Here is a 57,671-nt window from a genome sequence, read left to right on the forward strand (position 1 = left end):
CGTCCACCTCTCTCCCCTGGGGGGGGGGGGGGGGCGCCACGGCGGGGGTCGCGTTGTTGTTTGGTTCTGGGGGGGGGGGGGGGGGGGGGGGGGGGGGGGGGCGGGGGGGGGGGGGGGGGGGGGGGGGGGGGGGGGGGGGGCGCCCCCCCCCCCCCCCCCCGGGGGGGTCAGGCGACCGTCAGGACGATCTTCCCCGTGGTGCGGCCCCGTTCGCCGATCGTGTGGGCCTTCGCCGCCTCGGCGAGCGGAAGCACGGTGTCGACCACCGGCCTCAGCGCGCCGCGCTCCACCAGGGCCGTGAGCTCACGCAGGCCGAGGTGGTCGGGTTCGACCAGGACCCAGGCCACGCGCACGCCGTCGGGGGCGGCGGGGACGTCGTCCGGGGCCGGCAGGGTGATCAGCCTGCCTCCGGGGCGGAGCAGCTTCAGGGAGCGCTCGCCCGTCTCCCCGCCGATGCCGTCCAGCACGACGTCCACCGCGGAGAGGACGTCCTCGAAGCGGGCCTCGCGGTAGTCGACCACCTCGTGCGCGCCCAGCTCCCGCAGCAGGGCGTGCTTGGCCGCGCTCGCCGTACCGATGACGTACGCCCCGCGGGCCCTGGCGATCTGCACGGCGAGGTGCCCCACGCCGCCGGCCGCCGCGTGCACGAGGACGCGCTCCCCCGGCCGGACGTCCGCCGCGTCCACGAGGGCCTGCCAGGCGGTGAGCCCGGCCAGTGGCAGCGCCGCGGCCTCCACGTGGGTCAGGGAGGCGGGCTTGGGGGCGAGGTGTCGGGCCGGGGACACCACGTACTCGGCGTACCCGCCCGCCTGGCGGGGGAAGAGCGGCATCCCGTAGACCTCGTCCCCGGGGCGGAAGACGCCCACGCCGGGGCCGACCGCCTCCACCGTGCCGGACACGTCCCAGCCGACCACCGGGACGGCGCCCCAGTCGATCAGGATCCCGCTCGCGCGGGTCTTCCAGTCCGCGGGGTTCACCCCGGCCGCGTGGACCCGCACCAGGACCTCGTTCAGGCCGGGCTCGGGGCGCTCCACGTCCCGCTCGACCATGTTCTCGGGACCGCCCCACCGCTCCACGACCATCGCGCGCATGTCGTCCGCCTCTTTCCGTCTCGATCGGTGCGCCCCGGAACCCTTCCGGTGGCGACGGGTCCACGATCCGTCGCGGCACCCCCGCGCGGTGTTGGCCGTACGGCCACTATGTGACAGGATCCGGCCATGGAAGCGACACGCGGCCGGACGGTGCGGAACGAGCGGGAAGAGGCGCGGAAGGCGCCGCACCGGATCGCCGTGCTCGCGCTCCCCGGCGTGCCGCCGTTCGAACTCGGCATCCCCTCCCGGGTCTTCGGCAGCGCCGTGGAGGCCGACGGCCGTCTCCTCTACGAGGTCACGGTCTGCACGGTCGACGGCGCCCCCGTGGCCAGCGACGCCGGTTTCACCGTGCAGCCGACCGCGGGCCCGGAGGCCCTCGCGGCGGCCGACACCGTGATCGTCCCGCCCACGCACGCCATGCCCGAGCTGGGGCGCGGCGGCCCGCTGCCGCCCGAGGTCGCCTCGGCGATCGCCGGCATCCGGCCCGGCACCCGTCTGGTGTCCATCTGCACCGGCTCCTACGTGCTCGCCGCCGCCGGGCTCCTCGACGGGCGTCCGGCCACCACCCACTGGAACCTGGCGCCGGAGTTCCGCCGGGTCTATCCGAAGGTGAAGCTCGACGAGGACGTGCTCTTCGTCGACGACGGCGACGTGCTGACCTCCGCGGGCGTGGCGGCGGGCGTCGACCTGTGCCTGCACATGATCCGCCGCGACCACGGGGCGGCGACCGCCAACCGCGCCGCCCGCATCTGCGTGGTGCCTCCCTGGCGGGACGGCGGACAGGCGCAGTTCATCGACCGGCCGGTCCCCGAGCCCGCCCTGGCCGGCACGGCCGCCACCCGCGCCTGGGCGCTCGAACACCTCGCGGAGCCGCTCTCCCTCGCGCGGCTCGCCGAGCACGCCCGGATGAGCCTGCGGTCCTTCACCCGCCGGTTCCGCGACGAGGTCGGGATGACCCCCGTCCAGTGGCTCACGGCCCAGCGCCTGGAACTCGCCAAGCAGCTCCTGGAGACGACCGACCTCTCCGTCGACCTCGTCGCCCACCGCGCCGGCCTGGGCTCCGGGAACTCCCTGCGGGCCCACATGCGTACGGCGTTCGGGGTCTCCCCCGCCGCCTACCGCCGGGCCTTCGGCGCCCGCGCCGCGCGGGGGACGTGACGTCCCGTCCGTTTGGAGCACGGGGCGCAGGGCACCCGAGGTCCTACGGACAAGACAGAGCGAGAGGTGCGAGTCGATGTCGACCGGAATCGTCCTGGCCATCGTCATTGCGGCCGTCGTGGTGGTCGCGCTCGTCACCGTCGCCGCGGTGAACCACCGGCGACGGGCGCGTCTGCGCGACCGGTTCGGACCCGAGTACGACCGCGCCGTCGAGGAGACGGGCAGCAGGCGTGCCGCCGAGCAGGAACTCGACGCCCGGGAACGGCGCCATCAGGAGCTGGACATCAAGCCGCTGCCGAGCGGCACGAAGGAGCGGTACGCGCAGCGGTGGAAGGAACTCCAGGAGGAGTTCGTCGACGCGCCCGAGGGCGCGGTGCACGAGGCCGACCGGCTGGTGACGGCCCTGATGCACGAACGCGGCTATCCCACCGAGGGGTACGAGCAGCGGATGCGCGACCTGTCCGTGCGGCACGGCCGCACGCTGGAGCACTACCGGGCCGCCCAGGAGGTGCACGCCCTGAGCTCCTCCCGGTCGGCCACCACCGAACAGCTGCGGGAGGCGATGGTGCACTACCGCGCCCTCTTCGGCGACCTGCTCACCGACGGCACTCCGACCGGCTCCGGCCGGTCCTGACGAGGCGGAGGCGGAACACATGCGTGACCACGACACGGCCGGGCGCGAGACGACGGCCGACCAGCACGGAACCACGGACCGGAACGAGACGACGGACCGCCCCGGGGCGGTGGACCGGCCCGGAGTCGCGGACCGGCCCGGAGCGCCGGAACAGCGCGAAGCGGCGGGCCCGCGTGGAGCGGCGGAACAGCGCGGGACGACGGGCCCGCGCGGAACGAGCGAGCAGCGCGAAACGACTGACCCGCATCGAACGACCGAGCAGCGCGGAACGGCGGAACGGCGCGAGACCGCCGACCGGGACCCCGTCCCCGCCCCCACCCCCACCCCCGCCGAGCGGGGTACGGCAACGACGACGTCCACGGACGCGTCCGTCACGGACCCCGAGGACCGGAAGTTCGCGAAGTCCCCGACATCGGCGACGTCGCCGACATCGCAGGCGGGTACGGTCGCCGGGGAGTCGGAGGCCCGTCCCGGCCCGCTGTCGGGCGTCGCCGGGCGCGGGGACGACGAGCACGTCCCGGACCTGCTCGGCCGAGCGGACGGCGACGCGTACCGCAAGCGCTGGCGCGAGATCCAGGGCCGGTTCGTCGACGACCCGCGCGAGGCGGTCCACTCGGCCGACGAGCTCGTCGCCGACGTGATGAAGACGCTGGCCGCCGCCTTCGCCGACCACAAGCAGACCCTCGAAGGGCAGTGGGACGAGGGCCGGGACGCCGACACGGAGGCCCTCCGCGTGGCGCTGCGCGAGTACCGCTCGTTCTTCAACCGGCTCCTGACCACCTCCACCCCTCAGCACTGAACCCGACGGCATCCGGGGGCCGGTCGGCCGCGCACGGCGCGGCGGACCGGCCCCCGCGCGTCGGGCCCGGGCCGGGCGCGGGGCCTCAGGGTGCCGCGTGCGCCCCGCCCCTCTCCCGGCCGCCCGGGTGCCGGTGCCGCCAGACCCAGAAGACCGCCGAGGACACCAGCGCCCACCCGGCCAGCACCACGAAGGGGAAGAGGTGCTGGTGACCGCCGAAGTACACCGCCGTGTGCTGCGCGTTCACCGAGGCGCCCGGCGGCAGCCACTGGCCGATGTGCCCGAGCGGCGACGGCAGCAGGGGCCAGGACACCGCGCCGCCCGAGGAGGGGTTGCCGAGGAGCACCATCAGCCCCCAGGTGGGAAGCATCGCCCAGCGCCCGATCAGGGTGTTGAACATGGAGAAGACCATGCCGGAGGCGAACATGGTCAGCGCGAGGATCAGCCACGACTCGACGAACGGCAGGTCGAGCGCGCCGAGCAGCCAGTCCACGGTCGCGGCGATGGCGAATCCGCCCAGGAGGGCGTAGAGCGCGGTGAAGAAGATCCGTTCGGCGGGGTTCAGCGGCCTCGCGTGCACGCTGAGCTGGATGGCCCCCACGAATCCGATGATCACGGCGGCGAGCGAGATGTAGAACAGCGCGAGTCCGCGCGGGTCGCCCTTCTGCAGCGGTTTGACGTCGGCCACCGTGACCGGCACTCCCGTCGCCCGGCCCACCTCCACCGCCGCCTCCGCGAGGAGCTGGGCCACCGAGGCGCCCGAGGCCCCGGCGACGTCGAAGGCCACGCGGTCGTCCCGCAGGGTCATGACGGCGAACACCTCCTGCTCGTTCACCGCGTCCAGCGCCCCGGCACGCGTCCGGTAGGGCCGCAGTTCGAGCGAGGAGTCCAGCGCCCGCTCCATCCCCCCGGTGAACGTCCTGCCGGTCGGCGAGTCCGCCGCCCCGATGACGGCCGTGGGGATGTGACGGGGGGTCGGGTTCGCCATGGTGTACGTGTACGAGCCGGCGAACAGGGCGGCGGCCGCGGCCAGGATCAGGACCAGCACGGTCGCCGGGAAGAAGGGCGAGCGGGTGAACACCGTCCAGCGCTCGGACCGGCTCGGCGGCCGACCGTGGGCGCCGTGCGGCGGCGCGGGGTCGCTGTGCGGCGGCTCGGGGTCGCCATCAGGCGGTGCGGGGTCATTGCGCGACGGCTCGGGGTCACCGTGAGGCGGAGGGTCGTCTTCGTGCGTGTCGGACATGACCGCCAGACTAATCCGGACTAATCACCCTCAAGGGGATCTCCGCCCCGTCCGGCGACCAGACGACCCAGGGCCCACCGGGCCGGACCGGCGTAGGCCGCGAGGGCCACGGCCGGGCCCTCGATCCGCAGGATCGTGGCCGATCCGTCCGGCCGGGCGAGGACCTCGTGACGGAGCCTCAGGCGCACCGGTCCCAGGGCGACCCGCCACGTCCACCGCCGCCGTTCCTCGTCGACGGACTCCACGACGAACCTCGCGGAGACGCCGAGGAACGAGACGACCTCGCCCCGCACGCCGGGCGCGATCCGCGCGCCGTCCGCGCGCACCGCCCTGATCTGCGGCGACCACGTCGGCCAGAGGGCGGGCACGGCGTAGCGCGTCCAGACATCTCCCACGGGGGCCGGGCCCGCGACCCGCAGCGTCAGGACCGCCATCGGCCCGCCCGTCCCCGGGCCGACCCGGCCGACCCGGCCGTGGACGCTCCTTCGGGGACCTCGCGCGTGACCGCCCCGGCCCGTGCGGACCTGCCCATGCGACGCGCCCCCTCCTCGACGGGAAGACCGGCGGAGCGGCGGTCTCGCCCTCTGCGGGGCACCGCCGTCCGGGACCGCCATCGTCACACCGCCGCCGCGACCCCGCACCCGGCGCGCGACCGTAGGCTGCCCGTGTGCACAGTGTGGAACTGCTGCCCGACCCGTCGACCGAGCGGGTCGTCCGGGACGCGTGGCGGCGTCTGGCGGACGCCGGTCTGCCCAGCCTGGCCGGGCACCGCCATCCGACCAACCGGCCCCATCTCACCCTGGCCTCGGCCGACGGCCTGCCGGCGGAGGTGCGCGCCCGGCTGCTCCGCCTGTTCGCGGAGGCCCTGCCCGTCCCCCTGCGGCTCGACGGGCTCGTGCGGTTCTCCGGCCGGGTCCGCGTCCTCGCGTGGGCCGTGCGGCCCGACGACGCGCTGCTCCGGCTGCACGGGGAGGTGTGGCGGACCCTGCGCGAAGCGCCGGGGAGCGGGAGGCCGAACCCCCTCCTCGATCCGGCCCGCTGGGTTCCCCACGTCACGCTCGGCCGCGGGCGCGACGCCTCCTGGGACGTACCGGCCGACGAGGTGTTCTCCCCGCCGGCCGGGGCGTGGACGTCCGCCCGGAGCTACGACTCGGTCACTCGTACGGTGGAGTCCCTGACCTCCTAGAGGGCGTCCGGGGCCGGCAGGAAGCCCGTCCCCCGGAAGTAGGCCAGGTAGCGCACGAGGACCTCCTCCGTCAGGGCCGGCGGCCGTACGCCGAGTTCCGCCGCCGCGGCGGCCGTGCGGCGGGAGTCGAAGCGGCGCCCGTCCACCGCTCCCCCGGCCTTCCCGCCCTCGCCGAGGAACAGCTGGGCGGCGTTGTCGGGGCGGGCCGCGACGAGGGCCCGCCACTCCTCGGCGGGCACCCGGCGCAGCTCGTAGCCGAGGGTCCCGGCGGTGGCGAAGACCCGTTCCAGGTCCGGTGCGTCCGGATGGGTGAGGTGGAAGGTCTCCGTGCCGCCGCGTCCGGCCGACGCGAGGGCCACCACCGCCGCGCTGACGTAGTCGACGGGCACCCAGCCGGTCGAGCCGTGCGGCAGGTCGGGGACCGCCTTCGCCTGGAGGCAGCCCTTGATGAGCTGCCACAGCAGGTCGCGGTCCTGGCAGGCCCCGGTGGCGGTGTCGCCGCTGATGCGGCCGGGCCGGTGGACGGTGACCGGGAGGCCGCGTTCGCGTGCCAGGCCGATCAGGCCCTCCGCGACCCACTTGCTCTGCGCGTAGCCGTCGGGGAGGTCCCCGGCCGGGCCGGTCGGCGTCGTCTCCGTGACCGTCACGGGTCCGGCCGACGGGGCGTGGACGCTCGTCGTGGACACGTAGTGCATCCCGGGCGAGTCGGAGTCGGCGAGGAGCCGCAGGAGTTCCTCGGTCCCGGCGACGTTCGCGGCGCGCAGGTCGCCGTAGCCGGCCGCGAAGTTGACCCGTGCGCCGTTGTGCAGCACGGGGCCGAGGCCTCGTACGAGCGCGGCGCGGGTCTCCGGGGCGAGGCCGAGGCCCGGGGCGGCGAGGTCGCCGGGCACGGCGCGGATCAGGTCGCGGTAGCGGTCGCGCCACAGGCCGTACCGCCGCAGGTTCTCCCGCAGCCGGTGGGCGCCGTCCTCCTCGTCCCGGGCGCGGACCAGGCAGTCGACCGGTTCGCCGGTCGTCTCGATCAGGTCGCGCAGCAGGAACGCGCCGAGGAAGCCGGAGGCGCCCGTCAGGAAGGGCCGGGGCGCGGGGCGGGAGGGGCGCGGCCGTCCCGGTTCGGCCCGCACGGGCGTCCGTCCGGTGCCGGTGACGTCCTCGGCGAGGCGGACCTCCGCCGACCAGTCGACCGGTCCGGGCCCGTCCGGCGCGGCGGCGGCGTCCTCCGCGTCGTCCAGGAGGCGGGCGACTCCCTCGACCGTCGGGGCGGCGAACAGGGCGCGCAGCGACAGGCGCCGGCCGCACCGCTCCTCGATCCGCTGGGCGAGGGTCACGGCGAGCAGGGAGTGTCCACCGTGGTCGAAGAAGTCGTCCGCGACGCCGATCCGGGGCACTCCGAGCGTCTCCGCGAACACCTCGCACAGCGCCCGTTCCCGGTCCGTGCGCGGCGCGCGTCCGCCGGTGCGCGGCTCCTCGGGCGCCGGGAGGGCCTTGCGGTCGGTCTTGCCGTTGGGCGTGAGGGGGAGCGCGGCGAGGCTCACGTGGGCGGAGGGCACCATGTGGTCGGGCAGGACGTCCGCGAGGCGGGCCCGCACCTCCGGGCCGTCGGGGCCCGTCGTCCCCTCGGCGGGCACGGTGTAGGCGACCAGGCGGCGGTCGCCGGGCCGGTCCTCCCGTACGACGGCGCAGGCGGCGGCGACGCCGGGCAGCGCGGTGAGGGCGGCCTCGATCTCGCCGAGCTCGATGCGGAAGCCGCGCAGCTTGACCTGGTCGTCGACGCGGCCGATGTATTCGAGCTGTCCCCGGTGGTTCCAGCGGGCCAGGTCGCCGGTGCGGTACATGCGGCCGCCCGCCCGGTCGAACGGGTCGGCCACGAAGCGGGAGGCGGTGAGCCCGGGCCGGTCGTGGTAGCCGCGGGCCAGGCCCTCGCCGGAGACGTACAGCTCCCCCACCACGCCGGGCGGTACGGGGGCGAGCCGGTCGTCGAGGACCCGGACCCGGGTGCCGTCGACGGGCCCGCCGATCGGCACCGTGCGGTGCGGGGCGAGCGGTCCGTCCGGGTGCTGGAAGCCGCTCATGGTGGCGCAGACGGTGGTCTCCGTGGGGCCGTACGCGTTGACGAGGTGCCGTCCGCGCGCCCAGGTCCGGGCGAGGGCGGGCGGGCAGGCCTCGCCGGCCAGGACGATCGTGGTCCCGGCGGGCAGCGACTCCGGCGGCATCACCGCGAGGGCGGCCGGGGGGAGCGTCAGATGGGTGATGCCGTGGTCGCGGACCCGGGCGGCGAGGGCCGGTCCGGGCAGCAGGGCGTCGCGCGCGTCGATCTCCAGGCAGGCCCCGGACAGCAGGCCCATGCACAGCTCCCAGAAGGCGGCGTCGAAGCTCACCGACGCCAGGTGCAGGACGCGGCTGTCCGGGGTGAGCCGCAGCCGTTCCCGCTGGGTCGCGGCCATCGCCCCGACGCCCCGGTGGGTGACGACCACGCCCTTGGGGCGGCCGGTGGAGCCGGAGGTGTAGATGACGTACGCCGGGTGGGCCGGGTCCGGGACGGGCAGGGGGACGGACGGGTCGGCGTCCGGTCCGCCGTCTCCCGGACGTACCGGGTACAGGTGCGCGACCGTGGTCGGCGGGAGGCTCCGGTGCAGTTCGGGGGTGGTGAGGAGCAGGCGGGGGGCCGCGTCGTCGAGCATGTGCGCGAGGCGGGCGGCCGGGTAGTCGGTGTCGAGGGGCAGGTAGGCCGCTCCGGCCCTGAGCACGCCGAGCAGTGCGACCACCAGGCCGGTGTCGCGGGGCAGGGCGACGGCGACCCGGTCCTCCGGGCCGATGCCGCGGGCGGCGAGCCGCCGGGCGAGGGCGTCGGCGCGCGCGTCGAGTTCGCGGTAGGTCAGGGTGGTGCGGGCGTCGCGGACGGCCGGGGCGTCCGGGGTCCGCCGCACCCGGTGGGCGAAGAGGGCGGGGAAGGTCTCCGCCGGGAGGTCCGCGCGCGGACCGGTCCCCCACCGTGCGAGCCGCGCGTGGTCGGCGTCGCCGAGCGCGTCGTAGGCGTGCAGGGGCAGGCCCGGGTCCTCGGTGACGGCGCCGAGCAGGTGGACGAGCCGGTCGGCCAGTCCCCGGACCGTGGCCGCGTCGAAGAGTTCGGTCGCGTAGTCGACGGAGGCCCGCAGGCCGCCGGGGGCGCCGTCGTCGCCGGGCGTCTCCACGAAGGTGAACGCCAGGTCGAACTTGCTGACGCCGAGGTCGACCGGGACGCCGCGGGAGGTGAGGCCGGGGAGGTCGACGGGGTCGGCGGGGGCGTGGTTCTGGAGCACCAGCATCGTCTGGAACAGCGGGTGGTGCTGGGCGCGGGCCGGGTTGAGGAGTTCCACGAGCCGTTCGAAGGGGACGTCCTGGTGGGCGTAGGCGGCCAGGTCGAACTCCTTGACGCGGTCGAGGAGTTCGCGGAAGGTCGGGTCGCCGCTGAGGTCGGTGCGCAGGACGAGCGTGTTCACGAAGAAGCCGACCAGGTCGGAGGCCGCCTCGTCGGTGCGTCCGGCGACGGCCGTGCCCAGGGGAACGTCCTCGCCCGCGCCGTGCCGGGAGAGCAGGAGCGCCAGGGCCGCCTGGAGCACCATGAAGACGCTGCACCCGTTCTCGCGGGCGAGTCCGGCGATCCGCCGGGCCGTGGCGTCGTCGACGGCGAAGGGGTGGGTGGCGCCCTCGTGGCGGGGCGCGGGGGGACGCGGGCGGTCCCGGGGCAGTTCGACGCAGGCGGGCAGTCCGGCCAGGGCGTCCCGCCAGAAGGCGAGCTGCCGGGAGACCGGGCTGTCGGGGTCCTCCTCGTCGCCGAGGAGTTCCCGCTGCCACAGGGTGTAGTCGGCGTAGTCGACGGGCGGCGGGGTCCAGGCGGGGGCCGCTCCGGCGAGGCGGGCGCGGTAGGCGGTGCCCAGGTCGCGGACGAGGGGGGCCAGGGAGGAGCCGTCGGCGGCGATGTGGTGGATGACGAGGACGAGGACGTGGGACTCGTCCGCGAGCCGCAGCAGGGTGGCCCGCAGCGGGAGTTCGCGTTCGATGTCGATCGGTTCGGCCACGGCCTCGGTGATCCGGTCCGCGCCCTTGTCCTCGTCGACGGAGTCGACGGGGAGCACCGGCCGGGCGTCCCCGGGCGTGAGGACGTGCTGCACCGGGTGTCCCTCCCGTTCGGGGAAGACGGTGCGCAGGGGGGTGTGGCGGGCGACGACGTCGTGGAGGGCGCGGCGCAGGGCGTCCGTGTCGAGGGGGCCGTCGAGGCGCACGGCGAAGGGGATGTTGTACGTGGCCGAGGGGCCGTCGAGGCGGTGGAGGAACCACAGCCGCCGCTGGGCGTACGACAGGGGGAGCGCGTCGGGCCGCCGCCGCGCCGTCAGGGGCGGGCGGGCCGGCCGGCCGGCGTCCTCCAGGGCGGCGGCGAGCGAGGCGACGGTGGGGTGTTCGAAGAGCGTGCGGATCTCGGTCTCGGCGTCGAGGGCGGTGCGGATCCGGCCGACGAGCAGGGTCGCGAGCAGCGAGTGGCCGCCCAGGGCGAAGAAGTTGTCGTCGGCGGCGACCCGGGGCAGGCCGAGCACGTCGGCGAACAGTCCGGCGAGGATCTCCTCGCGGGCGCCGCGCGGGGCCCGGCCGGTGGTGGCCGGCGGGGCGGTGGGCGCGGGCAGGGCCGCCCGGTCGAGCTTGCCGTTGGGCGTCAGCGGCAGCGCGTCCAGGAGTTGCACGGTCGAGGGCACCAGGTAGGCGGGCAGGCGGCTGCCCACGTGCGCGGCGAGGGCGGCCGGGTCGGGCGTCGCGCGGCCGGGGGCGGGAACGACGTAGGCGGTCAGGGCGCGGTCGCCGGGCAGGTCCTCGCGGACGACGACGCACGCGGCCCGCACCGACGGGTGGGCGCGCAGGGCGGCCTCGATCTCGCCGGGCTCGATGCGGTGGCCGCGCAGCTTGACCTGCTGGTCGGCGCGGCCCGCGTAGACGACGTTCCCGTCGGGGGTGCGGCGCACGAGGTCGCCGGTGCGGTACATGCGGCCGCCGGCCGGGTCCGAGGGGTCGGCGACGAAGCGGGTGGCGGTCGTGCCCGGCTGTCCGAGGTAGCCGCGCGCGACTCCCGGGCCCGCCAGGTACAGCTCGCCCTCGGCGCCGTCCGGCACGGGCCGCAGCGAGGCGTCGAGGACGAGGGCGCGCACCCCGTCGAGGGGGCGGCCGACGGGCGGCGTGCCGTCCGGGTCCTCGTCGGCGGTGACCCGGTGCAGGAGGGCGAAGGTGGTGGCCTCGGTGGGCCCGTAGGCGTTGAGGACGCGGGTGCCGGGGTGGGCGGCGGCGAGCCGCTGGAGCACTCCGGGGGCGGCGGCCTCCCCTCCGGCGGCGGCGAGCCGGAGCAGGCCGAGGGCGCCGGGGTCGGTCTCGGCGAAGACGTTGAAGAGGGCGGTGGTGAGGAACGCGGCGGTGACGCCGTCCCGGGCGACGAGTTCCCTGAGCCGCTCGGGCTGGAGCACGCCGTCCGGTGCCACCACGATCCGGCCGCCGCGCAGCAGCGGCACCCAGATCTCGAAGGTGGCGGCGTCGAAGACGTAGGCCGAGTGCAGCAGGACCGCGTCGGTCGCGCCGTCGCCCCAGGTCCGTTCGGCGGCGAGCGCGCCGATGTCGGCGTGGGTGACGCCGACGGCCTTGGGCAGGCCGGTGGAGCCGGAGGTGAACATGGTGTACGCGAGCCGGGCGCCGCCGACGGCGGCGGGCAGCGGGCCGGGGGCGGCGGGGCGGCCGTCCCGGACGCGGCCGGCGGCGTCCACGGTCACGATCCGCGTCCCAGGGCCGAGCGCCCGCACCCAGGGGTGCGTACGGGTTCCCTCGTCGACGATCAGGAGCCGGGGCGCGGCGGCCCCGGTCACCCGGGAGAGCCGGTCGTCGGGCCAGCGGGGGTCCAGGGGTACGTAGGAGGCACCCGCGCGCAGGACTCCGAGCGGCGCGGTGACCTGGGCGGCCGAGCGGCCGATGAGGAGCCCGACGCCCTCCTCGGCGGTCGCGCCGAGGCCCGTCAGGGTGCCGGCCAGGTCGTCGGCGAGGGCGCACAGCTCCGCGTACGTGAGCCGTTCCCCGGCTCCGGACACCGCGACGGCGTCCGGGTGGGCGGCGGCGTGCCGGGCGACGGCGTCCGGGAGGCCCGTGGTGAGCACGGCGGCCGGGAGCGCGGCGCCCTCGCCCCGGGCGAGGAGCGTCTCGCGTTCGCCGTCGAGGAGGACGGACACGGTGTCGGCCCGGCGGTCGAGGCCGTCGGCCAGCGTGGTGAGGAGGAGGCGCATCCGGGCGACCGTGCGGGCGGTCTCCTCGCGGTCCAGGGCGGTGGGGCGGAAGCCGAAGGTGATGCGCAGGGTGGTGCCGGGGGCGATGGTGAGGGTGAGGGGGTAGTGGGCGGCGTCCGTGCCCTCGAACCCGGTGACGGTCAGGCCGGGCAGTCCCTGCCGGGCGGTGCGCAGGGTCTCCTCGTCGAGCGGGTAGTTCTCGAAGACGGCGAGGGTGTCGAAGAGGGTGTCGAGGCCGGTCGTCGCGCGTATCTCGGTCAGTCCCACGTGCTGGCTGCCGAGCAGCCGGCCCTGTTCGTCCTGGAGCCGGGTGAGGAGTGCGGCGAGGGTCTCGCCGGGGCGGGGGGTCAGCCGCACCGGCACGGTGTTGATGAAGAGGCCGATCATCGACTCGACGCCGGGCAGCTCCGGCGGGCGGCCGGACACGGTCGTGCCGAAGAGGACGTCCGGGCGGCCGGTGAGCCGGGAGAGCAGCAGGCCCCAGGCGCCCTGGACCAGGGTGTTGAGGGTGAGGCGGTGGGCGCGGGCGGTCGCCCGTAACCGCTCGCTGGTGACCGCGTCGAGTTCGAGGACCAGGGTCTCGGGCAGTTCGTCCGGGCGCGCCGCCCGTGCCGCGCCGCGTCCGGCGAGCAGCGTCGGCGCCTCGACGCCCGCCAGGGCGGTGCGCCAGGCGTCGAGGGCGGCGGGCCCGTCCTGTCCGGCCAGCCAGGCGAGGTAGGTGCGGTACGGGGTGACGCGCGGCAGGGTGAGGTCGTCGCCCCGGTGGGCGTACAGCTCGAACAGTTCGCGCACGAGGAGCGGCATCGACCAGCCGTCGAGCAGGATGTGGTGGCTCGTCATCACCAGGCGGTGGCGGTCGGGTCCGGTGCGCAGCAGGGAGAACCGCATCAGCGGCGGGGTGGTGAGGTCGAAGCGCCGGGTGCGGTCGGCGGCGAGGAAGGCGCGGACGCGTTCCTCGACCGTCCGTCCGTCGTCCGGCGCCGTGAGGTCGTGCCGCTCCAGGGGCACCGGCACGTCGGCGGCGACGGCCTGCACGGGTTCGTCGAGGTCCTCGTGGAGGAAGCCGACGCGGAGGTTGGCGTGCCGGCGCAGGAGCGTTCCGACGGCGGCGTGCAGGGCGGTCGGGTCGACGGACCCTTCGAGGGTGAAGACGAACTGCGCGGTGTAGACGTCGACGGCGTCGGAGTCGTACAGCGCGTGGAAGAGCATCCCCGCCTGCAACGGCGTCAGCGGCAGTACGTCTTCCAGCTGGAACCCGGTCACTTGCGTCCACCCCACTTGTTCTTCAGTCGGTCGAGCTGGGTCTGGTCGAGGGAGACCAGGGGAAGGTCGGACGGCGTCCAGCCGCCCGCGTCGGGCCGTGCGGCGTGTTCGGCGATCGCGCCGAGGGCCCGGTCGAAGGCGTCGGCGAGGGCCGTCACGTCCTCCTCGTCGAGCAGGTCGGCGGGCCAGGTCCAGCGCGTCACCAGGCGCGGCCCGCCGGGCCGGTCCTCGGTGTGGGCGTTGATGTCCAGGACGTGGTGGACCGGCATGTCCCGGTCCTGGGCGGCCGGGCCGCCGCCGTCGAGCACCACCTGCCAGTCGGCGTCCCCGCCGTCCGCCGGGTCCGCGGCCGCGTACCGGCCGAGGTAGTTGAAGCCGATCTGGGGTTCGGCCGCCCCGTCGCGGCGGGCCCGCGCCCCGGGGTCGAGGCGGTACAGCACGCCGTGGCCGATGCCGTGGTCCGGTACGGCCCGCAGCTGTTCCTTGACGCGCTTGACGGCCCGGTCCACGAGGCCGGCGTCGAAGCGGCCCGGATCGCGCGGGTCGAGGGGGCCGGGATCGAGCAGGACGGGGTAGAGGCTGGTGAACCAGCCGACCGTACGGGACAGGTCGAGGTGGGCGGCGAGCTGCTCGCGGCCGTGGCTCTCCAGGTCGATCAGGACGCCGGTGCCCTCCGGGCGCGGTGCGCCGGTCCGGTCGGCGCGGTGCGTCCGCCAGGAGCGGACGGCGAGGGCGAGGGCCGTGAGCAGGACGTCGTCCACGCCCGCGTGGAAGGCGGTGGGGGCGGTGGTGAGCAGGGCCTCGGTGCGGGCGGCCGCCGGGTGGGTGGTCAGGGTCCGGGTCCGGCCCGCCGTGTCCCGCGCGGGGTCGAGGGGCCGGTCGGCGAGCGGCGGGTCGGAGGCGCGGGCCACCGTCTCCCAGAGCGGGAGTTCGGACGCCCGGGTGCCTTCCCTCGCCTGGGCGGCGAGGAGTCGCGCCCAGGACCGGTAGGAGGTGGTGACGGGCGGGAGAACGGGGGTTTCCGGGGCCGGTACGGAGGCGGGGCCGGTCCCTGAGTCGGTGTCCGTACTGGTGCCGGTGTCCGTGCCGGTACCGGTTCCGGTGGACGCACGTGCCGGCCCGGTGGCGGCGGACACGGCCCGCCAGGCCGTCACCAGGTCCTCGGCGAGGACCCGCCAGGACACCGCGTCGACCGCCAGGTGGTGCACGACGAGCAGCAGACGGCCGCGCGTCCGGGGGCCGGCGTCGCACCACACCGCCTCGAACACCTCGCCGTGCGCGGGCCGCAGCCGTTCCCTGGCCCGCTCGCCCGCCTCGGCGAGGGCGGCGCGGATCTCGTCCGCGTCCCGTCCCGCGACGTCGATCCGGGTGAGCCGGGGGCGGACCCGTACGGTGCCCCGGGGCAGGGTCTCCAGGGCCGGTTCGCCCCCGGCGGTGCGGGTGACCCGCACCCGCAGCATGTCGTGGTGGTCGACGAGGAGCTGGAGCGCGGCGGCCAGGCGTTCCTCGTCGGCGTCCTCGGGGGTCCGCAGGACCGCGGACTGGTTGTAGCCGTCCGTGGGTCCCGGCCGGTCCAGGAACCAGGCCGCGATGGGGGTGGGCGGCATGGTGCCCACGCCGTCGTCGGCCGGTGCCGGGGTGCGTCCGTCGAGCTCCTCGGCGGTCGCCGCGAGGGCCTCGGGCGTGCGGTGCAGGAAGACGTCCCGGGGGGTGATGCCGAGCCGGTTCTCGCGGACCCGGCTGACCAGTTGGATGGAGAGGATGCTGTCGCCGCCGAGGGCGAAGAAGTCGTCGTCGGTGCGGACCTCGGGCACGCGCAGCACGGTGGCGAACACGTCGCACAGGATCCGTTCCCGCGCGGTGCGCGGCTTCCCGCCGTCCGGCCGCCCGGCCTCGGCGGCGGGCCGGGCGGGGGCCGGGAGCGCGCGCCGGTCCGTCTTGCCGTTGGGCAGCAGCGGCAGCGCGTCCAGGGGGACGAAGTCGGCGGGGACCATGTACGGCGGGAGGGAGGCGGTCAGGCTTTCCCGCAGCTCCCGGGCGTCCGGGAGGCCGGGGCCGCCGGGCGCGGGGACGGTGTAGGCGACGAGGCGGTGCTCGCCGGGCCGGTCCTCGCGGACGAGCACGGAGGCGGCGGCGATGCCGGGGAGCGCGGCGAGGGCGGCCTCGATCTCGCCGGGTTCGATGCGCAGGCCGTGCAGTTTGACCTGGTCGTCGGCGCGGGCCACGTAGGAGAGGAGGCCGTCCGGGGCGCGGCGGACGAGGTCGCCCGTGCGGTACATCCGTGTTCCCGGGGGTCCGAACGGGTCGGCGACGAACCGCTCGGCGGTCAGGCCGGGGCGGCCGAGGTAGCCGCGTGCCAGGCCCTCGCCCGCCAGGTACAGCTCGCCCACGACGCCCGGCGGGACGGGGGCGAGGGTGTCGTCGAGGACGTACGCGCGGGTGTTGTCGATGGGGCGGCCGAGCGGCACCGTGCCGGTGTCCCGCGTGCCGGACGCCGTCGCGTCGGCGGGCCGGTGGCGGTGGGCGGTGGCGTCGACGGTGGCCTCGGTGGGCCCGTACAGGTTGTGCACCTCGGCGCCCCAGGCGCGTCCGGCGCGTTCGGCCAGGGACGCGGTCAGCGGCTCGCCGCCGCAGAGGACGGCCCGGAGGGAGGCCGGGGGTTCCTCGCGCTCGGTCTCGCCGAGGACGAGGGCCAGGAGCGAGGGCACGAACTGGGCGACGGTCACCCCTTCCCGGCGCATCCGGGCGAGGAGCCCGGCCGGGTCGTGGTTGAGGGCCGGCGGCACCGGGCAGGTGGCGCCGCCGTGCAGCAGCGGCAGCCAGGTCTCCCACACCGAGGCGTCGAAGCTGGGCGAGGTGCGGGCGAGGACGCGGTCGGCGTCGGTGAGGGACAGGTGGCCGGCCATCCAGGCCATGTGGTTGGTGAGCGCGGCGTGGGTGACGACGACGCCCTTGGGGCGGCCGGTGGAGCCGGAGGTGTGGATGACGTAGACGGCGTCCTCCGGGTGCGGCACGGCGTCCGGTACGGATGCGGGTACGGGCTCCGCCGCGGCCTCCGGGCCGTCGACCGCGAGGACCGGCACCGGCAGGTCCGGCAGCGTCCGCAGGGTCGCCGCCGTGGTCACGAGGAGGGCGGGCCGGGCGTCGTCGACCACGAAGCCGAGCCGGGCGGCGGGGTACTCCGGGTCGACCGGCAGCCACGCGGCACCGGCCTTGGCGACCGCGAGCATGGCCACCACCTGGTGGGTGGTGCCGGGCGTCGCGAGCGCCACCACGTCCCCGCGGCCGATTCCGCGCCCGCGCAGGAGCCGCGCCAGGGCGTCGGAGAGCGCGTCCAGTTCGGCGAAGGTGGTGTTCCGTCCGCCGTCCCGTACGGCGACGGCGCCGGGGGTGCGGTCGCGCTGGGCGCGGAACGCCTCGGGCACGGTCCGGGCCCGTACCGTACGGGCGGGTCCGTGGCCGCCTCGGACGAGTGCGGTCCGCTCGTCCGCCGTCAGGACCTCCACCGCGCGGATCCGCCGGTCGGGGGCGGCGGCGAGCGCGCCGAGGAGCCGGGTCAGGCGGGCGGCGAGGGCGTGTGCGGTGGGGTGGGCGAAGAGGTCGGTGGCGAACTCCAGGTTTCCGTCGAGGCCGGCGGGGCGGCCCTCCTCGTCCCGGCGCTCGGTGAACGTGAACGTCAGGTCGAACTTGCTGATGCCGGTGCGGACCGGCTGCTCCGTGACCGTGAGGCCCGGCAGGTCCACGCTCGCCCCGGCGTGGTTCTGGAGCACGAGCATGGTCTGGAAGAGCGGGTGGCGGTTCTGGGCCCGCTCGGGGTCGAGCGCGTCCACGAGCCGTTCGAAGGGCACGTCCTGGTGGGCGTAGGCCGCGAGGTCGAACTCCCGCACCCGGTCCAGGACCTCCGCGAACGTGGGGTCGCCGCTCAGGTCGGTGCGCAGGACCAGGGTGTTGACGAAGAAGCCGACCAGGTCGTCGAGGGCCTCGTCGGTGCGTCCCGCGACGGGCGTGCCCAGGGGCACGTCCTCTCCGGCGCCGTGCGCGCGGAGCAGGACCGCGAGCGCGGCCTGGAGCACCATGAAGAGGCTGCATCCCCGGGACCGGGCGAGGTCGGCGAGGGCGCGGTGGGTCGCGGCGTCGACGGGGAAGGCGAACGCGTCGCCCCGGTGCGTGGCGACGGCCGGGCGCGGCCGGTCGAGCGGCAGGTCGAGGAGGTCGGGCAGTCCGGCGAGCGCGGTCCGCCAGAACTCCAGCTGGCGCGCGGCCGTGCCGGACGGGTCCTCCTCGTCGCCGAGGAGCGCCCGCTGCCAGAGGGTGTAGTCCGCGTACTGGACGGGGAGTTCGGTCCAGGACGGGTCCTCCCCCGCCGCGCGGGCGCGGTAGGCCGTGCCGAGGTCGCGGGCGAGCGGGGCAAGGGACCAGCCGTCGCCCGCGATGTGGTGGACGAGGAGCACCAGGACGTGGGAGTCGTCCCCGAGGCGGAGCATCCGGGCCCGTACCGGCCGTTCGGCGCCGACGTCGAAGGCGTACGCGGTCTCGGCGCCGAGGACCGCGTCGAGCAGGTCCGGCGCGACGTCGCGGGGCGTCAGGTCGAGGTCGGCGCCGGCGGCGTCGAGCACCCGCTGGCCCGGGACTCCCCCGGTGTCGGGGAAGACGGTCCGCAGGCTCTCGTGCCGTTCGACCACGTCGGTGAGGGCGCGGGTCAGGGCGTCCGGGTCGAGCGGGCCGTCGAGGCGCAGGACGAGCGGCACGTTGTACGTGGGGCTCGGGCCCTCGAAGCGGTGGAGGAACCACAGGCGCCGCTGGGCGTACGACAGGGGCATCGGGTCGGGCCGGCGGGCGACCCGTTCGAGCCGTGCCCTGGCCGCGCCCGCCCCGTCGAGGACGGCCGCGAGTGCGGCGGGCGTCGGGTGCTCGAAGACGGTTCTGACCTCGATCTCCACGTCGAGGACGGTGCGCAGCCGGGCGGCGAGGCGGGTGGCGAGCAGGGAGTGGCCGCCGAGGGCGAAGAAGTCGTCGTCGGCGCCCACCGTCCGCAGGCCGAGCAGGTCGGCGAAGAGGCCGCAGACGATCTCCTCGCGGACGGTGCGCGGGGCCCGGCCGTGGCCCGGGGCGTCGTGGGCGGGCGCCGGGAGGGCGGCCCGGTCGACCTTGCCGTTGGGGGTGAGCGGGAGCGCGTCCAGCGGGACGATCGCGCCGGGCACCATGTAGGCGGGCAGGGCGCGGCCGACCTCGCGGGCCAGTTCGCCGGGGTCGGGGCGCGCTCCGGCGGCCGGGACGACGTAGGCGACGAGCCGGCGGTCGCCGGGCACGTCCTCGCGGACCAGGACGAACGCGTCGGCGACCTCGGGGCGTCCGGCGAGGACGTTCTCGATCTCGCCGGGTTCGACGCGGTGGCCGCGCAGCTTGACCTGGCCGTCGGCGCGGGCGACGTAGGCGACGTGGCCGTCCGGGGTCCAGCGCACGAGGTCGCCGGTGCGGTACATGCGGCCGCCGTCGGCCGCGAAGGGGTCGGCGACGAACCGGGTGGCGGTCGCGCCGGGGCGCCCGGTGTAGCCGCGCGCCACGCCGCGCCCGGCGAGGTAGAGCTCGCCCGTCACGCCGGGCGGGACCGGGCGGAGGGCGTCGTCCAGGACGTAGAGGCTCATGCCGTCCAGGGGGCGGCCGATGGGCGGCGGTCCGGCGGGGAGGTCGGCGGCGACGGCGTACCGGGTGGCGAAGGTGGTGGTCTCGGTGGGTCCGTAGACGTGCAGGACCCGGGTGTCCGGGGCGAGCGAGGCGACCCTCTGCATGGCGTCGGGGGAGGCGAGTTCGCCGCCCGCGCACACCGTGCGGAGTCCGGCGAAGACCCCGGGGTCGGTCTCGGCGACGACGTTGAACAGGGCGGTCGTCAGGAAGACGGCCGTCACCCCGTGTTCGTGGACGGCGGCGTCGAGGGTCCGGGCCTCCAGGAGTCCTTCCGGTGCGACGACGACCCGGCCGCCGTTGAGGAGCGGGGTCCAGATCTCGAAGGTGGAGGCGTCGAAGACGTACGCGGAGTGCATCAGGACGGCGTCGGCGGCGCCGTCCGCCCAGGCCGCGTCGTGCGCGAGGGCGACGACGTCCGCGTGGCCGACGCCGACGCCCTTGGGGAGGCCGGTGGAGCCGGAGGTGAACATGGTGTAGGCGAGGGCGTCCGGTGCGGGTACGGGCGCCGGGGTGCCGGGCCGGTCCGGGGCGCCGCGCAGGACGCGTCCGAGCCGGTCCACGACGAGGACCGGCAGGCGGTCGGCGCGTGCGGTGACCCAGGCGGAGGCGGCGTTCTCCTCGTCGACGACCAGGACGCGGGGCTCCGCCACGGCGGCGACCCGGTCGAGCCGTTCGCCGGGCCAGCGCGCGTCCAGCGGCACGTAGGCGGCGGCCGCGCGGACCGTGCCGAGGGAGACCGCGACCACGGCGGGCGACCGGCCCAGGAGCACGCCGACGGAGTCCTCGGGTCCGACGCCGAGACCGGCGAGGGCGGCGGCGAGGCCGGCGGAGATCCGGTCGAGCTCGGCGTAGGAGAGGGCGGTGGCGCCGTCCACGACGGCCGGGGCGCCGGGGGTGCGGCGCGCCCACCGGGCGAAGAGGGCGGGCAGGGTGCCGTCGGTGAGCCCGGCTTCGATCCCGGTTCCGGTTCCGGTTGTGGTCGCGGCTTCGGCGGTGAGGGCGCGGCCGGTGCCCCAGCGGGTGACGCGGAGGCGCTCGTCCGGGGTGAGCGGGTCGTGTCCGGACAGGCGCCGGTCCGGTGCGGCGACGACCTGTTCGAGCAGCCGGACGAGCCGGGCCGCGAGCGCCTCGACGGTGGCGCGGTCGAACAGCGCGGTGGCGTACTCGATGCCCGCGGACAGGCCGCCACCCTCCTCGTCCTCGCCGAAGGCGAAGGTGAGGTCGAACTTGCTCAGTCCGTTGTGGACGAGGCGGTGTTCGACGGTGAGGCCGGGCAGGTCGGGGCGGACGGGCCGCTGGTTCTGCAGGACCAGCATGGTCTGGAAGAGCGGGTGGTGGTCCCGGGCGCGGACGGGGTTGAGGCTCTCGACGAGCCGCTCGAACGGCACGTCCTGGTGGGCGTAGGCCGCGAGGTCGAAGTCCCTGACCCGGCCGAGCAGTTCGCGGAAGGTCGGGTCGCCCGACAGGTCGGTGCGCAGGACGAGCGTGTTGACGAAGAAGCCGACCAGGTCCTCCAGGGCCTCGTCGGTGCGGCCGGCGACCGGTGACCCGAGCGGGATGTCGTCGCCCGCGCCGTGCCGGCGCAGCAGCGCGGCGACGGCCGCCCGGAGCACCATGAAGAGGGTGCTGCCGGAGGCGCGGGCCAGGTCGAGGAGGTCCGCGTGCAGGGCGGGCGGCACGTCGAAGGCGACCACGGCGCCCCGGGGGTCCGCGACGGCGGGGCGGGGCCGGTCGAGGGGCAGGTCGACCAGTTCGGGCAGGTCCGCGAGCGCGCCGCGCCAGTGGTCGAGCTGCCGCTCCAGCACGTCGCCGTCCTCCTGGAGGAGGTCGTGCTGCCAGAGGGCGTAGTCGGCGTACTGGAGCGGGGTGCCGGTCGCGGGTTCGGGCGCCCGGCCGGCGAGCCGGGCCCGGTAGGCGTCGCCCAGGTCCCGGGTCAGCGGCCCCAGGGACCAGCCGTCGCCCGCGATGTGGTGGAGGACCAGGACCAGGACGTGGTGTTCGGGGGCGGCGCGCAGCAGCCGGGCGCGCAGCGGCGGGTCGGTGAGCACGTCGAACGGTTCGCGGACGGCGGCGAGGACGGCGGCCTCCAGGTCCGCGGGGGCCGTGCTCTCGACGGGCGGCCGGGGCGCGGCGGTGGCGGCGGGCAGCACCGTCTGGTGGGGCACTCCGTCCCGCTCGGGGAAGACCGTGCGCAGCGACTCGTGGCGCTCCACGACGTCGCGCAGGGCGGCGCGCAGGGCGCCCGCGTCCAGGGTGCCGCGCAGCTCCAGGACGAGGGGGACGTTGTAGGTGGAGCTGGGTCCCTCGAAGCGGTTGAGGAACCACAGTCTGCTCTGCGCGAAGGACAGCGGCAGGGGGTCGGGGCGCCGCCGGACGGGCGTCACCGCCGGGCGGGCCGGTCCGTCGGGGTCCAGGACCCGTGCGAGGGCGGCGGCCGTCGGGTGCTCGAAGAGGGTCCGTACGGCGAGGTCGGCGCCGAGGACGGAGCGGACGCGGCTGACGACGCGCATCGCGAGGAGGGAGTGTCCGCCGATGTCGAAGAAGCCGTCGTGCGGTCCGACCGCCGGACGTTCCAGGACGTCGGCGAAGATCCCCGCGATCAGGTCCTCGCGGAGGGTGCGCGGGCCGGTGGGCGTCTGCGCCGGGTCCTCGTCGGGCGCGGGCAGGGCGCTCCGGTCGATCTTGCCGTTGGGCAGCAGCGGGAGCGCGTCGAGGACGACGACCGCCTCGGGCACCAGGTGGTGCGGCAGCGTCCCGGCGAGTTCGTCCCGCAGGGCGGTGGCCCCGGGGGCCGGGTCGGCGGTGACGGCGTAGGCGACGAGCCGGCGCCGTCCGGGGGTGTCCTCGCGGACCACCGCGCAGGCGGCCGTGACGCCGGGCAGGCCGAGGAGGGTCGCGGCCACCTCGCCCGGTTCGACGCGGAAGCCGCGCAGCTTGATCTGGTCGTCGGCGCGGGCCACGTGGTCGAGGAGCCCGTCGCGGTTCCACCGGACCAGGTCGCCGGTCCGGTACATGCGGGCGCCGGGCGCGTCGAAGGGGTCGGCGACGAAACGGGCGGCGGTGAGTCCCGGGCGGTCGAGGTAGCCGCGGGCGAGGTTGGGGCCCGACAGGTACAGCTCGCCGGTGACGCCCGGCGGGACGGGGCGCAGCCGCTCGTCGAGGACGTAGGCGCGCATCCCGTCGACGGGCCGCCCGATGGGCACGGATCCGCCGGGCGCCGGGCGGGCGGGCTCCGCCGGGTCCACCCGGTGCGCGGTGGCGTCGATGGTGGCCTCGGTCGGCCCGTACAGGTTGTGGGGTTCGGCGTGCCACCGGGCGGCGACGGCGTCGGCGAGGGCGCGCGGGAGGGCTTCGCCGCCGCACAGGACGGCCCGCAGGGCGGGCGGTGGCGGCGTTCCGGTCTCCTCGGCGAGGACGAGTTCGAGGTGGGAGGGGACGAACTGGGCCAGGGTGACGTCGAAGCGGCGCATCCAGGAGAGGAGTTCGCGCGGTTCGCGGTTGGCGCCGGGGGGCGCCACGCAGACCTGGGCGCCGTGTACGAGCGGCAGCCACAGCTCCCAGACGGAGGCGTCGAAGCTGGTGGAGGTGCGGGCGAGGACCCGGTCGTCCGGGGTGAGGTCCAGGTGGCGCGCCATCCAGGCCATGTGGTGGGCGAGGGCCTCGTGGGGGACGACGACGCCCTTGGGGCGGCCGGTGGACCCGGAGGTGTGGATGACGTAGGCGGCGTCGGCCGGGAGGGGCGGGGCGGGCTCCCGGGACCCGGGGTCGGGGTCGGGGTCGGCGGCGCGTATGACCTCGTCCGTGGCTCGTACCGGCGGATCGGTGGCTCGTACGGACGGGTCGGTCGCCCGTACGACCGGATCGTCGAAGGAGAGCCGGGGTATGCCGCCCGTCGGTATGCCGTCGGGGACGTCCGTCCCGGTGAGGAGCAGGACGGGGCGCGCGTCGTCCAGGATCTGGCGGATGCGGGCGTGGGGGTACTCGGGGTCCACGGGCACGTACGCGGCTCCGGCCCGCAGCACGGCCAGCATGGCGACGACGGTGTCGGCCGACGCGGGGACCGCGAGCGCCACCAGGGTGTCGCGGCCGGCGCCGCGCTCGCGCAGCACCCGGGCGAGGGCGTCGGCCCGCGCGTGCAGGGCGGCGTACGTGAGGGTGGTGCGCGGGTCGCGCACGGCGGGCGCGTCCGGGGTGCGGGCGGCCCATTCCGCCACGGCCTCGGGCACGGTGAGGGCGGGCAGCGGGTGCCGTTCGCCGCGCCCCCGTTCCAGGAGGTCGGCGCGCTCGTCCGGGGTGAGCGGGTCGAAGTCGTCGACGGCGCGGTCGGGTTCGGCCACGGCGTGGGCGAGGACGCGGGCGAACCGGTCGGCGAGCGCGCGGGCGGTGGCGTGCTCGAAGAGGTCCGTGGCGTATTCGAGGTGGCCGCCGAGCCGGGAGGAGCCGTCGGCTTCCGGGACCTCCACGAGGGAGAACGTCAGGTCGAACTTGCTGATGCCGGTGTGCCGGGACCTGTCCCGCACGGTGACGCCGGGCAGGTCGAGCGCGGCCCCCCGCTGGTTCTGGAGGACCAGCATGGTCTGGAAGAGCGGGTGGTGGCCGCCGGACCGGTCCGGGTTGAGCTCCTCGACCAGCCGCTCGAACGGCAGGTCGGCCCGGTCGAAGGCGGCGAGGTCGAACGCGGCGACGCGGCGCAGCAGTTCGCGGAAGGTGGGGTTTCCCGAGAGGTCCGTGCGCAGCACGACGGTGTTGACGAAGAAGCCCACCAGTTCGTCCAGGGCCTCGTCGGTCCGGCCGGCCACCGCGGTCCCCAGCGGGATGTCGGTGCCCGCGCCGTGCGCGCGGAGGGTCACGGCGAGCGCCGCCTGGAGGACCATGAAGGGCGTGCAGCCCGCGTCGCGGGCGAGCGTGCCGAGCCGGGCGTACGCGTCGGCGGGCAGGTCGAACGGCACCGCGTCGCCCCGGTGGTCCGGGACCGTCGGGCGGGGCCGGTCCAGGGGCAGTTCGAGGAGGTCGGGGGCGCCGCGCAGGGCGTCGCGCCAGAAGTCGAGGCGGCGCGCCACCGGGCTCTGCGGGTCGCCGTCGTCGCCGAGCAGTTCGCGCTGCCAGAGGGTGTAGTCGGCGTACTGGACGCGCAGTTCGGGCCAGTCGGGGGCGGTGCCCGTGGTCCGGGCGCGGTAGGCGGAGCCGAGGTCGCGGCAGAGCGGGGCCAGCGACCAGCCGTCGGCGGCGACGTGGTGGAGCACGAGCACCAGGACGTGCCGGTCGGGGCCGGTGGCGAGCAGCCGGGCGCGTACGGGGAGGTCGGTGGTGAGGTCGAAGGGCGCGGAGGTCAGGCGGCGCACCGCCCGTTCGGCCCAGTCGCCGGCCGGTTCGTCCGCCGGGGGCGTCTCGACGGCGAGGGGGACGAGGGACGCGGCGGTCGGGGCGTCGGTCACGACCTGGCGGGCCGTGCCGTCGTGTTCGGCGAGCACGGTCCGCAGGCTCTCGTGCCGGGCGACGACGTCGGCGAGGGCGCCGCGCAGCGCCCCGGTGTCCAGGGGTCCTTCGAGGTCGAGGACGAGCGGCACGTTGTAGGTGTCCCCCGCGTCCTCGGCGCGGTTGAGGAACCACAGCCGCTGCTGGGCGAAGGACGGCGGGAGCGGGTCGGGCCGGTCCTTGGGGACGAGGGCGGGCCGGGCCTCCCCGGTCGTTCCGAGGGTGGTGGCGAGGGAGGCCACGGTGGGGTGCTCGAAGAGGTCGCGGAGTTCGGTGTCGGCGCCCGTGGCGGCCCTGATCCGCGCGACGAGCCGGGTGGCGAGCAGGGAGTGGCCGCCCAGGGAGAAGAAGTTGTCGTCGGCGCCCAGGGCGGGCACTCCGAGGACGTCGGCGAACAGGCCCGCGAGGACCTCTTCCTGCGGGGTGCGCGGGGCGGTCCCCCGGGCGGCGGGAGCCTGGGGCGCGGGCAGGGCCCGCCGGTCGACCTTGCCGTTGGCGTTCAGGGGCAGCGCGTCGAGGAGGACGAACGCGCCGGGCACCATGTAGGCGGGCAGGACGCGGGCGAGGGCGCGGGCGAGCTCCGGGCCGTCCGGCCGCGGTGCCCCGGGGGCCGGGACGACGTAGGCGACGAGCCGGCGGTCGCCCGGCGCGTCCTCGCGGACCAGGACGCGCGCGTCGCGGACGCCGGGGCGGGCGAGCAGGGCGTTCTCGATCTCGGCCGGTTCGATCCGGAACCCGCGGAGCTTGATCTGTCCGTCGGTCCGCCCCGCGTACTCGACGTCCCCGTGCGCCGTCCAGCGCGCCAGGTCGCCGGTGCGGTACATCCGGCCGCCGTCCTCGTCGTACGGGTCGGGGACGAACCGGGTCGCCGTGAGGCCGGGCCGGCCCAGGTAGCCGCGGGCGACGCCGGCGCCGCTCACGTACAGCTCGCCCACGACACCGGGGGGCACGGGGCGGAGGGAGTCGTCGAGCACGTACAGGCGCGTTCCGTCGAGGGGCCGCCCGATGGGCGGGACGCCCGGGGCGCCGGCCGGGACCGGGTGGCGGGAGGCGAACGTGGTGGTCTCGGTGGGTCCGTACACGTGCAGGACGCGGGTTCCGGGCGCGGCGGCGGCCATCCGTCCCATCAGGTCGGGGGCGGCGGCCTCGCCGCCCGCGGCGACCAGGCGCAGGCCGCCGAAGGCCGTCGGGTCGGTCTCGGCGATGACGTTGCAGAGGGCCGTGGTGAGGAAGACGGCGGTCACGCCGTGGCGGGCGGTCGTCTCCTTGAGCCCGCGCGCGTCGAGGAGTCCGGCGGGGGCGACGACGATCCGGCCGCCGGTGAGGAGCGGCACCCAGATCTCGAACGTGGACGCGTCGAAGACGTAGGCCGAGTGCATGAGGACCGCGTCGCAGGTGCCGCCGGTCCAGGCGGAGTCGGCGGCCAGGGCGAGGACGTCGGCGTGGCGGACGCCGACGCCCTTGGGGAGGCCGGTGGAGCCCGAGGTGAACATGACGTAGGCGAGCCGGTCGGCGTGGACGGGGCCGGGCAGCGGGCCGGGCCGGTCCGGGCCGCCCCTCAGGACGGTGCCCGTGGCGTCGACCACGAGGACGGGGAGGCGGGTGGCGGCCACCTTCACCCAGTCGCGTCCGGCGGCCTCCTCGTCGACGACCAGGGCCCGGACCCGGGCGGTCCCGGCGACGCGGTCGAGGCGTTCGGCCGGCCAGTCGGCGTCCATCGGCACGTACGCGGTGCCCGCGGCCGCCGCGCCGACCGAGGCGGTCACGACGGCGGCCGAGCGGGCGGCGAGGACGCCGACGCCGTCCTCGGCGCCGAGCCCCCAGCCGGTGAGGGCGCGGGCCAGGGCCGTGGTCCGCTCCGCCAGTTCCCCGTACGAGAGGGTGGTGGCGCCGTCCACGACGGCGGGGGCGTCCGGGGCCGTGCGGACGCGTGCGGCGAAGGCCTCGGGCAGGCTCGTCGCCGTGGTCCCGGCCGGCAGCGCGGCGCCGCGCCCGTGGTCGAGGAGGGTTTCGGCGGCCTCCGCGTCGAGCAGGGGGAGGTCGCGCACGGGTATGTCGGAGTCCGCTCCGGCGAGCGCGGCGAGGAAGCCGACCACGGCCTGCTGGTGGAGCCGGACGTCGTCGGGGTGGTAGAGCGCCGGGTTGGTGTCGAAGCCGATCAGCGGGCCGGTTCCCTCGGCCCGTTCGGAGACGAACAGGGACACGTCGTCGACGGGGCCGATGGACAGCAGGCGGGAGGTGGCGGGGCTGCCGCCGAAGTCGAGGTCGTAGTCGTACCCCATGACGTTCACGACGAGGTCGGTCAGGCGGGCCGCCCCGTCGGCCAGGTTCAGCTCGCGGGCGAGCTGCTCGCGCGAGAAGCGGCGGTGGCGCAGGGCTCCGCGCATCTCGGCGGCGACGCTCCGGACGAGGTCCCCGACGGTCGTGCCGGGGTCGACGGCCAGTCTCAGGGGGAGGACGGTGGAGGTCATCCCGACCACGTGCCGGAGCGCGCCGTGGCGGCCGTGGGAGGCGAGGCCCACGCAGACCTCGCGGCGTCCGGTGACCCGCGCGGTGTAGGCGGCGACGGCCGCGACGAGGACCGCGCTCCAGGTGGTGCGGTTGCCGGTCGCGAGGCGGCGCAGCCCGTCGAGCACGGACGGGGGGAGGGTCTCGCCGGTGTGCAGGTCGACGGCGCCGGGACCGGCCTGGTCGGTGCTCCCGGGGCGGTCGGCGGGCTCGGAACGGCCGTTGCTGCCGGACAGGCCGACGGGGTCGGGCAGGTCGGCGGATCCGGACCGGCCGGCGGGTCCGGGCAGGTCGGCGGGGTCGGGGCGGTCCGTGCGCCTCCTGAGGAGGGGGGTTCCGCCCGCGTCGCCGCCCTCGGGGCCGTGTCCGTCGGCGGCGCGGTCGGAGAATCTTCCGGTCCAGTAGGCGCGGTCCGCCTCCAGCCGGTCGGAGGCGCGGTAGGCGGCCTCGTCGGCCACGAGGTCGCGCAGGGGTCCGGTGGGCGGCTCCAACTCCGCGAGGTCCTCGCCGCGTGCCGCACGCGCGTAGAAATCGGCCACGGTCCGGGCCAGGAGCGCTCCGCCGAGGCCGTCGACGGCGATGTGGTGGTAGCGGACGTACCAGTAGTGGAGCCGCGGGCCGAGCCGCAGCAGCGCGAAGTGGTGGGACGGCGCTTCGAGGCGGTCGACGGCGGCCATGTCGTCGGCCATGTACCGCTCCGCCGCCGCGACGGGGTCGTCGGCTCCCGTGAGGTCGACCCGGCGCAGCCTGTCGGTCTCGGCCGCCGGGCGGACGACGCGCTGCCGGACGGAGCCGTCGTCGGTGACGAACGCGAGGTTCAGGCTGTCGCAGAGGTGGGCCACCCGGTTGAGCGCGGCGGAGAATAATCTCTCGTCGAGCCCCCCGCGAATCTCCAGGCATTCCCCGATGTTGTATTTCGGGCTGCCCGGATCGACCAGTTGTCCGTACCACACACCCTGCTGGGCCGTAGTCAGTTCGAGGTATTCGGGGGAGGATTCTTCCGACGGAAAGGCGAGGTTTTCAGACATGCCGACGACACCTTCGGTGAGGTTTCACGGGGACGGTCGAGCGGAGGGCGGGCATTCGGCGCGCCGAGATCGTGGACGGCCCTTTCGCACGGGGCGGCACACAGGGGGAGACACCGCGCGGATTTCACCGCGGGCGCTGTGGAGATCTCGCGCGGGGACGTGCCCGCCCCGTGCGGATCGCGCGATCCGTGCGATCCGCACAGGAGGAGAAGGAGGTCGCGGGGCGCCCCACCGCCGGCTTCCGGAGGGGGCTCTCGGGGCACCACGGACACCTGTCGACCACACATGACCGACAGGGGATTATTTTTGAGCGGAACTGCTCATTACGCGAACGAAGTTGACACCCGGACCGCCGGAAGGGCCACCTGACCTGCGCGGTGTCCTCCGGCGACCCCGGCGGCGCGTCAGCGCGCTTCGGCCTCCATCGCCGCCACCAGGCCGGCGGGACGCATGTCGGTCCAGACGCTCTCGATCCGCTCCAGACACTCCTGGCGCGACCCCTCGACGCCCTCGCGGTCCCAGCCGCCGGGGACCTCGAGATGCGCGGGCCAGAGGGAGTACTGGGCTTCGCGGTTCACCAGCACGACGAAGCGACCCGACTCGTCATCGAAGGGATTGCTCACGTTCCCACCCGTTCTCGATATCTTGTTCCAGTCTTTTTTCACGCGCGGCCCACCCGGATTCACCGGGCGACCGAAACGGGATTTCCCCGAACGGCGCGGCGCGTACGCCGCTCCTTCGAGGGGAGCCCGGCACGACCCCGGAGGCGGGCGGTCCGCTCCGCTCCGGACAGGGGAGACGAGCACCCCCGGCCAAGACTTCCCCCTAAAACCGAACTCACTCCGGTCACATTAAAGGATCCTCCTCGGCCAAGGATGCGAGCCCTCATGTTACTTTCCAGTAATTCATCAAGTGGAAAGCTCGGTAAGGGCGAGGGTCATATGCCAATAGCCGCTCCCGATCGGATATCCAGCCACGCGAAGTCCACTTCGTCACTGCTTGCCCCTTTATCACCCGCACCATTCCGGCTGACCGCCCGACGCCCCCTCCGGTTCCCCGGTACGCCCCCCGGAAGCGTGCCGCGCTCCCATGCGCCGTCCATGCGCCCCGCCCGGAAGGCAACCTCCAGCCGGAAAAAGTGGTCCGTCCGGCCATCACGACGTCCTCCGGACGGCCGGTTGACGACACTCCGGAGCACCGAACCGGAAGCCGTCGGCCATCATCCGCACGGCCGCCGCCCATCCCTCCCGCGCCGCCCCTTCCCGCGTCGGCCGCCCCTCCTCCTCCGGTCAGCCCCTCGATCCGGTAGCGACCACCCAGAAGGGGGACGTCCTTCGCGAGCGGTTGACGCTCCTCACAAGTCCTCGACACACTCCCCTCCGTCACCACACACTTTCGTGGAGTGATCACGGCTCACGGGGTAACCGCGTGATGAAGCGTCACCGCCCCGGGTGGCGTCCGAGGTTGGAGCCTCCGTGTCCCGTCCCAGTTCTCCCGTCCCGCCGGTCTGCCGCGAGATCAAGTGGAAGACCACCGCCTTCCTGCTCACCGACTCCTGCCGCGTCCCGCTCGGCGCCACCGTCCGCTACCGGTCCCGCTCCCCCTACGTCGTCGAGCTCACCCTCCACACCCCGGCGGGCGAGACGGTGTGGCACCTGGACCGCGACATGCTCCTCGCCGGCACCGAGGAGCCGGTCGGCATCGGCGAGGTGCACATCCGCCCCGCCCCCTACGACCAGGTCGTCCTGCGCCTGGGCGACCCCTCCCGCGCCGCCCTGATCGGCCTCGGACGCGGCCCCGCGCTGCGCTGGCTGAACACGACGTACACCGTCGTGCCCGCCGGGAGCGAGAGCTCCCACATCGACTGGCGGCCGCTCCTCGACGTCCTCGCCGACTGACCCCGGCGGGCGGCGGGGCGGCGGTCCGCGGCGCCGGGGGCCTCCACCGCGACGGGCGCATACTGGCCCTGTGGAATGGTCGCCGCCCTTCGTGGACGACCTGAGGGAACGGCTCGGGAGGGAACTCTTCCGACGCGTCGCCGGGCCCTCGGGCGAGAAGACGCGCGCCCGGGTCCACGGCACGCCGGGGCCCCGGTGGTTCGGCCCGGACCGGCCGATCCGCGCGGTGCACGGCGACGCGTCGATGTTCGTCGGGGGCCTGACGGCGCTGCTGCTCCAGTCGCTGCACCCGTCGGCCATGGCGGCCGTGGCGGCCCATTCGGGGTTCCGGGGCGATCCGTGGGGCAGGCTGCAGCGGACCAGCACGTTCCTCGCGGTCACGACGTTCGGCACGGCCGACGACGCGCGGCACGCGGTGGAGCGCGTCCGCGCGGTCCACGAGCGGGTGCGGGGCACGACGTCGGCGGGCCGGCCCTACCGGGCCTCCGATCCGCACCTCCTGGGCTGGGTGCACGTGGCGGAGGTCCACGGCTTCCTGCGGGCGCACCTGCGCTACGGAGCCGCGCCGCTCACCCGCGCGGGCTACGACGGCTACGTGGCGGACGCGGCCCGGATCGCCGAGGAGCTGGGAGCGGAGGACCCGCCCCGGAGCCTGGCCGGGCTGGCCCGGCGGATGGAGTCGTACCGGCACGAGCTCGGCGGCACCCCCGAGGCCCGGGAGACCGCCCGTTTCCTGCTCCGGGACCCGCCGATCCCCCGCCCGGCCCGCGTGCCGTACGCCCTGCTCACGGCGGCCGCGGTGGAGCTGCTGCCGCCGTGGGCCCTCGGGGAGCTGGGACTCCCGCCGCTCTCCCGGCCCACGAGGGCGGCGGCGCGGACGGGCGGACGGCTGGCGACCGGGGGGATCCGCTGGGCGATGCGCCCTCCCCCGCCCGTCCTTCCGCCTTTCCCCGAGGCAGCGTGACGGACCGCCGCGCGAGCCCGGTCCGGCCCCCGCCGCACCGGCCGGACCCGGGGGACGGACGGCGTCAGTTCCCGGGCGCCCCGGAGAGGGACGACGCCGCGATGGCGGTCCGGTGCGGCGCCCGGATCGGCGCCTCCCCGCTCGCGGTCGGGGCGCCGATGGAGCCGGTCAGCGTCGCTCCGAGCACGGTCAGCGCCGCGCAGGCGGTGAGGGCGCGGCCGGAACGGTGGGACACCGGATCCGGGCGGCGGCTGTCGGCAAGCGGGGGCTCACCGGGCGAGGCGGGCACGGACTCGGACGCGGGCGCGGGCACGGATGCGGGCACGGACGCGGGCGCAGGCACGGGCGCAGGCGCCCCGTCGGGCACGGCCGTCAGGGCGCGGAAGCAGGCGTCGGCGTCGGGCCGGCCGGCCTCGTTCGGGTCCGTCATGGCCGCCACCAGCTCGGCGAGGGCCGGGGGAAGGCCCGGCGGGATCACGGGAGGCCGGCGCAGCCGCGCGAGCGCGGACTCCAAGGGGGCGCCGGCGTACTCCAGTTCGCCCTTCAGGGACTCCAGGAGCACCAGGCCGAGGCTGTAGACGTCCGCCGCGGGACCGGCTCCCCTGCCCAGGGCCTGCTCCGGCGCCATGTAGGCCGCGGTCCCCACCACGGGGCCGGTCTCGACGCGGGTCGCGGGGTCGAACGGCCGGGATATGCCGAAGTCGGTCAGGTACGGGGAACCCTCCCCGTCCAGGAGGACGTTCGACGGCTTCACGTCGCGGTGCACGACGCCGGCCGCGTGCACGTGGGCGAGCGCGGAGGCGAGCGCGGCACCGGTCCGGGCGGTCTCGCGGGGCGTGAGGGGGGTCGCGGCGATGCGGCGACGCAGGGTCGTTCCCCTGACGAGCTGCATCACCAGGTAGGGCCGCCCCTCCTCGCGTCCGGAGTCGTACAGGGTCACCAGGCCGGGGTGCCGCATCCGGGCCAGCAGGCGGCCCTCGTCGTCGAAGCGCTCCTCCGTGCGGCCCTCGCCGCCCGGCCGGTAGATCTTGACCGCCACCGGTCGCCGCAGCCGCAGGTCCAGCGCCTCGTACACCTCGGAGGCTCCCCCGCTCCCCAGGAGACCGTCCAGCCGGTACCGCCCGGCGACCGCGTGGGCCGTGAGCCGGAGATCCGGTCGGACCGACCATGGACGGACCCTCATCGACGCTCCCTGCGTTCCGTTGCCGTCTTCCGCCGCTCGCCCGCCGGTACGCGCCGGACCCGGCCGCCGTGCGCTCCGGGCCGCGGGCCCCGTCCGTGCGCGGGCACGGGAGTACGCGTGCCCCGGGAACGCCGGACCATCCCCGTGCGGCGCCGGGCGATCCGGTGAGGGCGCCGGGTCCCCGGAAGAGCGGCGCGCCCTCCCGCGCCCGGCCGGGGTCCGCCGTAACGTGGCGGGCCGGAGTCCGGCGGTCCGTTGAGGAGTGACGACGTTCATGGGGCAGAGGGACGAGGGCGTGGACGCGGTGGTCGTCGGAGCGGGGGCGGCCGGTCTGGCCTGCGCGGCCGATCTGGTCGCGGGCGGGCTCCGGGTGAGGCTGCTGGAGGCCTCGGACGCCGTGGGCGGCCGGATGCGGACCGACCGGGTCGCGGGCTTCACCGTCGACCGCGGCTTCCAGGTGTTCAACACCTCCTATCCGCAGGTGAAGAGGCGCCTCGATCTGCGGGCCCTGCGGCTGAGGCCGTTCACGCCGGGCGTGCTCGTGCACACCGACGACGGGTTCCGCCGCTTCGTGGACCCCACCCGCCGGCCCCGCGAGGGTCGGGACCTGCTGCCCGGACGGCTGGCCTCGGCCCGGGACCTGGCCGCCCTGGGCGTGCTGTCGGCGAGGGACGTGCTGGCGCCGGTCCGGTACCTGCGGACCCGGCCCGACGCCACCACCCTCACCGCCCTGGCCGACGCCGGGATTTCGGCGGAACTGGTGGAGACCTTCTTCCGGCCGTTCCTGTCGGGGGTCTTCCTGGAGGACGAGCTGGAGACCTCCGCCCGCTTCTTCCACCTGGTCTGGCGCACCATGCTGCGCGGCACCCTGTGCCTGCCGGCCGACGGCATCGGGGCCGTACCCGCGCAGCTCGCGTCCGGTCTGCCCGGCGGTGTGCTGCGCACCGGGGAACCGGTCGCGTCGCTCACCGACCGGGGCGTGGCCCTGGCCGGGGGCGGCGAGGTGTCCGCCCGCGCGGTCGTGGTCGCCACCGGTCCGCGCGACGCCGCCCGGCTGCTCCCCGGCCTGGACGTCCCGGACGGACGCGTCGTCACGACCCTGTACCACGCGGCGGAACGCTCTCCGCTGTCCGAGCCGACCCTGGTGGTCGACGCGCGGCGCCGCTTCCTCAACAGCTGCGTCCTGACCGAGGTGCACCGCGGCTTCTCCCCGGACGGCCGGGCGCTGGTGTCGACCTCCGTCCTCGGGGACCCGGATCCGGAGCGAGAGGAGGCGGTCCTCGCCGCCCTCTCCGAGGTCTACGGCGCGGATGCCCGGTCCTGGGAGCCGGTGCACCGCGTCGTGGTGCGCGACGCCCTCCCGGCCATGCCGCCGCCCCTCCCCCTCTCCCGTACCGGCCGCGTCTCCCCCGGCCGGTACGTGTGCGGGGACCACCGGGCGACGGGCTCGGTCCAGGGCGCCCTGGCCTCCGGCACCCGCACGGCCCGGGAGGTCCTGGCCGACCTGTGACACGCGCTCAATGGCTTGACCCGCACCGAGGGTTGGCGCTTTTCGAGTGCCGTATCGGAGCGAGCCGGGGGTGACGGTTCGTATCCTTTACGTGTTCGCCGCGTCACGCACTGTGCAGGGAGTCTCTTGTTGGGTACGCAGTCCCGGACGGCCGGTGCCGGCTCCTCCTCATCCCCCTCCTCACTTCCGCCCGACGGTTCCGGAGCGTCGTGGCACGAACGGGCCCGGGACGTCGTCGCGTTCGGCGGGTTCGATCCGCGCCTCGCGGCCGAGGCGGAGGAGCTGGCGCTCGCGGGCGGGCTGACCGCGCGGGACCTGCGGGCCCTGCTCCTCCTGACGGACGACCACCCGGGGTGGCTTCCCGCCCGGAGGCGCGCGGTCGCGGCCCTGGGCGACCGGCCGGAGGTGCCGCAGCAGGTGCTGGCCCTGCACGCGCAGTTGGAGGCGTGGGCGCCGCCCGCGTACGCGGAGTCCTCGGAGCCGCTGCCGGACGGGGGGACCCTCCACCGGGCGGAGCTCCGGATCGGCCCGGCCGACGCGGTCGCGAACGGGCCCGTCCGGACGGGTCTTTCGGCGGGGTCGGCCCGCCGGGCGGCGGCCGACGCCGTGCTCCGGGCCCTGGCAGGCGTCGGGACGGAGCGGCTGCGGCTCCCGGGGATGACGGCGGAGCTGTTCGACTCGCTCCTGGGCACGCGCCTCGACGGCGCGGCGGAGCCGGGCGAGGAGCTCCACGCCGAACTCGTGCGGCGGGCGGCCGCCTCGCGCCTGCGGCACCGCGACGCCCTGCGGCTGCTCTTCGGCACGACGGCCCCCGGCTGGCGGGAGGTCCGGCTGCTCGCCCTCGACCAGACGGCGCGGATGCCGCCGTCGGCGGCGACCCTGCTCCAGTGGCGGGCCGAGGCGTGCCGGGCCGGACTCCGGCACACGACGGTGGAGCGCCCCGGCGGCTTCGCCTCGGCGTGGAGCTGGGAGGAGGCCGACGGCCTGGTCCGCACGGGCCCCGAGCGGGTCTCCGACGACCGGCGCACGTCCCTGCACGGCGCCGCGGTCGCCCTCCTCGCCCTGCTGTGCGGGCTGCCCGAACCCCGGGACCTGGTCGAGGAGAAGCCGCGGAAGGCCCCGCCCCGGATCCAGCCGGTTCCGCCGGGTGCGGATCCGGTGAAGTACCTGAACAAGTACACCCAGCTGGAGGTGATCACGAAGCCGGAGCCGACCGTCACCTCCTCGCCCCGGCGCATCGTCTGCGCGTATACCTGCCGGCACGTGGCGACGGGCACGACGGTACGGGCGACGGGCACGGCGCGCGTGAAGGGCGACGCGCGCCTGAAGGCGGCCACGGCCCTGATCGAGGAGCTGGCCCGGCTGGACGCGGAGACCGCGAAGCGGCCGGAACGGCCCGTACGGCAGGAGCGGTCCGTACAACAGGAACGGTCTGTACGGCCGGAGCAGTCCGTACGACCGGAGCAGTCCGTAGGACAGGAGCAGCCCGTACGGCCGGAGCAGTTCGTGCGGCCGGAGCGGTCCGCGACCCCGGCGCCGCCGTCTCCCGTCGTGCCCGTCGTGATCCCGAGGCCCCGGCCCGCGCGGCCGGCGGTCGTCCTGCCCGCGCCGCGCACGGAGACCCCCGCGCCGCCGGACGTGCCGGAGCCGCCGGGGGAAGGGCTGTCGGCCGGTGCCGTGGCCGGTGAGGCGCTCGCGGCCGGGTGCGCGCTCTCCCTCGTCCCCCCGACCGGCGGCGAGCCGGTGGCCGGGATGCTGCTGTACCGGGCGGACGGCGCGCCGATGCCCGGGGTGCCGCTGCCCGCGCCGCTCGCCGCGACCGTCCGCCGGCTCGTCGTGCCGGCGGCCGACGGGCCGGTGGAGGTGACCGGTTGGCGGCTGCCCCTCGCCGAGGCCGTGCCGCTCCTGCTCGGACGGTCCCGGTTCGCCGCGTGGCATCCGACGGCCGTGGAGTGGGAGCAGGCGGCGCGCCTGGGTGTACGGCTCGTGGCCGCCGGGCTCGTCCGTCCGGCGCTCGGCCCCGACGGGGTCGGCCGGTGGCGGGTCGGCCCCCTTCCGGACGCCGCCTTACAGGCCGTGGACGAGCTGGCGCACCACATGTCGCCGCACGCCCACGCCGTCACCGGCGGCGGATCCGTCCCGTCGGCGCGGGAGGAGGCGCCGACCGCGCGGGAGGCCGTCCTGGTCTTCCTGCACGCCGTGGCCGACGGCCTGGTGCGGACGCCCGCGGCGGTCATGTTCGGCCCCGGCCCGTTCACGGGCCCCGCCGGGGGCCGCGTTCCGGACGCCGTGGCCGGGGCGGTGCGGCCCTGGCTCGACGCGGTCGAGGACCGGCTGGACGACGGTCCGCCGCCCGGCCTCGTCCTGGAGATGCGGGAGCCCTCCGAACGCGAGGCCCTGGACGGGCGCCTGACGGGGCGCCTCCTGATCGACGCCGGGCCCGGACGGGAGGGGGACGAGGTCGCGGCCGGTCCGCTGTGGTCGGGGCGCGCCTTCCTCCGGGGGGTCGACCGGAACCGGTCGCGGGAGCGGGTCGAACGCCTCCTGGAGCGCATGGACCGGCTGTGCCCCGGCCTCGCGGGGCTGGCCTCGCGGCCCGAGGCGTTCACCGTGGACGCGGCGGGGATCACCCTGCTCCTGCGGGCGGAGGAGGAGTTGGCCGCCGCCGGGATGCGGCTGCGCTGGCCGGACCGCCTGCGCCGGGGGCTCTCCTCGTACGCGGTCGTCGGCACCGCGACGGACACCGGTGGCGCCGGGGTGCCCCGGTTCGACCTGCGGGCCCTGCTGGACTTCCGGTGGCAGGTCGCGCTCGGCGACGACACCCTGAGCGAGGCCGAGATGGACGCGCTCGCCGAGGCCGCCCGCCCCCTGGTCCGGGTGCGCGGCCGGTGGGTGCTGCTCGACCCCACCGTGCGCGCCCGCGCGCGGCGCCGGGAGATCGGCCGGCTGGCCGGGATCGACGCGCTCGCCGCCGCGCTCACCGGCACCGTGGGCGTCGACGGCCGGCAGGTCGCCTGCCGGGCGGCGGGGGCCCTCGCCGGTGTCGTCACCGCGCTGCGCCGGGGCGAGCACGTCTCCCCCGTCGCCGTTCCGGCCCGGCTGCGGGCCGTGCTGCGCGGCTACCAGGAGCGCGCCCTGGCCTGGCTCGCCCACACCGGCGACGCGGGGTTCGGCGCCGTCCTCGCCGACGACATGGGCCTCGGCAAGACCCTCACCGCGATCGCGTACGTCCTGCACCGCCACGAGACCGGGCACGATGGTCCGGTCCTGGTGGTGTGCCCGTCCTCCCTGGTCACCAACTGGCAGCGGGAGATCGACCGGTTCGCCCCCCACCTGGACGTGGTCCGCTACCACGGCGCCGGCCGGAGCCTGGACCCGGTCGGCGGGCGCACGGTCGTCCTCACCACCTACGGCGTGCTGCGGCGGGACGCGGAACTCGCCTCCACCGCCTGGGACCTGGTCGTCGCCGACGAGGCGCAGCACACCAAGAACCACGCGTCGGCGACCGCCGGGGCCCTGCGCGCGCTCACCTCCACGGCCCGGCTCGCCCTGACCGGGACGCCCGTGGAGAACAACCTCTCCGAGCTGTGGTCGCTGATCGACTGGGCCAACCCGGGCCTGTTCGGCACGCTGAAGGCGTTCCGGGCCCGCTACGCGACCGCCGCCGAGCGCGAGCCCGGCGGCCCCGCCGCCCAGGCCCTCGCCCGGCTGGTCGCGCCGTTCGTGCTGCGCCGCACCAAGAGCGACCCCGGCATCGCGCCGGAGCTGCCGGCCAAGGTCGAGACGCGGAGGATCGTCGAGCTCACCCCCGAGCAGGTCGCCCTGTACGAGGCCGTCGTCCGGGAGACGATGGACCAGATCGCCGGGTCCTCCGCCGCCACCCGCTCCGGTCTGGTCCTGAAGCTGATCACCGCGCTCAAGCAGATCACCAACCACCCCGCCCACTACCTCCGGGAGGCGCATCCCGGCCTGGCGCAGGTACGGCGGTTCGGCCGGCGGTCGGCCAAGCTGGAGGCGCTCGCCGAACTCACCGGGACGATCGCCCGGCGCGGCGAGGCCGCCCTCGTCTTCACGAGTTACGTCGCCATGGGCCGGCTCCTGGAGGAGCACCTCGCGCACCTGGGCCACCGTCCGCTGTTCCTGCACGGCGGTCTGGACGCCGGGCGGCGGCAGGAGGTCGTGGACGCCTTCCAGCGCGGTGGTACGCCCCTGCTCGTTCTCTCCCTCAGGGCCGGCGGCACCGGCCTGAACCTGACCCGGGCGAGCCACGTCGTCCACTTCGACCGCAGCTGGAACGCGGCGGTCGAGGACCAGGCGTCCGACCGCGCCCACCGGATCGGCCAGCGGCGGACCGTCACCGTCCACCGGCTCGTCACCCGGGGCACGATCGAGGACCGGATCGACCAGCTCCTCGCCCACAAGCGCACCCTGCAGAACACGGTCCTGGCCTCCGGCGGCACCGGGTTCGCCCGCCTCACCGACCACGAACTCGCGGAACTCGTCCGCCTGGGAGCACCCGGATGACCACGATCCCGCCCCGTCGGCGCGCCACCGACACCACCGCCGTCGCCACCACCGTCGCCTCCGTCTCCGTCTCCGCCGGACCCCCCGTCCGTACGCGTCCTCCCGTCGAGACCCCGGAGGGCGACACCGCGTCCAGCACCGCGACCGATGCCCGTACGACCCCGGCGGCGCCCCCGGCCGAGGCCGCCGGGGCGCCGGTCCTTCCCACCCAGGGCGTACGGACCGGGGCCCTGCCGCCGCTCCCGCCGCTCGACCTCCACGGCGCCGTGCCGGTCCTCGACGCGGTCACCGCCGAACCGCCCGCCCCGCTGCCGGAGCTCGCCGTCCTGCGCGCGCTCGTCCGGGACGCCGCCCGGCGCGCCACCGCGCTCCTCCAGGGCCACGTCCCCGAGGCGCACGACACCGTCGCCGACATCGTCCGCTTCACCGTCGGCGCCGGCGGCGAGCACCTGGAGACCGCGGCCGCCCACCTCGGCCTCACGCCCCTCCGGATGCGGCACCTCACCGCCGCCTACCACCACGGCGGCCCGCACGGCGCCGCCGCCTGCCTCTCCCCGCGGCCCGCCCACCCGGCCGCGCTCGCCGGGGCGGAGGCCGCGATCCGGCCGCTGCGCCCCTCCCCCGGCGCCCCGCTCGAACGCCACCGCGACCGGCTCACCGACCCGTCCGCCGGGGTGCAGCTGCGCCACGGCCCGGACGGGCGCTGGTACCCGTACGCCGACCTCCACGGCACCTGGCAGCCGGTCGCCGGACCGCACGGGGACCCCGCCCGCGCGTACCGGGCCGCGCGTCTCGCCCTGCGGCAGCGGCGCTGATCGCGGGGCGCATGTGGACCGGCCGCCGGGGTAGCCGGGGCAGTGACCGGAGGAAAGGAAAAACCACCATGAAACCGTCACGTCTCGTGTTCAAGCCGCTCTCGCTCGCCGTGAGCGCCGGGACCGGCGTGCTCGCGGGAGCCGCGTTCAAGAAGACGTGGCAGATCCTGGGGCACGACGACGACACTCCCGACGCCACCGACGAGCACCGGGGCTGGGGCGAGGTCCTGCTCGCCGCGGCGCTGCACGGCGCGATCTTCGCCCTGGTGAAGGCCGCCGTCGACCGGGGCGGGGCCACGGCGGTGCGCCGGGTGACGGGCACCTGGCCCGCCTGATTCCGTACCGCACGCACCTGATTCCGTATCGCACGGACGGACCGGAGCGCCGCCCCCTTTCCACGGGGGCGGCGCTCCGGTCCGTTCGGGTCCTCCTACGCGGTCTCCTCGGTGGCGGTGGTGATGCGGGCGCAGGCCTTCACGACCTCGTGGAGGTCGAGGCCCTCGTCGCGCAGGGCGCGCTGGCGGTCCGCCCCGCCGCCGCGGGCCAGGTGCGCGGCGATCCCCTTCCGCGCGTCGTCGAGGTCGCCGGTGTCCGCGAGGGCCTCCTCGACGTGGTCGAGGAGGGCTTCGAACGCCGTCTCGGTGGAGGTCTCGCGCAGGGTGACGGGGTGGAGGAGCGGTCCCCGGAGGCCGGACCGGGCGGCGCGCCAGGACGCGAGCCGCAGGAGTCCGGCGGAGACGGGGGCGGGGGGCTCGCCCGCGCGCCAGGCGCGGGCGGCGGTCTCCACGAGCCCCCGGGCGAGGGTCGCGACGAGGACCGTGGTGTCGGCCTCCAGACAGACGTCGGCGACCCTGATCTCCACGGTCGGGTAGTTCGCGGAGAGGCGGGCGTCGAAGTAGATCATGCCGGGGTCGCGCAGGACGCCGGTCTCCACCATGGCCTCGACCTGCTGGTGGTACACGTCCGGGCTGCCGAACAGCTCGTACGGTCCGGCGGACGGCCAGCGGTTCCAGACCCGGCTGCGGTAGCTGCTGTATCCGCTGTCCTCCCCCTGCCAGAAGGGGGAGTTCGCGCTGAGCGCGTTCAGGAGGTAGAGCCAGGGCCGGATCCGGTCGAGGACGGCGACGCCCTCCTCGTCGGAGTCGACGGCGACGTGGACGTGGCAGCCGCACGTCAGCTGTTCCTTGGTGGTGAGGGCGAACTGCTCGGCCATCCAGCGGTATCTCGCGCCCAGGTGGCGGGACGGCTCGACGGGGACGGGCGAGGTGGCGAGGGCGGCGACGACCGCGTCGGACTCCCGGGCGTAGCGCAGGGCCTCGCCCCGCCACCGTACGATCTCCTTCCGCATCTCCGCCATGTCCGTCAGCGGCTGGGTGGAGAACTCCAGCTGTTCCTGGTGCAGTTCCTTCTCGAAGACCTCCCCCGCCTCGTCGCCGCGCAGGGCCGCCGACGCCAGGACCGCCGACGACACGGCGAACGGCTCGCCCGTCCTGGCGTTGACGAGCATCAGCTCTTCCTCGACTCCTACCGTGCGCATCGACTCTCCCCTACGTCAGTGAAGGTCCCGCGCCGCCGGCCGCCGGAAGGGGCCGTGAGCGGTGCGAGACGGGAACTCTCTCCCGCGTATGCCCGCTTCCGCGTCCGTGACGCACCCGGGACCACCCCTCTCAGCAGGAGTTTTCAACTCCGCGGGTACGGGGCGGAGTCCGGGTGCTCCGTTCAGCCGTAGGTGACGGTGACCCTCTCGAAGCCGAGGGCGCGCAGGAGGCCCTGGAGCATGGCGGTGGTGTTGCGTTCCGCCCGGGTGGTGAGGTCGCTCTCCTTCGCGGCGTCGCCGATGTGCCGGGCGGCGAGGACGTTGACGGCCTGCTCGCCCGCCGGGTTGTCGGAGAAGAGGTCGCCGAGCCGGTCGAGGAGGCCGCGCTGCTTGGACACCGTGTAGGAGCGCTCGGGGTCGAGGAACGGCCGGTCCAGCCGCGCGTGCGGCAGCCGGAGGGTGGCGGTGGTGCGTTCCTCGTCGACGGTGACGGCGTTCTCGCCGAGGCCCGAGAAGTCGACGTAGGCGCTGACGCTGCCGCTGGCGACGTACAGCGTGCGGGTTCCGCGGATCGCGTCGGGCAGGAACCGGGCGTCCTTCTCCAGGTCGACCACCACCTGGTAGGCGCCTGCGGCGCCCTCGTGGCGGTTCATGTCCTGGATCGACTTCAGGACGGCGGGGCCGGTGCGGTCCTTGGTCTCGCTCCCGAACAGGTCGCCCAGGCCGGGCGGCTGGAAGAACCGGCCCAGCAGGACCAGCACCAGGATGAGGGCGAGGAGCACGGCGGCGAGGGGCCACCCGCGGGTGGCGCGTCCGGACCGCCGGGGCTCGCGCGAGGGTCTGCTCTCCGTGTCTTGTTCCATGCGCGTCTCGTGCCCGCTGCGCTTCCGCCCATGCGGAACCCGGCCCGGTTCACGGCCTGTTGGGGCGTACGGGGCGGCTGTGGCCGTTGCCGTGCCGGCCTCGGCGCGCGTGGGTTGCGGCGGCGCTTCCCGGGTAGCCGCACTCCCTCGGAGAGGCCGACGATGGGGGCGGAACATGAGGATGTGGAGACGTGACCGGAGCGCGGACGGCGCCGTGGCGACCAAGGCGGGCGGTCCCGTGCCCGCCGCGCCCGCGCCGCCTCCGGAGCCGCCCCGTGAGGCGGAGGAGCCGCGCGAGCCGCTCCGCGAGGCAGAGGCCGAGGCGGAGGAGCCGCGGGGGCCCGGCCGGGCGGTCCGGGCGCTGGTGGCGCTGGTCGCCCTCGTGGGGATGGTGGCGTTCGCGATCGTCCTGGCCAAGCTCACCCTGAACGCGTCGCCGGCGTCCGTGCCCCTCACGCACAGCAATCTGACGCCGGGCAGTTCCATCCGCGCGTACCTGGGGCAGCCGGCGTTCCTGGAGACGGTGAAGCAGCTGGGCGGCAACGTGCTGCTCGGCGTGCCGTTCGGGGTGCTCCTTCCGCTGTTCTCGCGGAAGACGCGCGGGCTGGTGCGGGTGGCCCTGCTCACGATCGTGACGATGCTGCTCGTCGAGCTGGTGCAGGGCGCCCTCATCACGGGACGCGCCTTCGACATCGACGACGTCCTGCTCAACACCACCGGCGCGCTGCTCGGCTACCTGCTCGTCGGACGCCGTCTGGGCCGCGCGGTGCACCCGCGCGTCCGGCGCCGGTGGTGGCAGCGGCGCCCGGCCCGGCGGAAGGGGTCCGAACAGGTCCTGGCCACCGAGCGCTAGGGCCTGTCCGACCCTGATCCGCCGGACAGGCCCTAGGCTCCCCGGCATGGCGGACGACTGGCGGGCGGACCGGATCGGGACCGCGCTGCGGGGCGAGAACCCGACGGTGCTGCGGCGGCTCGACGCGTCGTTCGCGGTGATCGGCGACGTGCAGTTCCTGCCGGGCTACTCGGTGCTCCTCGTGGACGATCCGGGTGTTCGGCGGCTGTCCGAACTGCCGAGGGCGAAGCGGCTGGCGTTCCTCACCGAGATGGATCAGCTCGGTGAGGCCGTCGAGCGGGCCTGTCTGCGGCTGGACCCGGCTTTCCGCCGGGTCAACCTGGAGATCCTGGGGAACACCGATCCGTTCCTGCACGCGCGCGTGTGGCCGCGGTTCGCGTGGGAGCCGGCCGGTCTGACGGGCAAGCCGGTGTGGCTGTACCCGCCCGGCCGGTGGAGCGAGGAGCGGTTCCGGCTCGGCCCCCGGCACGACGTGCTGCGGGAGGCGATCGGCGGCGAGCTGGACCGGCTGCGGGCGGCGGCCTGACGGCCGGGCGGGGTCAGGGGCCGGCGACGAGCCGGCCGAGCCGCGGGGCCAGCCAGGGCCTGCGGCCGCCGGCCCGCATCCGCCCGCTCGCGACCGCCTTCCAGATCGGCGTGCGCCGGAAGGAGACCAGGAGGAAGGTGACCGGATCCGCGACGATCCGGCAGTCGTAGGCGCGCGGCGGGGCGTCGCGGGTCACCGTCGCCGTCCCGTCGTCGACGACGACCGCGAGGCGCGGGCCCCCCTCGATCGCGAGGTCGAAGGCGACGCGCACGCCCCGCGCCTTCACCGGGTCCACCGCCGCCGCCATCATCGTCGGCATCGACTGGCCCAGGACGAGCCGGGCCTCGTCCCGGCCGATCGGCCAGGGGAGGCCGGCGCCGCGCGCGATGTCCAGGCCGTGCACGAGGGTCTCGCTGAGCATCAGGCCGGTCACCGTGGCCAGGGTGAACGGCACTTCCCCGTACCAGGGCGCGGAGACGGGGGTGTCGGGGGCGAGGCCCTCGGTGACGCGCAGGAACGTCTCGCCGCGCTCCGCGACGAAGTCGGCCGTCCCGGCGCGCTCCTCCCGGCCGAACAGGGTGATGGAGCGGGCGTTCATGGCCGTGATCCGCTCGACGAACGTCCCCCCGGCGGGCGTCTCCCCGGTGGGCGTCCCCTCGGCGGACCGCAGGACGTCCTCCCACTCCGTCGTCGCCTCGGGCGAGACGAGAGAGGTGTACGCGAGGTAGACGGCCGCCAGGTGCGTGCCGACGTCGCCGACCGACCAGACGGGGACGCCCGATCCCGCGTCCGGGTCGGGCACGGCGCGGAGCAGCCCGACCAGGCGCGGGATCGCGGCGGCCAGTGCGGCGCGGGCCCTCTCGTGCTCGGTGACGGGATCGAACGTCGTGACGGTGCCCATACCACTCCCCCAAGTCGCGGACCGAGCCGCACATTACCGCCGGGTAGCACGACTGCGACAGCCCTCGCGCCGTACGGATCCCGCGCCCGGACCGGACGCGGGGAGGACGGGACCGCGATCACCGGTCGGCCCGGGACCAGCCTTCGAGGAGTGCGGAGAGGGCCTCCCGCGCCCGGGCGCCCCTGGCACCGTCGTCCCTCAGGGCCGGGGCGAGCTCGACGTGGAGGAAGGTCGCGTCGTGGTGCCGCGCCGTCCGTCCCTGGACGTTCGTGGTCCCCTCCAGGGGGCACCGGTCGGACCAGCCCTCGCAGACCCGGAAGCGGCGGTCCTCCATGAGGGCGGCCAGCCTCACGGCCTCCGCCGGGGCCGTCCGCGCGGCGCCGGTGGAGAGGATGGCGTCGTAGGGGCGGTCGGAGGCCTTCGCGAAGCCGTGGAGCTGGACGCCGGGAACGCCGCGCTTCTGCAGTTCGGTGATGATGACGTGGAACGCGCTGTCGGTGCGGTGCGCGACGTCCGCCGCGTCCCCGGGGCCGGAGGTGCGGTGGGCGCCGGCTACGACCAGCGCGCCGCCCGGGGCGCTCTCCAGGAGGCGGGCCCCGAGGGACTCGGTGCCGCGGTCGGACACCGGGTGCGGCACCTGTACGTTCCAGCGGACCGTCGCGTCGGCGCTGACGTACAGCCGTCCCCATCGGGTTTCGACCCCCGTCCCCGGGGCCGCGACCTCGTGGTAGCGACGGCCCGACGCGGCGTCCGTGAGCGTGGTCACGCGGAAGCCGATGCGGGCGAGGTGCCCCCCGGCCCGTTCGGGGTGGCCGTCGAGGAGTTCCCCGACGCCGCGGGCGAGGTGTTTCCGCTGGTCGGCGCCGAGGGGCGCGTAGGGGTCGCGGTTCCTGGCCAGGCCCGCGTACGCGGTGATCCGGTCCTCGACGTCCACGAGCTCGCGGGTCGGCGGGCGCTCGGGCCGCGCGCCGTCGTCCCGTGGCACGGCCTGGCACCCGAGGAGGGCCGACAGTATGCCGACCAGAGCGAGAACGTGAAGAGAAAGTGATGATCTCGTGATGCCCCATGGAAAGCTGATCTTGGGACTCGTGTGAAGATCTGCCGGTGACATTCTGTGATTCTCTCCCCTTCGGTCGTGCCCTGGTGGTGACGGCGGCCCTCGCCGTGTTCACCACCGGCTGTGCGTCGGCCCCTTCGGAGTCACAGGACAAGCCGGGCGGGCGGTCGTTCACCGTCGCCGCCGCGGGAGATGTTCTCATCCACCCCGAGCTCGTCGAGCAGGCGGCCGAGGACGCGCAGCGGACCGGCAAGGGCGAGGCGGGGCTGGACCTCGGTCCGCTGATGGCCGGCGTGAAGCCGGTGATCGGCAAGGCCGACCTGGCCGTCTGCCACATGGAGAGCCCCGTGGGCGACCCCCGGGGCCCCTTCGAGGGGTACCCGGAGTTCCTGGTGCCGCCGCAGATCCTCACGGCCCTGAAGGACGTGGGCTACGACACCTGCTCGACCGCCTCGAACCACACCTACGACCACGGCCTGAAGGGCGTCCGCCGCACCCTGGACGCCATGGACCGGGTGGGACTCGGCCACTCCGGCTCGGCCCGCACCCCCGAAGAGGCGGAGAAGATCACCGTCCGCGACGTCCGGGGCGTGAAGGTGGCGCACCTGTCGTACTCGTGGGAGTCCTTCCGCAACCCCACGCCCGAGAAGCAGCGCTGGGCCTTCAACCGGCTCGACCTGGACGCGATCAAGAAGGCCGAGGCCAAGGCCCGGCAGCAGGGCGCCGAGGTGGTGATCCTCTCGGTCCACTGGGGCCCGGAGCGCCGCAACGAGCCGAGCACGTCCCAGGTGCGGCTGGCCGAGCGGATCACCGAGGAGACCGGGATCGACCTCGTGATCGGCCACCACGCGCACGTGGTGCAGCCGATCCAGAAGCTCAACGGGACCTGGGTCGCCTTCGGCCTGGGCAACCAGATGGCCCGCCACTCCTCCCCCTCGGGGCTCACCGAGGAGGGGGCGATCGGCTGGTTCGAGTTCCGGGAGACCGCCTCCGGCTGGAACGTCTCCGCCCGGTACCGCACCACGCTGGTGGACATCCCGCGCGAGACGGAACCGGAGGAGAAGCTCCCCGAGGGCGCCGTCGAGGACCACCGGCTCGTCGACGTCCGGCAGGCGCTCGACGAGCCGGGCGACCTGACGCCGGAGCGGCTCGCCCGCTACCGCCTCGCCGCGGAGCGCACGCGCGGATTCCTCTTCAACCGGGGAGCCCCGGGGGGCGACGGCCTGGCCGAGCTCTCCCTGAAGGACTGAGCCGGCACACCGACCCGTTTCGCGCAGCCGCGCGCCGGGCCCGCGTGAGGAGCGGCCCCCTTCCGGCAGGGCGTCCGCAGGAACCAGGAAAGAGCAGCAGTGACAACGAGTAATGCCGCGTACTCCGTGCGAGGGGGGCGCCGACGGAACCGTCGGCGCGCGGACATGCCGCTCCTCGGCGGCATCCGTCCGCCGATCGCGGTCCTGTGCGTACTGGTCCTCGCCCTGGCCGGCCTGACCGCCAAGGTGCTCGGCCCCGGCGAGGAGACGGCCGCGCCCAAGGCGGTGCTCTCCTCGCAGCAGTACTTCGCGGAGGACGGCGCCATCGCCCTGCGCGCCTCGATCGACGAGCGGGTCGCGGACCTGGAGCGCACCGCCGCCGCGCTGAGCGGGGGGCGCCCCGTGAAGCCCGAGCGCGTCCTGTCGGACCTGAGCCGGGCGTACCAGAAGTGGACCGGCACCACCGTCCTCGACCTGGAGAGCGGGGACGTGGTCGCCGCCCGAGGAGAAACGATTCCTCTCGGCTGGCTGGACAAGGGCGTCCTCACCGGCGGGCAGGCACTGACGCCCCGCATGGTGCGGCTGGAGACCGGTGACGTCCGTCTGATGACCATGGCGGTCCTGGACTGGCGGGACCGCCCGCAGCAGCTCCTGGTCGCGTCGAGCAGCCTCTCCGTGCCCGCCATCAACCTCGGCCCGTTCCGCAGCATGGCGGTGGTGGCCGAGGACGGCGAGGTCCTGGCCACGGCCGGCTTCGACCAGGCCGAGGCCCTCGACTCCGAGCAGGAGCGCAAGGAGCTGGCCTTCCTCCACAAGGAGATGAGCCGGCTGGCCGACGTCTCGGCGGAGCGGACCGAGGAGCATCCCGTACGCGCGAAGGAGCCCGGCTCGCGCGGCTACCCCGGTGTCAGCGGCTCCCTCGTCGGCGGCTCGTACAACGGCCGCGTGTCCACCGCCGGGTACGCCTCGCTCGCCTCCGCCGACCCGGAGGACCGGAAGAGCGTGGCCGCCGGCCTCGGCCTGACGGTCGTGTCCCTGCTGCCCGTGGTCGAGCAGCAGGCCTCCGACCAGGGCCGCGAGCTGTACGGCCTGGCGGCGGCCGGCGTCCTCGTCCTGCTCGGGCTGCTCGCCGTGACCGTCCTCTGGGCGACCGTGCAGCGACCCTTGCTGCGCCTGTTCCTGGAGTCGCGGCGGCTCGCCCGCGGCGACCTGACCCGGCCCGTCACGGTGCCCCGCAGGGGCGAGGCCGCCCGCATCGGAGCCGCGCTCGAACGGCTGCGCGGGCGGCTCGGCGACGGCGACGGCGACGACACGGGCCCCGGCGACGCCCCGCGCAAGCGGATCAGGATCGGCGGGCGCGGCCCGCTCGTCCTGACGGGCGCCCTGCTGCTGCTGTGGTGCGTGCCCGTCGGCCTGCTCCTCAACCGCACGGACGGCTCGGTCAGCGTCCCCGCCACCATGGTCGACGACCAGCGGGACCGCACCGACCTGATCGCCGACCGGCTGCGCAGGGCGCTCAACGAGGCGCAGGCGGACCTCGTCTCCACCTCGCACCTGATCGGCGCCGCCGACGAGGGTTCCGCCGGCCGTCTGCTCGACGAGGCCCTGGCCAAGCACAGCCGTTACCGCGCCCTGTACGTCGTCGACGCCGACGGGCGCGTCGGTGCCCGCGCGGGCGCCGAGCCCCACGACTGGAGCCGCGGCGAGGACCTGCCGCTGGTGCGGGTCTCCGGGAAGGGCGGCAAGGTGCCGGTCATCCAGGCCGGCGCGCCGGTGAAGGAGCGGAAGGGCAGCACCCTGGTCGGCGAGATCCGGGTCGAGTTCCTCAACTCCCTGCTGGCCCGGCCGGGCCTCGGGGAGGTCCGGGTGGTGGACTCCCAGGCCCTGACCCTCGCCTCCAGCGGCGGCTTCCTGGCCTTCGAGGAGCTGCCCCGCGAGATCCTGACCGATCTCGTGCGGGCCGGCGGCATGAGGGTCGGGGCGGGTCCCGTCGAGAACGGTCTGCTGATCCGGGAGGGCAAGGGCGTCACCGTCGCCGCGGCGGCCCCGTTCTCCGGCGGCGGCGTCACGGCCGACATCGGCTGGACCGTCGTCAGCTGGCAGGACGCCGGACGCTTCCAGATCTCCGCGTACGAGCGCGAGGACCGCAGCGTCCTCGCCGGAATGCTCGGCCTGGCCGCGATCATCCTCTGCCTCGGCTGGATCCACCTGGTGGTCGTACGCCCCCTGCGGGCGCTGGCCACCAGTGCCGAGAACCTCGCGGACGGCGATCTCAAGACCGTGCTGTACCCCCGCTACCAGGACGAGGTGGGAGCCGTCGTCCGCAGCCTCGAACTCCTGCGCCAGCAGGCGCAGGCCCATCGACACCATCAGGCGCGCCGGTCCGCGGAGCCCCAGCCGGACGGAAGGTGACAAGACCGTGCTCTACCTCTACTTCGTCCTGCTGATCAGCGGGGTGTCCCTGCTGGTCGCGGGGATCGTGGAACAGCGCAGGCACTACGCCGCCCTGCACGTGATCCCCGCCCGGGTGCTGGTCAACGGCATCCGGGGCAAGTCCTCCATCACCCGGCTGTGCGCGGGGGCGCTGCGCGGCGGCGGCCTCGTCACCGTCGCCAAGACGACGGGCACGGCGGCGCGCTTCATCCATCCCGACGCCACCGAGGAGCCGGTCTACCGCAAGTTCGGCATCGCCAACGTGGTGGAGCAGATCGGCATCGTGCGCCGGGCCGCCTCGTACCGGCCCCACGCGCTCGTCATCGAGTGCATGGCCGTCATGCCGGCCCTGCAGGAGGTCAACCAGAGCAAGCTGATCCGCTCCACCATCGGCGTCCTGTGCAACGTCCGCGAGGACCACCTCGCCGAGATGGGCCCGACCCTGGACGACGTGGCCCGCTCCCTGTGCCGCTCGATGCCGGAGGGCGGGATCTGCGTGACCGCGGAGAAGGAGCGGTTCCACATCCTCCAGGAGGAGGCAGACGCCCGGGACTGCACGCTGGTCTACGCCGACCCCGAGACGGTCAGCGACGCCGAACTGCGCGGCTTCAGCTGGTTCACCTTCAAGGAGAACGTGGCCATCGCCCTGGCCGTGGCCGAGCTGCTCGGCGTCGAGCGGGAGGTCGCCCTCCAGGGCATGTACGACGCCCCGCCGGACCCCGGCGTCCTCTCCGTGGAGCGCTACGTGGCCCCCGGGGACAAGCGGCTCGCCTTCGCCAACGTCTTCGCGGCGAACGACCCCGAGTCGACCCTGATGAACGTCAACCAGCTGCTCGACCTCGGGGCGGTCAGCCGCCCGCTGAACGTCGTGATCAACTGCCGGCCCGACCGCGTCGAGCGCAACGGGCAGATGGGCGAGATCATCCCCGACCTGCGGCCGGACAACGTCTTCGTCATCGGGCACCCCTCGAAGAGCGCCATCGACGCCATTCCCGCCGAGTGGCGGGACCGGGCGGTCGACCTCGGCGGCGAGCGGCGGGCGGCCGAGGAGTTCATGCCGGCCATGCTCGACCGGATGCCCGACGGCTCCTCGCTCGTCGCCATCGGCAACATCCACGGCCAGGGCGAGGAGCTGCTCGAATACCTCGCCGAGCTTCCGGCGGACGAGAGCGGCGCCCCGACCGGCCCGGACACCCCCGCCGCCGTCGCCCCGCAGCCGATGCACCTCGATCCGTACGCCTCGTACCCCCAGGCCTACGAGGAGCGGTACCAGGTCACCCAGACCCAGGAGATCCCCCTGGTACGGATCGCGCCCGAGCCCCATCACGCGGAGCCCCACCAGGCAGAGCCGCACCACGGCCACGGGTCCGCCGGGCCGCATCCCGATCTCCGGCCCGTCCCCCCGCCGGCGGGCGTCCGTCCCGAGCCGGGGCCGGTCCGGGCCCCGCACGGGGACGGCGGCGAGCAGTCCTTCGGCTGGTTCCACCACCAGCCGGCCCGCGAGGACGAGCCGCCGCCGCGTTCCTGACCGCCGTCCCGCCTCACCCCCCGTACACGCCCGGAGCCCCCGTTGACCACCGCCGCCCTGACCCCCGAGATGGCCGCCCTGGGCATCGCCATCGGCCTGCTCTTCTCCCTGCTGTGCTACCTCACCACCAACCTCTCCCCCGGCGGGATGATCACTCCGGGGTGGCTCGCCCTCACCCTCATCGAGGACCTCCAGCGGGCGGCCATGGTCGTCGGCGTCACCGCCCTCACGTACGCGGGCACCAAGGTCATGCAGCGGCTGGTGATCCTGTACGGCAAGCGGCTGTTCGCCGCGGTGGTCCTCCTCGGGGTGCTGCTGCAGGCCACGGTGATGATCGTGCTGTCGCTGGAGTTCCCGCTGATGTACGGCAACCAGACCCTCGGCTTCATCGTGCCCGGTCTCATCGCCTACCAGCTGGTCCGCCAGCCCAAGGGCCCCACCCTCCTCGCGACGGCCTCCGTCTCGCTCATGGCCTACATCGTCGTCGCCGCCGGTCTGCTGCTCGGCGTCATGCCCGTCGCCTGACCGTCCCCGGCACCCCCAGAAACGAGGAACACCACCCATGGCAGGGAAGAAGAAGTCACGCCCGCTCCTCTCGGGCCTCGCGGTCCTCGGACTCGTCGCGGCCTCGGGCTACCTCACCCTGGAGCTGCGCGAGCGGGAGGAGGGGGGCGTCACCGAGGTGCGCAACGTCGGTGTGCTCAACGGGGCCGGGAAGCAGGCCGGCGCGGTCCGCGAGAAGACCGGGGAGCGGTGGTCCCGGCTCGAGAACCCCGCGCGCAGCGTGCTGCGCGGCGCCGACGGCCAGGTCATGGCGGTCCTGACCGACGGGGCGCGCACCGCGAAGCTCACCGGCCCGGCCCGGACCTTCGCCGAGCCGGCCTCCACGGCGTCCAAGGTCTCCACGACGGACTGGGTGCGGCTCATGCCCGAGCCCTGGGCCAAGGGCGCCGAGAAGGAGAAGTGGTTCAAGGACTGGTACGCCGAGTACGCCGGGAGCGAGGAGGACGACGTCTTCGCGTTCGCCTTCCAGTACGTGGCGGGGGCGCCGCAGCGGAAGGACGCGAAGGGCCTCGCCTTCGCGGGCGACGCCGACTTCGGGCCGCTGAACCCCTCCGGCGGCCCGAACGCCGACCTGCGCCTCGAACAGTCGGACTTCTACGACTACCTCGGCACCCCGTACCCCTTCCGGGACGGCACCGTCGGGGTGCCGGACACCGCGCGGGCCCGGTCCCTGGACTGCTCCGGCTACCTGCGGATGGTGCTGGGCTACCGCGCGCGCTACCCCCTGATGTCCTCGGACAGGTCGGGTGACGGCCTGCCGCGCACGGCCAACGGCATGGCGCGCTCCCGCCAGGGCGTGAACGTCCTGCCGCTGACCGGTGTCGCGGCGCAGAACCGCCCCACCGCCATCGACCAGCTCCAACCGGGCGACCTCGTCTTCTTCAAGCTGGACGGGCGGACCGGGCAGCGCCTCGACCACGTCGGCATGGTCCTCGGCCACGACACCGAGGGGCACCTGATCTTCGTCTCCAGTCGCGAGGAGGTCAACGGACCCACCATCGGCGACGTCGGCGGCGTCTCCCGGCTCGACGGCAACGGCTACTACGCCAAGACCCTGCGCAGCGCGAAGCGCCTCTAGGAAGTGTCCGCCGGACGGGTCCGGTCGACTGGCGGGCGGGGCGCGCGGAGGGATGATGGAGGTCCGGCCCCGCGCAGCAGGGGGCCCGTTGCGGCATGGCGGAAACGCTCGGGGTGAGCCCGCGCGGCGGGTGCCGTGCCGTGTGAGGGAGGCAGAGCACGAGGTGGACGACGAGATCCCGCCCTTCGCACCGGAGTACCGGGGGCTGCCCTTCGCCGGTGAGGCCGCGGGCGCGCTGCTCGACGCCGGGGGCCGGATCATCGGATGGACCCGCGCGGCGGAGGAGCTGCTCTCCCTGTCCGCCGACCGGGCCTGCGGGCGGCACATCGGGGACCTGCTCAAGGACCCGGGCACCCGGAGTTCCCCGCCGCCCGGCGGGAGCCCGGCGGCCTGGTCCGGCGTGGCCGAGGTGCTCACGGGCGGCGGTGAGGAGCTGAGCGTCGACTTCCAGGTCCTGCCGCTCACGGACGCCGGCGCGTGCGCCGGGGCGGCCCGGTACTTCGTCCTCGCGGCCCCCGAGGGGACGGCGGCCCGCTGGCGGCAGGACCAGGCGTTCACCACGGAGCTGTTCCTCCAGGACCGGCTCGGCCTCGCCGTCTTCGACCTGGACCTGCGCCTGGTCAGGACCAACACCCACCTCCTCCCGTACACCGGGCTCGCGCCGGACCTGCGGGGCCGGCGGCTCATGGACTTCCTGTACGCGGAGGACGCGGCGGCCATCGAGCGGCAGCTGCACGAGGTGCTGCGGACGGGGCTGCCGCTCGTGCGGGCGGAGCAGACGGTCCGCACCCTCCAGGAGCCCGGGGGCGGGGCGGTCATGGCCATCTCGGCGTTCCGGCTGCAGGCGCCCGAAGGGCAGGTGTTCGGGGTGACCGCCCTGTTCACGGACGTCACCGAGCTGCGCCGCACCAGTGAGCGGCTGTCCGTGCTGCACCGCGTGACCGCGGCCGTCGGGGGCTCCCTTTCGGTCGTCGGCACCGCCGAGGACCTGGCGGCGGCGCTGGTGCCCGCGGTGGGCGACCTCGCCGTGGTGGAGATCGCGGAGGAGGTGTTCACCGGCGAGGAGCCCACCCCCGCCCCGGACGGCAGTATGCCGCTGCGCCGGACCGCCGTGGCCGGGCACAGGACGGCGGAGGCCCCCCTCGACCACGTCGTCCTGGCCAGGCCCGACGCCCCCGCGCAGCCGGCCGACCCGCTGACCTCGATGACCGTCGCGCTGCGCGCCCGGGGCAGCGTCCTCGGGCGCATGACCGTCCACCGCGACGCCGGGAAACCGCCGTACGAGGCGGCCGACCTGCACCTGCTGCACGAGATCGCCGGCCACGCCGCGCTCGCCCTGGACAACGCCCGCCGCTACACCCGTGAGCACCGCGCGTCGGTGGGGCTCCAGCGCAGTCTGCTGCCGCCCTCGGAGGCCGAGAACGTCGCCGTGACCACCGCCGGGGTCTATCTGCCCGCCGACACCGGCACCGGCGTGGGCGGCGACTGGTTCGACGTCATCCCGCTCTCGTCCGCGCGGGTGGCCCTGGTCGCCGGTGACGTCGTCGGCCACGGGCTCTCGGCCACGGCGATGATGGGGCGGCTGCGGACCGCGGTGCGCACCCTCGCCGACCTGGACCTGGAGCCGGACGAGCTGCTGGTGCACTTGGACGACCTGGTCTCCCAGCTGGGCGTGGAGACCGACGGGAGCGACGAGTCCGACGACGCGACGGGGCCCGCCCGGCCCCGGACCGACCCGATCGGCGCGACCTGTCTGTACGCGATCTACGACCCGGTGTCCCGGCGGCTCGCCATGGCCTCCGCCGGGCATCCGCCGCCGGCCGTGGCGGCCCCGGACGGCACCGTCTCCTTCGTCCCGCTGAACCCCGGGCCTCCCCTGGGCGTGAGCGGGCTGCCCTTCGAGATCGCCGAGGTCGACGTGGAGCCGGGGAGCATCCTCGCCCTCTACACCGACGGCCTGATCGAGAGCCGGGAGCGCGACGTCGACGAGGGCATGGCCGACCTGGCCCGCCGTCTCGCGGAGCCGGGCGTCTTCGACACGCCGCTGCGGCGGCTCGGCCGCGAGATCGTCGCCGGGCGTCCCGCCCATCACCTCACCGACGACATCACCCTGCTGCTCGCCCGCACCCGCGCGGTGCCGTCGTACGACCACGTCGTCTGGCCGGTGGACGCCGATCCGGCCGCCGTGGCCGAGGTGCGCGGGGCGGCGGCGCGGCAGCTGGACGACTGGGGCCTGGCGGAGCTGGCCTTCACCACCGAGCTGGTCCTGAGCGAGCTGGTCACCAACGCGATCCGGTACGCCGGCGGTCCGGTGGAGGTGCGTCTGATCCGGGCGGGCCGTCTGGTCTGCGAGGTCTCCGACCCGAGCGCCACCCAGCCCCGGATGCGCCGCGCCCTGCTCACCGACGAGGGCGGCCGGGGCCTGTACCTGGTCGCGCAGCTCACCACCCGGTGGGGCTGTCGCTACACGCGGCACGGCAAGACGATCTGGGCGGAGCAGGAGATCCCGGAGGGGACGGACCCGGCGCGGTAGCGGGACGGTCGGTCCCGCGCCCGGTCACGGCCGGGGCCGGCGCAGTGACGGGGTGCGGCGGCGGTGCGGCGGTTCCGGGACGGCGACCTCGGTGACGCCCTCGTGGACGGCCCGTCCGGCCTCCTCCGCGTCGACGCCCGCGAAGACCAGGATGTCCTGGGCGACCAGCCGTACGGTCTCCCACACGGTGACGGTGGGGGTGAGTCCGGCGTCCGGGGCGTCCCGGACGGCGTCGAGGGCGCGGCGGGTCGCGTGCCGGCGGACCGCGCGGCTGCCGGGCGCCGCCGCGAGCGCGTCCAGGGCGCCCGACAGGGCCCGCAGGGTGGGGGCGAACTCCTGGCGGTGCCGGGTGTCCAGGGCGAGGGCGCGGCGGACGAGGGTGAAGCAGCTGTTGCCGAGCAGGTCCAGCTGGAGCGCGGTGGCCGTCTCGCGGGTGAGGGGTTCCCTGCCGCCGCGCCGGTGGAGGGTGCGGCCGGCGACGGCGACGCTGTCGGCGCGCGCCCGGCCCAGGTCGTCGAGGAGCGTGTAGACCGTGCGCACCTCGTCCCAGGTGCGCACGGTCCGTTCGTCGTCCTCGGCGTCCATCTCGCGCGCCGTGAGGGCGAGGGCGTCCGCCAGGCCGGACAGGGTGGTGGACTCGGCCTTCCGCAGCAGGGTGAGGGGGTGCACGGGGAAGAGGAGCTGGCTGAAGACGAGGGCGACGGCGCCGCCGACGAGGGCGTCCAGGACGCGGTCGATGCCGGCCTGCTGTCCGGCGGCGACGCAGATGACGGCGCCGACGGCGGCCTGGGCCATGGTGATGCGCCGGCCGTCGAGGAGGAGCGCGGCGAGGAGCGCGCACAGCACGGCGACGCCGACGGTGACGGTGCCGTGGCCGAGGAGGGTGAAGGCGAGCTGGCCGACGACGACGCCGCTGATGACGCCGACCAGGACCCGCACCGTGTTGGTGCCGCGTCCGCCCAGGGGGGTGTTGAGGGCGACGAGCGTGGCGATCGGGGCGAACAGGGGGACGTGGTGGTCGATGAGGTCGTCCGCGATCCACCAGGACAGGGCGGCGGCCACGGCCTGCTGGAGCACCGGCCACAGGTTGTCCCCGACGCGCTTCCAGACCTTGGCCATCGTCCCCTTCCCGTCCGTTTCCCGCCGCCCTCGCCCGTGGGGTGGCGGTCCGTCAGCCGAGGTCCTCGAAGAGGCGTCGGCCCGGCTGGTGCCAGTGCGTCAGGTCGGGGAGCCGGTCGGCGGCTTCCGGGCCCCAGGTGCCGGGGGCGTACGGCAGGGGCGGCTCGGCGGGGTCGAGGACGGGCCCGACGATCCGCCAGCACTCCAGGATCGTGGGGAAGAAGGCGAAGGTCTCGGGGTCGCCGACGACGGCGCCCCGGAGGATGTTCTCGTACGGCAGTTCCTGCCGCCCGAGGACCTTCGCGAAGTCGACGCCGATGGGCACGGTCACCGGGCGTTCCACGCCCTCCTCGGGCTTGCGGAGCATCAGGTCGGCCCGGATGCCGGTGTCGCCGTCGATGCGGAAGCGGATGAGGTTGGGCGGGGTCTCCGTCGCGTCGCCGCCGAAGAGTTCGAGGGGCGGGGTGCGGAGCTGGACGATCACCTCGGTGGCGGTGACGGCCAGCGCCTTGCCGCTGCGCAGGTAGAAGGGGACGCCGGCCCAGCGCCAGTTGTCGATGAACAGGCGGGTGGCGAAGTACGTCTCGGTGGTGGAGTCCGGCTTGACGCCCTCGACGTCGAGGTAGCCCTCGTACTGGCCGCGGACGGTGGCGGCGGGCTCCATGGTGCGGGCGGCGTGCAGGACCCGCCACTTCTCCAGGCCCTGGGCGCGGGCGTTGGAGGCGCTGGGCGGGTCCATCGCGAGGAAGGCGAGGACCTGGAGCAGGTGGTTCTGGACGACGTCGCGCAGACAGCCCACGGCGTCGTAGAAGGAGCCGCGGTCGGCGACGTCGAAGTCCTCGGCGAGGGTGATCTGGACGTTGTCGACGTAGGCGCGGTGCCAGATCGGGGCGAGGAGGGTGTTGGCGAAGCGGGCGACCATCAGGCTCTCCACGGCGGCGTTGCCGAGGAAGTGGTCGACGCGCAGCAGGTGGTGGTCGTCGAAGCAGGTGCTCAGCTCCTCCTGGAGCGTGCGCGCGGAGTCCAGGTCGTGGCCGAACGGCTTCTCGACCACCAGGCGGGCGTCGCGGTTGAGGCCCGCTTCGGCGAGGGCGCGGGCGACGGTGGTGAACAGGGAGGGCGGGATCGCCAGGTAGTGGGTGACGAAGCCGTGTCCGGCGACGGCCTCGCGGAGCCGTTCGAAGGTGGCCTTGTCGGTGAAGTCCCCGGTGACGATGGACAGGTTCGCCGCGAGCCGGGCGAAGACCTGCTCGTCGAGGTCGGGGACGGCGGCGGCGACCGCCTCCCGGGCGTGCCGGCGCAGCGCCTCGTCGTCCCAGTCCCCGGCGGCCACGCCGATGACGGGGACGGTGAGCCGGTCGTCCTCGGTGAGCCGGTAGAGGGCGGGGAGCAGCATCTTCTTGGCGAGGTCGCCGGTGATGCCGAAGAGGACGAGGGCGTCGGCCGTTTCGAGGTCGTCGGGGCCGAGGAGGGTGTCGCTCATCGCGAGCGTCCTTTCTGCGGGGATGCCGTCTTCCGGGGGCCGCCGGGGCGGTCCGGGTGGTCGGGCTCGTGCTTGAAGCGGGCGTCGAGGGCCTCTTCGATCTGCTCGGGGTCGCGGCCGCGGGTCTCGGGCAGGTAGCGGCCGACGAAGAGGAACGCGAAGAGGCAGATTCCCGCGAAGATCCAGAAGGTCTCGCCCTGGCCGATGAGGTTGGCCAGGGGCAGGAAGGCGAGGCTGACGACGAAGTTGGACACCCAGTTGACGGCGGTGGAGAGGCTCGATCCCTCGGCCCGGACGGACGGCGGGAAGATCTCGCCGATCAGCGTCCAGAAGACGGGGCCGAGGCCGCCCGCGAAGGCGGCGATGTAGATCACCATGAACACCAGGGTCAGTTCCGAGTTCATGCCCACGACGAACGCGAGTCCCAGCATGAAGATCGAGACCGTCATCAGGCCGAGCGAGACGAGGACCATGGGCCGTCGTCCCACCCGGTCCACCAGTTTGATCGCCACCAGGGTCATGACGAGGTTGATGAGGCCGATGAAGACCGAGTAGAGGATGGCGTTGGAGGCGTCGAGGCCGGTCTGCTGGATGATGGTCGGCGCGTAGTAGATGATCGTGTTGATGCCGGCGAACTGCTGGACGGCGGCGAGGGTGAGTCCGACGATCAGGGCGGGCCGCACGTCGGGGGCCAG

At 75.3% G+C, this 57,671-nt stretch carries 32 protein-coding genes (1 of these 32 running past the window's edge); 18 read left to right on the forward strand and 14 right to left on the reverse strand.

What is annotated here, in order from left to right:
* Positions 1 to 167 precede the first annotated feature (167 nt).
* Positions 168 to 1,091, reverse strand: a complete 924-nt coding sequence (locus tag ACIQVI_RS18715) for an NADP-dependent oxidoreductase (RefSeq protein WP_403596950.1) — start codon at positions 1,089 to 1,091, stop codon at positions 168 to 170.
* Positions 1,092 to 1,217: 126 nt separating this feature from the next.
* Between ACIQVI_RS18715 and ACIQVI_RS18720 the strand changes: the two genes are divergently transcribed.
* The 3 genes from ACIQVI_RS18720 (at position 1,218) to ACIQVI_RS18730 (ending at position 3,682) form a co-directional block, all read left to right on the forward strand.
* The gene (locus tag ACIQVI_RS18720) at positions 1,218 to 2,249 is read left to right on the forward strand and encodes a GlxA family transcriptional regulator (RefSeq protein ID WP_403596953.1); all 1,032 of its coding nucleotides are present in this window, start codon (positions 1,218 to 1,220) and stop codon (positions 2,247 to 2,249) included.
* A gap of 76 nt (positions 2,250 to 2,325) precedes the next feature.
* On the forward strand, positions 2,326 to 2,883 hold the full coding sequence (locus ACIQVI_RS18725; protein ID WP_403596956.1) for a hypothetical protein: 558 nt from the start codon (positions 2,326 to 2,328) through the stop codon (positions 2,881 to 2,883).
* A gap of 19 nt (positions 2,884 to 2,902) precedes the next feature.
* Entirely contained in the window at positions 2,903 to 3,682 is a 780-nt protein-coding gene (locus tag ACIQVI_RS18730) for a hypothetical protein (protein ID WP_403596959.1), read from the forward strand.
* Positions 3,683 to 3,767: 85 nt separating this feature from the next.
* On the opposite strand, the gene ACIQVI_RS18735 is transcribed toward ACIQVI_RS18730, so the two are convergent.
* Together ACIQVI_RS18735 and ACIQVI_RS18740 are read right to left on the reverse strand one after the other, a co-directional pair.
* Positions 3,768 to 4,925: an ABC transporter permease gene (locus tag ACIQVI_RS18735; RefSeq protein ID WP_403596962.1), complete on the reverse strand. Its 1,158-nt coding sequence runs from the start codon at positions 4,923 to 4,925 to the stop codon at positions 3,768 to 3,770.
* Between the two features lie 20 nt (positions 4,926 to 4,945).
* Complete coding sequence (locus tag ACIQVI_RS18740; protein ID WP_403596965.1) at positions 4,946 to 5,359, reverse strand: SRPBCC family protein; 414 nt, start codon at positions 5,357 to 5,359, stop codon at positions 4,946 to 4,948.
* A gap of 233 nt (positions 5,360 to 5,592) precedes the next feature.
* Between ACIQVI_RS18740 and ACIQVI_RS18745 the strand changes: the two genes are divergently transcribed.
* Positions 5,593 to 6,111 (forward strand): 2'-5' RNA ligase family protein, encoded by a 519-nt coding sequence (locus ACIQVI_RS18745; protein ID WP_403596968.1) that lies wholly within the window; start codon positions 5,593 to 5,595, stop codon positions 6,109 to 6,111.
* On the opposite strand, the gene ACIQVI_RS18750 is transcribed toward ACIQVI_RS18745, so the two are convergent.
* From ACIQVI_RS18750 to ACIQVI_RS18760, 3 genes are all read right to left on the reverse strand, one after another.
* Entirely contained in the window at positions 6,108 to 13,661 is a 7,554-nt protein-coding gene (locus tag ACIQVI_RS18750; RefSeq protein WP_403596971.1) for an amino acid adenylation domain-containing protein, read from the reverse strand. The genes ACIQVI_RS18745 and ACIQVI_RS18750 overlap by 4 nt on opposite strands.
* Positions 13,658 to 28,357: an amino acid adenylation domain-containing protein gene (locus ACIQVI_RS18755; protein ID WP_403596974.1), complete on the reverse strand. Its 14,700-nt coding sequence runs from the start codon at positions 28,355 to 28,357 to the stop codon at positions 13,658 to 13,660. The genes ACIQVI_RS18750 and ACIQVI_RS18755 overlap by 4 nt, the downstream gene beginning before the upstream one ends.
* Positions 28,358 to 28,761: 404 nt before the next feature.
* On the reverse strand, positions 28,762 to 28,980 hold the full coding sequence (locus ACIQVI_RS18760; protein ID WP_403596977.1) for an MbtH family protein: 219 nt from the start codon (positions 28,978 to 28,980) through the stop codon (positions 28,762 to 28,764).
* A gap of 852 nt (positions 28,981 to 29,832) precedes the next feature.
* Between ACIQVI_RS18760 and ACIQVI_RS18765 the strand changes: the two genes are divergently transcribed.
* Together ACIQVI_RS18765 and ACIQVI_RS18770 are read left to right on the forward strand one after the other, a co-directional pair.
* Positions 29,833 to 30,255, forward strand: coding sequence for an SsgA family sporulation/cell division regulator (locus tag ACIQVI_RS18765; RefSeq protein WP_351971823.1), 423 nt, complete (start codon positions 29,833 to 29,835; stop codon positions 30,253 to 30,255).
* 70 nt (positions 30,256 to 30,325) lie between these two features.
* Positions 30,326 to 31,219, forward strand: a complete 894-nt coding sequence (locus ACIQVI_RS18770) for an oxygenase MpaB family protein (protein ID WP_403596981.1) — start codon at positions 30,326 to 30,328, stop codon at positions 31,217 to 31,219.
* Positions 31,220 to 31,283: 64 nt separating this feature from the next.
* Here the strand turns inward: ACIQVI_RS18770 and ACIQVI_RS18775 are convergent, their stop codons facing one another.
* Entirely contained in the window at positions 31,284 to 32,402 is a 1,119-nt protein-coding gene (locus ACIQVI_RS18775; RefSeq protein ID WP_403596984.1) for a serine/threonine-protein kinase, read from the reverse strand.
* Between the two features lie 274 nt (positions 32,403 to 32,676).
* Here ACIQVI_RS18775 and ACIQVI_RS18780 point away from each other — a divergent pair, with 274 nt between their 5' ends.
* The 4 genes from ACIQVI_RS18780 (at position 32,677) to ACIQVI_RS18795 (ending at position 39,586) form a co-directional block, all read left to right on the forward strand.
* Positions 32,677 to 33,912, forward strand: coding sequence for an NAD(P)/FAD-dependent oxidoreductase (locus tag ACIQVI_RS18780; protein ID WP_403596987.1), 1,236 nt, complete (start codon positions 32,677 to 32,679; stop codon positions 33,910 to 33,912).
* A 129-nt stretch (positions 33,913 to 34,041) separates the two neighbouring features.
* The gene (locus ACIQVI_RS18785) at positions 34,042 to 38,436 is read left to right on the forward strand and encodes an SNF2-related protein (protein ID WP_403596990.1); all 4,395 of its coding nucleotides are present in this window, start codon (positions 34,042 to 34,044) and stop codon (positions 38,434 to 38,436) included.
* On the forward strand, positions 38,433 to 39,251 hold the full coding sequence (locus ACIQVI_RS18790; protein WP_403596993.1) for a hypothetical protein: 819 nt from the start codon (positions 38,433 to 38,435) through the stop codon (positions 39,249 to 39,251). Before ACIQVI_RS18785 ends, ACIQVI_RS18790 begins: the two co-directional genes overlap by 4 nt.
* A 68-nt stretch (positions 39,252 to 39,319) precedes the next feature.
* A complete protein-coding gene (locus ACIQVI_RS18795) occupies positions 39,320 to 39,586 on the forward strand; it encodes a DUF4235 domain-containing protein (protein WP_351974210.1) in 267 nt (88 codons plus the stop codon).
* 95 nt (positions 39,587 to 39,681) lie between these two features.
* On the opposite strand, the gene ACIQVI_RS18800 is transcribed toward ACIQVI_RS18795, so the two are convergent.
* Both ACIQVI_RS18800 and ACIQVI_RS18805 read right to left on the reverse strand, forming a co-directional pair.
* Positions 39,682 to 40,788: a glutamate--cysteine ligase gene (locus tag ACIQVI_RS18800; RefSeq protein ID WP_351969826.1), complete on the reverse strand. Its 1,107-nt coding sequence runs from the start codon at positions 40,786 to 40,788 to the stop codon at positions 39,682 to 39,684.
* Between the two features lie 182 nt (positions 40,789 to 40,970).
* The gene (locus ACIQVI_RS18805) at positions 40,971 to 41,651 is read right to left on the reverse strand and encodes a DUF4230 domain-containing protein (RefSeq protein WP_351969827.1); all 681 of its coding nucleotides are present in this window, start codon (positions 41,649 to 41,651) and stop codon (positions 40,971 to 40,973) included.
* Positions 41,652 to 41,826: 175 nt separating this feature from the next.
* On the opposite strand from ACIQVI_RS18805, the gene ACIQVI_RS18810 reads away from it, so the two are divergent.
* On the forward strand, positions 41,827 to 42,504 hold the full coding sequence (locus ACIQVI_RS18810) for a VanZ family protein (protein ID WP_403596998.1): 678 nt from the start codon (positions 41,827 to 41,829) through the stop codon (positions 42,502 to 42,504).
* 46 nt (positions 42,505 to 42,550) lie between these two features.
* Positions 42,551 to 43,030 carry a diadenosine tetraphosphate hydrolase gene (locus ACIQVI_RS18815; protein WP_403597001.1) on the forward strand — a complete coding sequence of 160 codons (480 nt, stop codon included), beginning with the start codon at positions 42,551 to 42,553 and terminating at the stop codon, positions 43,028 to 43,030.
* 13 nt (positions 43,031 to 43,043) lie between these two features.
* Here ACIQVI_RS18815 and ACIQVI_RS18820 read toward each other — a convergent pair whose 3' ends face one another.
* Both ACIQVI_RS18820 and ACIQVI_RS18825 read right to left on the reverse strand, forming a co-directional pair.
* Positions 43,044 to 43,931, reverse strand: a complete 888-nt coding sequence (locus tag ACIQVI_RS18820; protein WP_403597004.1) for a maleylpyruvate isomerase N-terminal domain-containing protein — start codon at positions 43,929 to 43,931, stop codon at positions 43,044 to 43,046.
* A 118-nt stretch (positions 43,932 to 44,049) separates the two neighbouring features.
* Positions 44,050 to 44,916: a hypothetical protein gene (locus ACIQVI_RS18825; RefSeq protein ID WP_351969831.1), complete on the reverse strand. Its 867-nt coding sequence runs from the start codon at positions 44,914 to 44,916 to the stop codon at positions 44,050 to 44,052.
* A 119-nt stretch (positions 44,917 to 45,035) separates the two neighbouring features.
* Between ACIQVI_RS18825 and ACIQVI_RS18830 the strand changes: the two genes are divergently transcribed.
* The 6 genes from ACIQVI_RS18830 (at position 45,036) to ACIQVI_RS18855 (ending at position 54,374) form a co-directional block, all read left to right on the forward strand.
* Complete coding sequence (locus ACIQVI_RS18830; RefSeq protein WP_351969832.1) at positions 45,036 to 46,238, forward strand: CapA family protein; 1,203 nt, start codon at positions 45,036 to 45,038, stop codon at positions 46,236 to 46,238.
* Positions 46,239 to 46,403: 165 nt separating this feature from the next.
* Positions 46,404 to 48,650 carry a HAMP domain-containing protein gene (locus ACIQVI_RS18835; RefSeq protein WP_403597009.1) on the forward strand — a complete coding sequence of 749 codons (2,247 nt, stop codon included), beginning with the start codon at positions 46,404 to 46,406 and terminating at the stop codon, positions 48,648 to 48,650.
* A 7-nt stretch (positions 48,651 to 48,657) separates the two neighbouring features.
* Positions 48,658 to 50,199, forward strand: coding sequence for a poly-gamma-glutamate synthase PgsB (pgsB, locus tag ACIQVI_RS18840; RefSeq protein ID WP_351969834.1), 1,542 nt, complete (start codon positions 48,658 to 48,660; stop codon positions 50,197 to 50,199).
* Positions 50,200 to 50,241: 42 nt separating this feature from the next.
* Positions 50,242 to 50,724, forward strand: a complete 483-nt coding sequence (locus ACIQVI_RS18845; RefSeq protein WP_125664275.1) for a poly-gamma-glutamate biosynthesis protein PgsC/CapC — start codon at positions 50,242 to 50,244, stop codon at positions 50,722 to 50,724.
* Between the two features lie 37 nt (positions 50,725 to 50,761).
* On the forward strand, positions 50,762 to 51,841 hold the full coding sequence (locus ACIQVI_RS18850; RefSeq protein ID WP_403597014.1) for an NlpC/P60 family protein: 1,080 nt from the start codon (positions 50,762 to 50,764) through the stop codon (positions 51,839 to 51,841).
* Between the two features lie 142 nt (positions 51,842 to 51,983).
* On the forward strand, positions 51,984 to 54,374 hold the full coding sequence (locus tag ACIQVI_RS18855) for a SpoIIE family protein phosphatase (protein ID WP_403597017.1): 2,391 nt from the start codon (positions 51,984 to 51,986) through the stop codon (positions 54,372 to 54,374).
* Positions 54,375 to 54,398: 24 nt separating this feature from the next.
* On the opposite strand, the gene ACIQVI_RS18860 is transcribed toward ACIQVI_RS18855, so the two are convergent.
* The 3 genes in view from ACIQVI_RS18860 to ACIQVI_RS18870 are tightly spaced (at most 52 nt apart) and all read right to left on the reverse strand, a layout consistent with a single transcriptional unit that may run on beyond the window.
* Positions 54,399 to 55,493: an FUSC family protein gene (locus ACIQVI_RS18860; protein WP_351969837.1), complete on the reverse strand. Its 1,095-nt coding sequence runs from the start codon at positions 55,491 to 55,493 to the stop codon at positions 54,399 to 54,401.
* Positions 55,494 to 55,545: 52 nt separating this feature from the next.
* On the reverse strand, positions 55,546 to 56,976 hold the full coding sequence (zwf, locus tag ACIQVI_RS18865) for a glucose-6-phosphate dehydrogenase (protein WP_403597022.1): 1,431 nt from the start codon (positions 56,974 to 56,976) through the stop codon (positions 55,546 to 55,548).
* Positions 56,973 to 57,671 carry the 3' portion of a sugar porter family MFS transporter gene (locus ACIQVI_RS18870; RefSeq protein WP_351969839.1) on the reverse strand. Its footprint extends 792 nt past the window's final position, so the window shows 699 of its 1,491 coding nt (coding positions 793-1,491); the start codon falls outside the window, past its right edge — the gene reads right to left on this strand; it ends in the stop codon at positions 56,973 to 56,975. The genes zwf and ACIQVI_RS18870 overlap by 4 nt, the downstream gene beginning before the upstream one ends.

The organism is Streptomyces sp. NPDC098101, assembly GCF_044760185.1.
Lineage (GTDB): Bacteria > Actinomycetota > Actinomycetes > Streptomycetales > Streptomycetaceae > Streptomyces.

Excerpts from the sequence above, each read along its gene's own strand:
- ACIQVI_RS18715 (WP_403596950.1), bottom strand. The coding sequence starts at position 1,091 with ATGCGCGCGATGGTCGTGGAGCGGTGGGGCGGTCCCGAGAACATGGTC.
- ACIQVI_RS18720 (WP_403596953.1), top strand. The coding sequence starts at position 1,218 with ATGGAAGCGACACGCGGCCGGACGGTGCGGAACGAGCGGGAAGAGGCG.
- ACIQVI_RS18725 (WP_403596956.1), top strand. The coding sequence starts at position 2,326 with ATGTCGACCGGAATCGTCCTGGCCATCGTCATTGCGGCCGTCGTGGTG.
- ACIQVI_RS18730 (WP_403596959.1), top strand. The coding sequence starts at position 2,903 with ATGCGTGACCACGACACGGCCGGGCGCGAGACGACGGCCGACCAGCAC.
- ACIQVI_RS18735 (WP_403596962.1), bottom strand. The coding sequence starts at position 4,925 with ATGTCCGACACGCACGAAGACGACCCTCCGCCTCACGGTGACCCCGAG.
- ACIQVI_RS18740 (WP_403596965.1), bottom strand. The coding sequence starts at position 5,359 with ATGGCGGTCCTGACGCTGCGGGTCGCGGGCCCGGCCCCCGTGGGAGAT.
- ACIQVI_RS18755 (WP_403596974.1), bottom strand. The coding sequence starts at position 28,357 with ATGTCTGAAAACCTCGCCTTTCCGTCGGAAGAATCCTCCCCCGAATAC.
- ACIQVI_RS18775 (WP_403596984.1), bottom strand. The coding sequence starts at position 32,402 with ATGAGGGTCCGTCCATGGTCGGTCCGACCGGATCTCCGGCTCACGGCC.
- ACIQVI_RS18780 (WP_403596987.1), top strand. The coding sequence starts at position 32,677 with ATGGGGCAGAGGGACGAGGGCGTGGACGCGGTGGTCGTCGGAGCGGGG.
- ACIQVI_RS18790 (WP_403596993.1), top strand. The coding sequence starts at position 38,433 with ATGACCACGATCCCGCCCCGTCGGCGCGCCACCGACACCACCGCCGTC.
- ACIQVI_RS18795 (WP_351974210.1), top strand. The coding sequence starts at position 39,320 with ATGAAACCGTCACGTCTCGTGTTCAAGCCGCTCTCGCTCGCCGTGAGC.
- ACIQVI_RS18800 (WP_351969826.1), bottom strand. The coding sequence starts at position 40,788 with ATGCGCACGGTAGGAGTCGAGGAAGAGCTGATGCTCGTCAACGCCAGG.
- ACIQVI_RS18805 (WP_351969827.1), bottom strand. The coding sequence starts at position 41,651 with ATGGAACAAGACACGGAGAGCAGACCCTCGCGCGAGCCCCGGCGGTCC.
- ACIQVI_RS18810 (WP_403596998.1), top strand. The coding sequence starts at position 41,827 with ATGAGGATGTGGAGACGTGACCGGAGCGCGGACGGCGCCGTGGCGACC.
- ACIQVI_RS18815 (WP_403597001.1), top strand. The coding sequence starts at position 42,551 with ATGGCGGACGACTGGCGGGCGGACCGGATCGGGACCGCGCTGCGGGGC.
- ACIQVI_RS18820 (WP_403597004.1), bottom strand. The coding sequence starts at position 43,931 with ATGGGCACCGTCACGACGTTCGATCCCGTCACCGAGCACGAGAGGGCC.
- ACIQVI_RS18835 (WP_403597009.1), top strand. The coding sequence starts at position 46,404 with ATGCCGCTCCTCGGCGGCATCCGTCCGCCGATCGCGGTCCTGTGCGTA.
- ACIQVI_RS18850 (WP_403597014.1), top strand. The coding sequence starts at position 50,762 with ATGGCAGGGAAGAAGAAGTCACGCCCGCTCCTCTCGGGCCTCGCGGTC.
- ACIQVI_RS18860 (WP_351969837.1), bottom strand. The coding sequence starts at position 55,493 with ATGGCCAAGGTCTGGAAGCGCGTCGGGGACAACCTGTGGCCGGTGCTC.
- zwf (WP_403597022.1), bottom strand. The coding sequence starts at position 56,976 with ATGAGCGACACCCTCCTCGGCCCCGACGACCTCGAAACGGCCGACGCC.